Source organism: Arthrobacter sp. YAF16, assembly GCF_052113385.1.
Taxonomy (GTDB): Bacteria; Actinomycetota; Actinomycetes; order Actinomycetales; family Micrococcaceae; genus Arthrobacter.
Map to the genome: position 1 here is coordinate 222,668 of NZ_JBFRDC010000002.1, position 55,858 is coordinate 278,525.

Below are 55,858 nucleotides of genomic sequence, written 5' to 3' on the forward strand. Positions count from 1 at the left end.
CTCGACCCGGCCGTGATCGCCGCGGCCGACGCCGTCATCTTCGCCGTCGACGTCGACGTCCGCGGCAAGGAGCGTTTCGCCGGCAAGCCGGTCATCAACGCCCCGGTCAAGCGTGGCATCGACGAGCCGGACAAGATGGTCCAGGAAGCCCTCGCCGCGGCCGACAACCCCAACGCCCGGCGCGTGCCGCACTTCGGCGCCGAGGAACAGGCCCAGCACGAGGCCGAGGAAAAGGGCGAGCACATCGGCCAGAAGCTCAAGAAAGCCCTGCTCACCGGCGTCAGCTACATGATCCCGTTCGTGGCCGGCGGCGGCCTGCTGATCGCCCTCGGCTTCCTGATGGGCGGCTACCTGATCACGAAGTACGCGGACACGATCGTGGTGCAGAACAGCCTGTTCAACCTGCCAACCGAGTTCCCGGACAACGCCTGGGGCCCGCTTGGCGCCTACATCGGGGCCGTGCTGTTCAAGATCGGCGCGCTGTCGCTGGGCTTCCTGGTCCCGGCCCTGGCCGGCTACATCGCCTACGCCATCGCCGACCGCCCGGGCATCGCACCGGGCTTCGTCTCCGGTGCCGTGGCCGGGTTCATGGGGGCCGGCTTCCTCGGCGGTATCGTCGGCGGCCTGCTCGCCGGCTACATCGCCCTCGTGATCGGCCGCTTGCAGGTGCCCCGCTGGCTGCGCGGCCTGATGCCGGTGGTTATCATCCCGCTGCTGGCCTCGATCGTCGCCTCCGGACTGATGTTCCTGATCCTCGGCGGCCCGATCGTCGCCATCACCAAGGGCCTGAACACCTGGCTCTCGGGCCTGACCGGCGCCGGCGCGATCGCCCTCGGCGTGATCCTCGGACTCATGATGTGCTTCGACCTCGGCGGCCCCGTCAACAAGGTTGCCTACTCCTTCGCCGTCGCCGGGCTGGGCGCCGCATCGCTGGATAACCAGGCGCCGTGGCAGATCATGGCGGCCGTAATGGCCTCCGGCATGGTGCCGCCGCTGGCCATGGCCCTCGCTTCCACCGTCCTGAACAAGAAGCTCTTCAGCCTCGCCGAACAGGAAAACGGAAAGGCGGCCTGGCTGCTCGGGGCGTCGTTCATCTCGGAAGGGGCCATCCCCTTCGCCGCAGCAGACCCGCTGCGCGTCATCCCCGCCAGCATGGTGGGCGGCGCGGTGACCGGCGCCATTTCGATGGCGGCCGGCGTCGGCTCGAAGGCACCGCACGGCGGCATCTTCGTTTTCTTCGCGATCGACAACTTCCTGATGTTTGTCGTCTCGATCGCAGTCGGCACGGTGGTCACCGCGCTGTCCGTGATCGCACTCAAGCGCTGGGCAGTCAAGAAGACCGTTGATACGGTTGAACCGGTTCCCGTAACCGTCTGAGCCGGTCCACCACAGACCTTCCCAAGCTGATAATCCAAAGCTGAATCCAAGGAGCAGAAATGACCGAACGTAACGCCACCATTGCCAGCCGCGTAGGGCTGCATGCCCGCCCGGCCGCCATCTTTGCCGAGGCTGCAGGCGAGTTCGATCTCGAAATCACCATCGCCCGGCTCGGCGAACCGGAGGACGAGGCCATGGACGCCGCCAGCATCCTGTCCCTGATGAGCCTGGGCGCATCGCACGGCGAGGTTGTGGTGTTGCGTGCCGAGGGCGACGGCGCCGACGCCGCCCTGGACCGCCTCGTCCAGATCCTCGAGACGGACCACGACGCCGAATAGCGCCAGCAGCGCGGACGGCGGCCCGGCAGCACCCACGGGGTGGTGCCGGGCCGCCGTCGTTTCCGGGCGCACCCGCGCCGGAAACGCTTCATAAGGGGCCTTAGTAGATGCTTGTTTTCCCCGGCGGGCGTCGATAGCTTGGGAATCGTGGTTGCCGCCCCGGGCAGCCCCCAGGACCAGCTCCCGGCCTCAAGGAGACGAACCATGGCAAGCGTGCAAGAGAGCATTGACGTCGACGTCCCCGTGTCGACCGCATACAACCAGTGGACCCAGTTCGAGACCTTCCCGGAATTCATGAAGGGCGTCGAGGCGGTGGAGCAGATCGACGAGACCTCGCTCCAGTTCCGGACCGACATCGCCGGGGTGCGGCGCGACTACCTCGCCCAGATCACCGCGCAGACCCCGGACCGCAGGATCGCCTGGGTCAGCCAGGACAAACCGCGCAATGCGGGCACCGTCACCTTTGAATCCCTCGGCGCCGAGCGCGCCCGCGTCAGCGTCGAACTTGAGTGGGAGCCCGAGGGCGTGGTGGAGAAGACCGGCTCCGCGCTGGGTGCGGACAGCCGCCAGGTCAGCGCCGACCTCGGCCGTTTCAAGGAGTTCATCGAGTCCCGCGGCATCGAGACCGGCGAATGGCGCTCCTCCGTGGACCGCGGCGAGGTCGACGACGTCGTCCCCGCCGATGCTGTTGTCCCGGCCGATCCGGCTGATACTGCCGACGGCGGGCCGCGGTAGCCATGCCTGCGGAAAATGGTGCGCCGCAGGGTTCCGAGAGCCCCAGCATCAAGGACCCGGAACTTTATGAAGCGCTGTTGGAGGACGGCGCCTCGAAGCAGAAGGCAGCCCGCGTCTCCAACGCGGCGGCCAAGCGGGGCAGGTCATCGGTGGGCCGCAAGGGCGGCAAGTCCGGCGACTATGAGGACTGGACCGTCCCGCAGTTGAGGGAAAAGGCCAAGGAGATCGGCCTGAAGGGCTATTCAGCGAAGAAGAAGAGCGAACTGATCTCCGCTCTGCGGAATTCCTGAGCCGATGACGCCACAAGCGCGGGGGGCGAACCCGGACGCGGGCTCAGGCGCCCTTGCGCGCAGCCCCCTTCGCGGCGGTGGTTTTAGACGCTGTGGTTTTAGACGCTGTGGTCTTGGACGCTGTGGTCTTGGACGCTGTGGTCTTGGCGGCGGCCGCCCTGGAGGCGGTTCTGGAGGCGGTCCCCGTCCCGCCGGCACCGCCGGAGGCGGCCTTTGCAGTGGACTTGGCCGCGGCCTTCGGAGCCGTCTTGGACCCGGGCTTCCCGGCCGGCGCAGCTTTCGCCTTGCTGCTGGCCGCCGCTCCGGCGGTTGCGCCGTCGTCGTCGCCCCCGCCGGCGGCCGCTCCGCGCTTTCGCTCGATGCTGCGCTTCAGCGCGTCCATCAGGTCGATCACCTCACCGGTTCCGGCTTCCGCCGCCGGAGCACCGAAGGTCTCCTCCGTGTCCAGCGACTCGCCCTGTTCGATTTTCGCGTCGATCAGCTGCCGCAGTTGGAGCTGATAGTCGTCCGTGAACTGCTCCGGCTCGAAGTCGGCCGCCATCGAGTCCACCAGGGCCGCGGACATTTCCCGTTCCTGAGCCGAGATCCGGACGCTCGTCTCGAGCGCGGGGAAGCTCGCCTCGCGCACCTCGTCCGCCCACAGCAGCCCCTGCAGCACCAGCACGTCGCCGCGGATCCGCAGCGCCCCCAGCCGGGTCTTTTCCCGCAGTGCGAACTGGACGATCGCCACCCGGTCGGTGTCCTCCAGGGCCCGGCGCAGCAGCACGTAGGCCTTGGGCGACTTCGCGTCCGGTTCCAGGTAGTAGCTCTTCTCGAACATCATCGGGTCCAGCTGCTCGGCGGGCACGAACTGCACCACCTCGATCTCGTGGCTGTTCTCCGCGGGGATCGACTTGAGCTCCTCACGGCTGAGGATCACCGTCCGGCCCTCGTCCTCGTAGGCCTTGTCGATGTCCTCGTAGTCGATGATCTTGCTGCAGATCTCACACCGGCGCTGGTAACGGATCCGGCCGCCGTCGGCGTTGTGGACCTGATGCAGGCTGATGTCGTGGTCCTCGGTCGCGCTGTAGACCTTGACCGGCACGTTGACCAGCCCGAACGCTATTGCGCCTTTCCAGATGGCTCTCATGGCTCAAGTGAACACCAGAGCCGCACGGAGGTGAAGTGTTTTGGCTGACAGCAAGGAACGCGTCCGGGTCGACGGCCGGGAACTGGTGCTGACCAATCTGGACAAGGTGATGTACCCGGAGACCGGGACCACCAAGGCCGATGTGCTCGCCTACTACGCCGCGGTGGCGTCTGTGCTGATCCCGGCAGCGGCGAACCGACCGGCCACCCGGAAGCGCTGGGTCCACGGCGTCGGGACCGCGGAGGCGCCCGGCGAGATGTTCTTCCAGAAGAACCTGGACCACTCCACGCCGGGCTGGGTGCCGCGCGCGTCCATCACGCACAAGGAGCGGACCATCCAGTACCCACTGGTCAACGATCCGGCCACGCTCACCTGGCTGGCCCAGATTGCGGCGCTGGAGATCCACGTGCCGCAGTGGCGGGTGGATTCGCACGGCAACGCCCTGCCCCCGGATCGGCTGGTGCTGGACCTGGATCCCGGGGACGGTGCAGGACTCGCCGAATGCGTGGAAGTCGCCAAACTGGCGCGCAGCATCCTGCAGGACGTGGGCCTGGAGCCCGTGCCCGTGACCAGCGGCAGCAAAGGCATCCACCTCTACGCCGCGCTGGACGGCTCGCAGAGCTCGGACCAGGTCTCGGAGTTTGCCCACGAACTGGCCCGGGCACTGGAGGCCGACCACCCGGATTTGGCGGTCAGCGACATGAAGAAGACCCTGCGCACCGGCAAGGTGCTGGTGGACTGGAGCCAGAACAGCGCCGCGAAGACCACCATCGTGCCCTACTCGCTCCGGGGCAGGCTCCGTCCCACTGTTGCGGCGCCGCGAACCTGGCGGGAGCTCGACGCGCCTTCGCTGCACCAGCTCGACTACCTGGAGGTGATGAAGCGGGTGAAGGCGGGCAAGGACCCGTTCGCGGTCATCTCCGGGGCCGGGCACGCCGGTGCTCCACACGGCGCGCCGGCGGCCGGCGCCGGGGGCACGCCCGGATCCGACGGCCCAACCGCCGGCGACGGCGGCGACACCGACCCCCGGCTGGAGACCTACCGCACCAAGCGGGACGCGGCCGCCACGCCGGAGCCGTTCACGGCCCAACAGCACCGCAGCAGGACCGACGGCGGCACGCTCCGGGAGAGTTTCGTGATCCAGGAACACCACGCCAGCCGGCTGCATTTCGACTTCCGCCTCGAGCGCGACGGCGTGCTGGTGTCCTGGGCGCTGCCCAAGGGTGTGCCAACCACCAAGGCCAAAAACCACCTCGCCGTCCAGACCGAGGACCACCCGATGGACTACGCGGACTTTGAGGGGACCATCCCCAAGGGCCAGTACGGGGCGGGCACGGTCAGCATCTGGGACCGCGGGCACTACGAGTGCGAAAAATGGATCGCGGGCAAGGAAGTCATCGCCACCCTCACCGGCCAGGAGGGCGGGGGGCTGGGCGGCACCCGGAGGTTCGCGCTGATCCACACCGGCCAGGCCAACGATCAATGGCTCATCCACCTGATGGACACGCCCGATGCCGGTCACGGCAACCAACCCGCCGCGGAGCGGCCCCTGCCGGCGACTGAAGACCGCCCGGCTGACTTGACCCCCGCCCCGGACCCGGCGGAGCTCTCGCCGATGCTGGCCAGCGCGGGAACCCCTGCCGACCTGGCCGACAAGGACTGGCAGTTCGAGCTGAAATGGGACGGCATCCGGGCCCTGGTCCTGGGCGACGCTCAACGGATCCGGCTGATCAGCCGCAACGGCAACGACATGTCATCCAGCTACCCGGAGCTGACGGACCGCTCCTGCTGGCCGCCGCAGGAGTTCGCCGCCGACGGCGAGATCATCGCCGTCGGACCGGCCGGCAAGCCCGATTTCGGGCTTCTGCAGGGGCGGATGAAACTGAGCAAGGCCGCCGACGTGGCGAAGGCGCAGGCCTCCACCCCGGTGCGCCTGATGCTCTTCGACCTGCTCACCGAGGGCGGCGAGGACCTCCGGCGGCGCCCCCTCCGGGAGCGGCGGAACCGCCTCGAAACCTTCTTCCGGGACGGCGCCCGGGACGGCGCCTGCCCGGTGGAACTCTCCGAGGTGATCGACGCCGAAGTGGGGCACATCCTGGAAAGCGCGGAGGAGCTGGGGCTGGAGGGCGTGATGGCCAAGCGCACCGGCGGACGCTACGTCGGGCAGCGGAGCCGGTCCTGGCTCAAGCTCAAGTTCGAGAAGACCCAGGAAGTGGTGGTGGGCGGCTGGCGGCCCGGAAACGGCGGGCGCCGCGACTCGGTCGGTTCACTGCTGCTGGGCATCCCGGACGGGGCGAAACTGCGCTACGTGGGCCGGGTGGGCAGCGGGTTCAGCAGCCGCGAACTCCGGGAACTGCGTCAGCAGCTCGATGCCATCCCACGCAAGACCTCGCCCTTCGCCGAGGTCCCGGCGGAAGATGCCTCCGACGCCCGGTGGGTGTCCGCCAGGCTGGTCGGCGAGGTCACCTTCGGCGACTGGACCGGAGGGGGCAAGCTCCGCCACCCGGTCTGGCGCGGCTGGCGCCTGGACAAGACACCGGCCGATGTCGTCGTCGAACATAAGTGAGGGCCCGCCGTGGCGGGCCCTCATGGTTCTTAGTCGTGATGGGGGATCTGCGGCCGGCTTTGCCGGTGGATGGCCGCGTCTGCCACTTGCTGTCCCTGTTGCCCGCGGACCACGTCCCGGTCCTTGGGGTGGCGGTGCTTCCCGCTGCCGTCCGGCCACTCATGGCCGTCGGCGGGCGAGGGCGGTTCCGGTCGCTTGCTCTCCGGCCCGGGAACCTCGTCCATGGACTCCGCAAGGTGACTCGCAACCTCAGGCTCGATCTCTTCGTTCGAGTGATGATCCGCCATGGCTCTTCCTTTCTGCGATGAAATGAAGCGTCCCCCAATCGTAGGTCGGCGCCGGTGAGATGTCTCTAGGTCCTACCAGCGGACTTTCTTCTGCGCGGGGCCCTGCTTGCCGCTGGCGTGGGTGGGCTTGTGGCTGCGGCCGACGCTCTGCAGGCCGGCGCCGCCGCGGGATTTGCTGGCAAGCATTTCCTTCTGGGCATCCGTGAGGCGGGACTTAACGCCCTGCTCGGGTTTTGGCGCGGCCTGGGGTTCCTCGCGGCCGCGTTCTTCCGCGCCCGGGGCCCCGGGCTCTTCGTGCTTGCCGGATTTGTCAGTCATGGAAGGCGCTCCTCGGCTCGGCGTGTGTTGGCACTGGCGGTGGCTCCACCATAGGCAGTTTCCGCGCGTCTTGAACAGAGCCGGGGACGGCCCGCTGCCGGCCGGAACGGGGGCGGAAAGGGGCCCAAACGGGCCGGCTTGGAAAAAACTTCCCCAAAAATTCCGGAATGTGGCTTCTTCCTAGGAACGGCGCGGCGAAACCGCACCCCGGATCGGGGCAGATGGCACCGCATTGGCACCGGAATCGGCTGATCATACGCCACCGGAATCGGAAATGCCATGGAAATCCCGTAAAATTGAAAGCCTGCCCGGAGCGGGGCAGCTACAAGTCGCAAGCAAATGATCTCCCTAGGAGCTTTCCAAATGCCCACAGACCGAAGCACGACCGACTCTTCAGCAGGCGTTATTCACGCCGGCGGAACCAACCAAGGCGCACCCCGGGGCGCCAAGAAACCACGGCTTCGTCGCCGTCGACTCCGCGAGTCCGACGTCAACGTCGTCGACCAGCCGATGCTTAAGAAGGCGCTAGGCGGCACCATCGTGGGTAACACCATGGAATGGTACGACGTCGGCGTGTTCGGCTACCTGATCACCACCATGGGACCGGTGTTCCTGCCGGAGGCGGACAAGTCCGTCCAGACCCTCTTCCTGCTCGGCACCTTCGCCGCCACCTTCATCGCCCGCCCCCTCGGCGGCGTCGTGTTCGGCTGGCTTGGCGACAAGATCGGCCGGCAGAAGGTCCTCGCCGCGACCCTCATGATCATGGCGGCCAGCACCTTCGCCGTCGGCCTCCTGCCCGGCTACGCCCAGATTGGCATCTGGGCCGCAGTCCTGCTGGTCCTGTTCAAGGTCATCCAGGGCTTCTCCACCGGCGGCGAGTACGCCGGTGCCACGACCTTCGTGAGCGAATACGCCCCGGACAAACGGCGCGGCTTCTTCGCCAGCTTCTTGGACATGGGCAGCTACCTCGGCTTCGCCGCCGGCGCCGCGCTCGTTTCCGTGCTGCAGCTGACCCTCGGCCAGGACACCATGGAGCAGTGGGGCTGGCGTATTCCGTTCCTGCTGGCCGGTCCGTTGGGCCTGATCGCTGTTTACTTCCGGAGCAAGATCGAGGAATCCCCCCAGTTCCAGGCCACCCTGGATGCCCAGGAGAACCTCGCCAAGGACGCCACCGCCGCTGACACGTCTGCGTCCAAGGGACCGGTGGGCATTGTGAAGGCCTACTGGCGCTCCATCATCGTCGCAATGATCCTGGTAGCCGCAGCCAACACCGCCGGCTACGCCCTGACGTCGTACATGCCGACCTATCTGACCGAGTCCAAGGGCTACGACGAGGTGCACGGGACCCTGCTGACCATCCCTGTGCTGGTCATCATGAGCCTGTGCATCCCGCTGACCGGCAAGCTCTCCGACCGGATCGGCCGCCGCCCCGTGCTGTGGATCGGTGCCATCAGCACCGTCGTCCTGGCCACCCCGGCATTCCTGCTGATCGGCGTCGGTGAAATCTGGTCCACGCTGGCCGGCCTCGCCCTGATCGCCTTCCCGGTGACGTTCTACGTGGCCAACCTGGCGTCGGCCCTGCCGGCCCAGTTCCCGACGGCCAGCCGCTATGGCGCCATGGGCATCGCGTACAACTTCTCGGTGGCCATCTTCGGCGGAACCACCCCGTTCATCGTCGCCGCCCTGATCAACGCCACCGGCAACGACATGATGCCGGCTTACTACCTGATGGCCACTTCGGCGATCGGCGCCGTGGCGATCTACTTCCTCAAGGAATCCGCCCAGATGCCGCTGCCGGGCTCCATGCCGAGCGTGGACACCCAGGCCGAGGCCCGGGAACTGGTCGCGACGCAGGATGAGAACCCGCTGATCGACCTTGAGCACATGGATATGCCGCTCACCTCGGCCGAAGCAGCCGACGGGGACGCCGGGAAGGTTCCCGCCCGCGCCTAGTCCAGGCCCGCCGGTCCGGACCGCGTAGCCCAGCGCCCCGCCCGTAGAGGCCTGTCCCGCACGCTTTTCCATTGGGGGAAGCGCGCGGGGCAGGCCTCTGGCGCGTCCCCAGCCCCCACCCACCCGCAACCCCAGGAGGTCCGCGTGCAGTCCCTGTTGCGGCATGTCCGTGTTTTGCACCGGCTTGGCCCGGCGAACCGAGACAGCGTCTCCGCGCTGCGCGTCGCCGTCGGTGTGGCGGTCCCTTCGCTGGTGCTGCTCGCCGCCGGGCGCCCGGACCTCATCATCTACGCCGTGTTCGGCGCCCTCACCGGGATGTACGGCCGCTCCGAACCCCACCAGCTCAGGCTCAAGCACCAGCTTCAGGCGGCCTTCGTCCTCGTTGGCGGCCTGGGAGTCGGCGTGGCGCTCTCGGTGAACCACCTCCATTCGTGGACTCTCGTGGCCGTGGAAGCGACCCTCGCGGCCGCCGGATCACTCTTCGCGGACAAGGTCGGGCTCACGCCCAACGGCCCGTTCTTTGGCATCCTGGCGTTGGGTGCCTGCGCCTCCATTCCCACCGCGGTGCCGTGGCAACTCGCCCTGCTGATCGGTGCGGCGTCCGCCGCCTTCTCCATGGCGGTCGGATTCGGCGGCTGGGTCCGCGGCCGGGCCTGGGAGCGCGGCGCCGCCCGCGTTGTGCCGCCGCTGCGCGGGATCCGCCGTCGGGCCGCCTGGATCCACGCGGCCCGGTACCTGGCCGCGGTAGCAGCCGCCGGCAGCGTCGGGGTGCTCAGCGGCAGCGCGCACCCGCACTGGGCGATGGCCGCCGCGGCGGTACCCCTGGCGGGCGCGGACCTGCCCAGCAGCGTCTACCGCGGGCTGCACCGGATCGTCGGCACCCTGCTGGGCCTGGTCGTGGTGGCCGTGGTGCTGTTTCCGTGGGCGGGCTCGCCGCTGCGGCTCTTCCCCGGCCACGAGACCGCCGTCCTGGCGGTGCTGGTGATCGTCCTGCAATTCACCACCGAGCTCTTCATGGCACGGCACTACGGGCTCGCGATGGTGTCATTCACGCCCGTCATCCTGCTGATGACACAACTGGCGTTCCCCGCCGATCCCCGGTTCCTCGTGGCCGAACGGGCGGTGGAGACCCTGATCGGCGCGTGCACCGGCATCGCCGTCGTGGTTCTGATCCGGCGCCGGCGGCCGCTGGCCGCGACGCCGAACGCCTAGCCCGGCTGCCTCTACTTCGCGCGCCGCGGCGGCCCCGCGACGAGCCGCGCGGGCAGCACACGAGCCGCTGCCGTGAGGAGCTTGTAGCGTTTGCTCGGGATCGAGACGGCCTTGCCCTTTTCGTTGTCGGCGAGGCCTTCGCGGACCACCTGTTCGGCCTGCAGCCACATCCAGCCCGGGGTCACCGCTTTGTCCATGCCCATCCGGTCGTGGAATTCGGTGTGCGTGAAGCCTGGGCAGACGGCTGTCACCTTTACCCCGCGCCCGGCATAGGCGAGGTTGGCCCAGCGGCTGAAGCTGAGCAGCCATGCCTTCGCGGCGGAATAGGTTTCCCGCGGCAGGAAGGCCGCCACGCTCGCAACGTTGATCACCCGGCCCGAATGCCGCTGCAGCATGCCCTGCAGCGCGGCGTGCGTCAGTTCCATCGCCGTTTCGACGTGCAGCTTGAGGTGCCGTTTTTCGTCCGCGATGTCATTGTCCGCGAAGGAGTGAAGCAGGCCGAGCCCCGCGTTGTTGACCAGGATCTCGACCGGGCGCGCCGGATCGCTCAGGCGATCGACGACGGCGGACACTCCCCCGTCGTCCGCCAGGTCAGCCGCCAGCACCTCCGCCCGGACGCCGTAATTGTTTTCCAGCTCCGCCGCTCGGGCCAGGAGCCGCGCCTCATCGCGTGCCACCAGGACCACGTTGTGTCCCTGCTGGGCCAGCTGGCGGGCGAACTCGGCCCCGAGGCCGGCTGTTGCACCGGTGATCAGGGCGGTGAGGGCCGGGGCCGATGGGCCGTGAGCGGTTGTGTTCATAGCCACAGCCTAGCGCCGCCGCGTTCTGGGCCTCAGGCCAGGGCCGGCCCCGGGGCGAGTTCGCCTTCGGCCGGGCCGTCCGGAGCGCTATCCAAGGCGGCGCCGACCGGCCCAGCAACGTCCAGCGCAGCCCCGTCCAGCTCAGCCTCGTCCATGGCGCGGTAGCGCTGTTGCAACTCTTCGGCGGCGAGCTCGTACCAGGTGTGGGCGCCGAAGGAGGGGCTGGGGGTGTCCAGGTGGCGGTACAGGGCGTCGGCCAGCTGACCCAGGGCCGCGTCGGAGAGCGCCTGCACGGTGGCGGCCGGATCCAGTGTCCCCTCGAAGTAATCGGAGAGCTCAAGGCCGTCGATGAGATCAGGGCCGGGCGCAGCGGCGCTGCCCGCATCGTCCGGCGTGTGTCCCTCGATGTCGAGGTCGGCGACCTCGCCAAGGAGCTGGCCGGTGACGGCCCCGGTGATCTCGCCGTCCAGCCCGGCCAGGACCTCGCCGTCGGAACCGACGTGAACCAGGCAAATGGGCAGCTCGGCCGGTTCCTGCAGGAGAAGCCGGAAGCCCTCGCTACCGCCTGCCGCAAGGCCGACGGCGGCAGCCACGGGCTCCTGGGGCGCCGCGGGGGCCTGGTTTGCGGCGAGTTGCCGGAGGTAGAGCAGGATCTCCGGGTCGAGGTGGGAGGCGCCGTGCAGATCGATGCTGACGTCCGAGCCGGAGGCCAGTCGGCTGGCTCGCCGCATGATGTGCAGCAGGGCGGGGTAGTTTGCCTGGGTCAGGCAACCGGTGACTTCCAGAGTCACGTGTCCGGGATCGACATCAACACGGACAAGCACACGCAGTTTGTGGTTCACGGGGTTCTCCAAATGACACGTCCTTGAGCCAACTGCATAACTCAAGCTAAACCATACGAAATTGTCGCCCCGCTCACAAGCGGTTACGCCCCGGCTGGCGCCTGATCCGGCCAGTCAATGCACTGGTTGTAGGCGTCATGCTTGCGCAGGTAGCGGTAGATGTAGGGGCAGTGCGGGATGATCCGCTTCCCGGAAGCCACCACGTCGTCCAGGGCGAAGTGCGCGAGCACCCCGGCGAGCCCCTGGCCCTTGAATTGCTCGGCTGTCTCGGTGTGGATGAAGTCCACATGGCCCGGCCTGTCGATGTAGCGCACCTGGACCGCGAGCTTGCCGCCAACATGCAGCTCATAGCGGTGCAGGTCATCATTGCGGGTGGTGGAGACGTCCGGGCTGAACGTGTCTTCAGTTTCTGCCGAGTTCTCCGTCATGGTTCGAGATTGGCACGTAATGGCGGGTGTGGCAATGGCCGTCCGGATCCACCGGAATCACTGGCTTCGGCGTTACGGGTCGGAACGCGGCCCAGCAGCAGCACGGCGAGCGCGAAGCAGGCCGCACCGCCGCCGAGCAGCCCTACCGTGAGCCCGTTCAGTGCCGCGTCGGCCACCGGGATGAAGACGACGACGGCGGCCGTCACCACGGCAGCCGCAGGCCGCGCGCGGGAGCTGCCCGGCGCCGTCGGCTGCTCCTCCAGCCGCCCAAACAGCGCCAGCACGGGCAGCAGCAGGGCGACGACGCCTAACAGCACCAGCGGCCGGGTCCACCACCACGCCGCGGTCCCCCCGGTCGGCTGCGGAAAATCGGTGAGCAGCAGCAGCCCGGACATCGCTGCCAGCAGCGGCAGGTGCCACAGGTAGACGGTCATGGACCGCCGTCCCACCCGGGCCAGGACCCCGCGGACCGGGCCGAGGCCGGCCAGCCGGGCGAGGAGAGGCCGGAGAAGCTGCAGCCCGGCGGCCTGGGAGACGGCAAGCAGGAACAGGGTCAGGTTGGGCGGGTTGAGGTTGACCAGCATGTTCCCGGAGTACAGCCGGAGCACCACCAGGGCGCCGAGCGTCAGGTTGCTCGCCGCCACGATGCCGAGCAGCCCCGAAGGCGTCAGGCCCTGCAGTTTCCCGTCGGCCAGGATGAAGCCAAGCTGCTGCACAGCGCACCAGAGGAAGACCATGTTGGCGTAGGCCAGTTGAGGCAGCGCGCCGCGGAGGCAGTCCACGGCCACCACCAGGCAGAGGAGGGCGGCGAGGGTCAGCCACGGTGCGCGGGCATGGAGTGCGGCCAGCCAGGGCAGATTCAGCTGCGCCGCGAGGTAGGCGGCCAGGAACCACAGCGGCATGCCCGCGCCGGCGGCCAGCAGTTGGATCACCTGCGGGTCCACGCCGCTGAGCCGTGCGGCCCACAGGCCGGTGAACATGACCGACAGCAGCACGGCGGCCGGGCGGATCAGCCGCAGGAGCCTGCCCTGGACGAATTCGAAGGCGCTGCCGCCCTGGGACCGCAGGCGACGCCAGGAATACAGTCCGGTGACGCCGCCGGCGACGAAGAACAGGGGCATCACCTGGAGCACCCAGACCACGGGTTCGAACCAGTGCTGGTTCCCCAGGGTGTTGTCGGAGCTCACGGTGCCGTCCGGATGCAGGACCGGGCTGACCATCATCGTGTGGGCAATAACCACCAGCGCGAGGCAGAAGAACCGGGCCAGGTCGATGACCAGGTCTCGCTCCGGCACGGCTGGTGCCGGGCCGCCTGCGGGCTGCTGCATGGCGCTCCTTACCGTCGCGGCACGGGCAACCGGCCGCTTTTCCTCCATTGTCGGCCCAGCCGGAGGGAACGCAAGAGGCCAGGACCATCAGCTGGTCCTGGCCTCCGGTGATGGATGCGCTCAGGCGAGCGAGAGGAAAAGCTTCTCCAGTTCGGCACGGTCCAGGCTCGGGTCCTCCTGCTGCATGCACTGCTGCAGACCGGTGGCAATGATGGAGAATCCGGCCTTGTCCAGGGCACTGGAGACGGCGGCAAGCTGCGTGACGACGCTCTTGCAGTCCCGCCCCTCTTCGATCATGCGAGTGACCGCCGCGAGCTGGCCCTGGGCGCGGCGCAGGCGGTTAATAACGGACTTCATGTCGGTGGGATCGAGTTCCATGGGTGCCTCCCGGAGTAGACGGATTACATTCCATGATATACCCCCCTTGGTATTTCACATACCCCTAGTGGTATAAGCGTCCCCTGGCCGAGCCTAAACCGCGGCGAAATCCTCTCCGGTAGGGACGTAAGTACCTACCGGACGGGGGCTCACGGGCGTATTTCTGGGGGTGTGAACGCGGCCAGCTTCGGTGATCCGGTAATGGCCCGCAAAGGCGCCACCGGCGCCGGTCCGGGCCCCTGGAAACGCTACGTCGCCCTGGGAGATTCGTTCACAGCCGGCCTGGGCGATCCCGAGCCCCTCAGCCCCGGCGGAATGAGGGGCTGGGCGGACCGGATCGCGGAGGAATTCAGTGCCGCACGCGGGGATTTTTCCTACGCCAACCTGGCCGTCAGCGGCCTTGTGCTGCAGCAGATCGTGGACCAGCAGCTCGGCCCGGCGATCGCCCTGAAACCGGACCTCGTCACGCTGTCCGCGGGTGGCAATGACCTGGTCTTCCACCGGCGCGATCCCGACCGGCTCGCGGTAAGCCTCGATGCAGCGGTCGCGGCCCTCTCCGCCGCGGGGGCAACCGTCGTGCTCTTCACCGGGCCGGACTGGGGCGACACCCCGGTCTTCGGCCACATCCGCGGCAAGGTGGCCGTCTTCAACGAGAACATCCGGACCATCGCCGCCCGCCATCACGGCGTCATCGCGGACTTGTGGGCCTTGCGGCAACTAAGCGACCCCAGGATGTGGGATCCGGACCGGCTGCATTTTTCCCCGCTCGGACACCACACGATCGCCGGCATGGTGCTGGACACCCTGCAGGTCACGCACAGCCTGCAGCCGCTGCAGCCCAAGCCGCTGCCCGCCGGCAACTGGCGGGAGACCCGGGCCGGCGACCTGGCCTGGGCCACGCATTACCTGCTGCCCTGGATGATGCGGCGCGTCCGGCCGCGCGACGGAAGCGCCCCGCCCGCCCCCAAGCGGCCCGAACCGGGTCCGGTCTTCGGATCGCCGACCAACGCGGCGCACCCCTAGTACGGCCGGGCTGTGTCGGCTAATCTGCAGGGACGGCCTCCGGCCAACGGCCGGGGACGGCAGACCGATGACGATCCCGAGGAGCGAAGTTGTCTAATCACACCTACAGCATTTCTGAAATTGTCGGGACCTCGAATGAAGGCGTGGACGCCGCCGTGCGCAACGGCATCTCCGAGGCTGCAAAAACCCTGCGGAATCTGGACTGGTTCGAAGTCAAGGAAATCCGCGGACACCTCGAAAACGGCCAGGTTGCCGACTGGCAGGTGACCATCAAGCTCGGGTTCCGCCTGGAGCGCTGACGTCCGGGAGGGCGGCGCATGGAGTACACCCAGCTGGGCCGTTCCGGCCTGAAAGTCTCCCGCCTCTGCCTGGGCACCATGAACTTCGGGCCGCAGACCGAGGAATCGGACGCCCACGTGATCATGGATTCCGCGATGGACGCCGGGATCAATTTCTTTGACACGGCCAACGTCTACGGCGGCTCCACGCACCACCGCGGCTGGACCGAGGAGATTTTAGGCCGCTGGTTCGCCAAAGGCGGCGAGCGCCGGGAACGGACGGTGCTCGCCACCAAGGTCTACGGCACAATGGCTGACCGGCCTAACGAGTCCCGGCTCTCCGCGCTGCATATCCGCCACGCCCTCGACGCAAGGCTCCGGCGCCTCCGGACGGATTACATCGACCTGTACCAGTTTCACCACGTGGACCGGAACACGCCGTGGGACGAAATCTGGCAAGCAGTTGACGTCGCCGTGCAGCAGGGAAAGATCCTCTACTCGGGCAGCAGCAACTTCGCGGGCTGGCACCTGGCCCGGGCGCAGGAAGCGGCCTCCCGCCGGCATTCGAACGGCCTGGTCAGCGAGCAGTCCATCTACAACCTGCTGACCCGCAACGCCGAACTCGAGGTAATTCCGGCCGCCCAGCACTATGGCCTGGGGATCCTGCCGTGGTCTCCACTGCATGGAGGCCTGCTCGGCGGAGTTCTCAAGCAGGAGCACGTGGGTGTCCGCCGGAGTGAAGGCCGCTCGCTTGAGGCCCTGAAGAAGCACCGGAACCAGATCCGCCGGTACGAGGACCTCGCGGACGAACTCGGGCACGAGCCGGGGGAACTGGCGCTGGCCTGGCTGCTGCACCAGCCGGCTGTCACGGCGCCGGTCGTCGGCCCGCGCACCCGGGAGCAGCTCGGCGCCGCCCTGCGCTCCCTTTTGGTGCAGCTCGACGTCGAGGCCGGCCCTGGGGCGCCTCGACGCGATCTTCCCCGGCCACCGGACCGCCCCGGAGGACTACGCGTGGTGAGGACTGCGGCGGCCGGCGGCGCGCTTGGGACGGGCGTTTTTGACCGCCCGACACTCCCGAAATTCCCTGTGAATACAAGGGTTTCCCAAACTTTTCCGGGTGTCGAGTGGCGTTTTGATAGTAAGCATGATTAGTATTTAGGCAGAAGGATGAAGCGCACCCGGCAACCCGGGTGTCTCCTCAATGAAAGAGAAGGGCCGATAAAATGGGTTTTTTCGCATTTCTTATTCTGGGTCTTATTGCCGGAGCAATTGCTAAGGCTATCCTGCCGGGACGTCAGGGCGGTGGCTGGGTCATCACGCTGATCCTCGGTGTTGTGGGCGCCCTCCTGGGCGGCCTCATCGGTAGCGCTATCTTCGGCACGGGACTGCAGGAATTCTTCTCGCTGACCACGTGGCTGCTGGCGATCGGCGGTGCGATCATCGTACTGCTGGTCTACGGCATGATCACCAAGCGCTCGCACCGCTAAAACGGTGTGACCGGAAAACCGGTCCCGGGATTATTTCCTGGGGCCGGTTTTTTGGTACCCGTCGACATTTCAACACGACTTCAAGAGCACCCTTCCAGAGAACACAGAGCAGGAGTACAGCATGAAAGCCAAACTTCTTTTCGGCACCGGCCTCGCGGCAGGTTACGTCCTTGGATCCCGTTCCGGGCGGGCAGCCTACGAAAAGCTGAAAGCGCGGGCAGCGGGCCTCTGGCAGAGCAAGCCGGTCCAGGACAAGGTGGCGGCCGCGACGGAAGCGGTCAAGGAAAAGGCCCCCGAGGTTTCCAGCCAGCTCACCGAGGCCGCCCGCCGCGCGGGCACGGTCATCAGCTCCGCCGTCCACCGGGACGAGACCCCAGCCGGGAGCTCTGCACCCTCGGGGACGCCGTCCGCGGCGACCCCGGCCGCAGCGGGCACGCAGGCCGGCGGCGCGATCCCCGCACACAGCACCCACCCCGGCACGGCCAACCTGGGGACCTCCGGCGGCGCCCACGCCGCCGTGGACACGGCCTCCGACGTCGCTTCGGATCCGGCTTTGAACGATGAGACCGGGCAGGACTGGTCGGATGAAGGCGGCGCTACGCCGGCCGGACCGGCAACAAATGTCGACCCGGACAAGCACTAACGGGTCCCCGCTAACGGCCCTGCTTTGAGCGTCTGGCAGCAACCGCGCCCAGTACGACGGTGGCGTCCCGCTTCCGGGAGCTGAAGACCCGGCCGGAGAGCCCGCTCCCGGCGAAGATTCGGACCGTCTGAGGCGCCTGCTGCCGGCTCGTCTCAATCAGTAGGTGGCCGCCCGGCGCCAGCCACTCCGGCGCCGCGGCGGCCACACGCCGCTGCAGTTCCAATCCGTCCGGGCCGCCGTCGAGCGAAGTCCGCGGCTCGTGCAGGCGCGCTTCGGGCGGCATGGTCCCGATCATTCCGGAGGGAACGTAAGGCGCGTTCACCGCCAGAAGATCCACCCGGCCGCGCAGCCGGTCCGGCAACGCCCCGTACAGATCGCCCTCGTGGACCTCTCCGCCCAGCGGGAGCACGTTACGCCGCGCGCAGGCCGCCGCCGCAGGATCGATGTCGGCAGCATGCAGCTCCAGCGACCCCGCCGCAGCCGCCAGCGCGGCAGCTACGGCACCGGAGCCGCAACAGAGGTCGACGACGACTGGAATCCCCACTGCCCCGGCCGCCCGGCGCGCCTGCAGGACTTTTGTTCCCCGCCGGACGAGATACTCGGTGCGGCGGCGGGGCACAAAGACTTGCGGGTCCAGGGCGATGCGGAGGCCGCAAAACTCCGCCCAGCCCAGCACTTGCTCCAGCGGCACCCCCGCGACCCGCTGCCGGACCAGCGTCTCCAGTTCTTCGTCCGTGGCCGCCGCGGCCACCAGCAGGGCGGCCTCTTCTTCGGCGAAGACGCAGCCGGCGCTACGGAGCCGGCTGATCACCTCCGCCGGCCGCGGGGGCATGGTCCGCATGGCATCACGCCCTTCCGCCGCGCCCTCCGGCAGCCGTGTCCGCAGCCGCCCTGAAAGGCCCATGCTATCCAAAGCGGCACCGCGGCCCTACGCCTTGCCCGCGGAATATCCCGCGAACCGAATCGCACCGGCCAGGGGACCCCTGGCTGAATATTTGCTGGAAAATCCATGTGCAAGCGCTTACAATTGTGACTTGGCTCTCAGTAGCCGGTTTCCCGCATCCGTCCCTTCGTCGAGGCAACGTCGCTCACCCGGAAGGTCTCCATCGTGTTCACCCGCAGCTCCAGCCTGCCCAGGCCGCCCCGTTTGAGGCGCGGCGCAGGGCGCCACCACACCGCCCGCGCCGGCGTCGCCCTCGTGGCGGCGCTGGCCGCCGCCGCCGTCGCCGTCGTCCCCACCCAGGCCGCCCCCGACCCCCGGGGCCCGGGCGCCCCGTCGGCTGCGCATTCGCTCCGCGGGCCGGTCACCGACGAGCGGTTCTACTTTGTGATGGCGGACCGCTTCAACAACGGCAGCGCCGCCAACGACGACGGCGGCCTGGGTCCCAACCCAATGGTCTCCGGCTTCGACCCGACCAAGAAGGGCTTCTACAACGGCGGCGACCTCAAGGGCCTGCGGGACAAGATCGACTACATCCAGGGCCTCGGCACCACCTCGATCTGGCTGACTCCGAGCTTCAAGAACAAGGCCGTCCAGCCGGAGGACCAGTCGGCCGGCTACCACGGCTACTGGGTCACCGACTTCACCCAGATCGACCCGCACCTGGGCACCAACGCCGAGCTGAAGACCCTCATCGACGAGGCGCACGCCCGCGGCATGAAGGTCTACTTCGACATCATCACCAACCACACCGCCGACGTGATCGGCTACGAGCAGGGCGACCGCACGGCGTACAAGTCCAAGGACGCCGCCCCCTACCTGACCGCCGCGGGCGAACCGTTCGACGACCGTGACTACGCCGGCACGGGCACCTTCCCGAAGCTGGATGCGGCCACCTCGTTCCCGTACACGCCGAAACTCGCGCCCGGCGAAGAGAACCTCAAGGTCCCGGCCTGGCTCAACGACACCACGCTCTACCACAACCGCGGCGACACCACCTTCGAGGGCGAAAACTCCTCCTACGGCGACTTCTTTGGCCTCGACGACCTGTTCACCGAGCACCCGAAGGTGGTCAACGGCATGGTCAACATCTACGAGAAGTGGATCGGCGACTTCGGCGTGGACGGCTTCCGGATCGACACCATGAAGCATGTCAACGACGAGTTCTGGCAGCAGTTCGGCCCCCGCGTCCTCGCCTACGCCAAGGCGCACGGCAAGGACGAATTCTTCATGTTCGGCGAGGTCTTCGACACCTCCAAGAGCTTCACCTCCCAGTTCACCACTCGTAACAAGATGCAGGCCGTGCTCGACTTTCCGTTCCAGGAGGCGGCCCGGAACTTCGCCTCGCGCGGCCAGGGCGCCAAGGAGCTGGAGACCTTCTTCGCCGGTGATGACTGGTACACCGACGCCGACTCCAACGTCTACGAGCTCCCCACGTTCCTGGGCAACCACGACATGGGCAGGATCGGCAGCTTCATCACCGCGGACAACCCAGGCGCGGACGACGCCGAACGCGTCGCGCGGGACCGGCTCGCCCACGAGCTGATGTACTTCTCCCGCGGCAACCCGGTGGTCTACTACGGTGATGAACAGGGCTTCACCGGCCCCGGCGGGGACCAGGATGCACGCCAGACGATGTTTGCCAGCAAGGTCCCGGACTACCTCGACGATGACCTGCTCGGCACCTACGCCACGCATGCGGGCGACAACTTCAACACCGCCCACCCGCTGTACCGCGACATCAGCGAACTCGCGGCCCTGACCACCGAACACCCGGCGCTGCGCAACGGCGCGCACCAGAACCGGTACGCGTCCGACGGGCCGGGCATCTACGCCTTCTCCCGGACCGACGCCAAGGACCAGCGCGAGTACGTTGTCTCCATCAACAACAGCAAGCAGGCCCAGACCGCAGCGGTCCCCACCTACGTGGGCAAGCGCACCTTCAACCGGATCTACGGGGAGGCAAGCGCCGAGGCCAAGACCTCGGCGGACGGGAAGCTGACGGTCACGGTTCCGCCGCTCTCCGCCGTCGTCTACGAATCCGCCGGCCGCATCCCGCACTCCAAGGCAGCACCGGCCGTAAGCCTGCAGGCGCCGGCAGCCTCTGCCGCGGACAACAGCCGCGTACGCGTCGCGGCCGACGTCGACGGCACCTCTTTCTACGAGGTCACCTTCCAGGCCCGCACGGCGGGCGGCGCATGGGCCCCAATCGGTACTGACGACACGGCGCCCTACCAGGTCTTCCATGACGTCTCCGCCCTGAAAGCCGGCACCGCCGTGGAGTACCGCGCCGTGGTGCTGGACAACGGAGCGCACACCTCGGTGAGCCAGCCCCGCAGCGTCACAGTCCCGTCCCCGGTGCTCAGCATCGTGAACCCCAAGGAAGGCAGCAGCGTCCGCGGCAAGGTCGAGGTCAGTGCCGTCGCCAGCCCGGAAAAGGCTGACTACGTGGTCCGGTTCGAACGCAGCATCGGCGGCGGGACCTGGACGAAGTTTGGCGAGGACAGCTCCTCCCCCGACTACACCGCCGTGGATGACCTGGCGGCCCTGTCACTGCCGGACGGGACCCAGCTGCGTTATCGCGCGCTCTTGACGGTGCCGGGGGCCGGCGACGTGGTCAGTGACGTCCGCACGGTGGTCGCGGGGGACCTCCCCCAGCCCAATTCGGTCACCATTGCGGGCAGCCTTAACTCGGAAATGGGCTGCCCCGGGGACTGGCAGCCGGCCTGCCCGGCAGCCTTCCTCAAGCTGGATCCGGCGGACAAGGTCTGGCGCCTGACCGTTCCCGACCTGCCCGCCGGCAGCTACGAATTCAAGGCCGCCATTAACGGCTCCTGGGACGAGAACTACGGCGCGGGGGGCGGCGCCAACGGCAGCAACATCGTGCTGAACCACCCGGGTGGCGCGGTGACCTTCCGCTACGACAACAGCACCCATGTGATGAGCCCGGTCTACGCCTCGCAGCAGCCGGCCGCGGTGGCGGCTGCCGGGGACCTCGATTCGGAGCTGGGCTGCCCGGGCGACTGGATGCCGGACTGCCCGCAGGCCCAGCTCTCGCTGGATCCGGCGGACCTCGTCTGGAAGCTGACGTTCCCGGAGCTGCCGGCCGGCACCTACTCTTTCAAGGCCGCGCTCAACCGTTCCTGGGCCGAGAACTACGGCGCAGGCGGAGTCCCGGGCGGTGGAAACCTCAGCCTGGTGCACGACGGCGGCCCGGTCACCTTCCGGTATGACCACTTCACCCACCTGATCACCGCCGGCTAGCACCGGGGTCCGACGGACACAGGAAGAACGCCGAAGGCCGGCCTGCACTGAGCGTGCAGGCCGGCCTTCTGACGTACCGGGAGTCGAACTTCGAGTCGGTCAGCCGGCCACTCGGTCCGCGCCTCAGCCGACCAGACGGAGCGGCGGGAGTGCACGGGCCAGCCGCGTTGCCAGCTTGTGGGCCGCCGCCGCCGAGGGCCGCGCCGCTGGGTCCATCGCCGTCATAGCCGTCAGCAGCGACACCCAGCCGGCACCGAGCTGGGCCGGAATTTCCGGTCCCCGCAGGGTGCGGGCCACGAGCGACTCGACCGGCGTCCCGGGATAGGCCTTCACGCCGGTGAGGCACTCCAGCAGCACCAGTCCCAGCGCATAGACATCCGTGGCAGCGTTGACGGGCTGACCGGCCGCCTGCTCCGGGCTCATGTAATGCACGGTGCCCGACGAATCCCCCGGTTCAGGGGCTGTCCCGGCCGGCGTGGCGATCCCGAAGTCGGCGATTCGTACCGAGCACCTCCGGAGCGCACTGAGCAGGATGTTTGCGGGCTTGATGTCCCGGTGGACCAGGCCGCGCGCGTGGACGTGCCCCAGCCCGGACAATGCGGCGGCGGCCCAGCCGGCCACTTCCTCCGGCCCGGTGGCGCCGCCGCGGATCCGCTCGGCCAGGCTGCCCCCGTAGGCGAATTCTTCGACCAGGAAGGGCCGGCCCGCCCACTGGTCACCGGGCGGGACCGTGCCGGCGGCAATGAAGCGGACCACGGCGGGGTGATCCAGGGAGGCGAGTACGCGCGCTTCTGCGTGGATCCGGTTGGCGTGCTTCTCGGCGGGACCCTCGGCCGCCTTGATGGCGACCGGACGGTCGTTGAGCAGGTCTGTTCCGCGGAACACCGTGGCAGTCGCCCCGCGTCCCAGGAGCTCGTGGACCAGGAAGCGTCCGCCGGGAGCGTCCGGCAGCGGCAGGACCCTGGCATTGAGGCCGGCGCCGGACGCTGCTGCCGCTCCGGACGCGGGGCGGCTGTGTGCCACCGCGAGCACTGGAAGGGCGGTCACGAAAGCGCGGCCAGCGCGTTGGAAGTGTGGACAATGCCATCAAGCTGGAAACCGCAGGAGCAACGCCACACCGGCGGCAGCTCCGCGGAGCCGATCCCGGCGTCGAACGAGTAAGCGGACATGGCGTCCAGCGCCGGGGCAGTCCACTCCATCGGAGCTCCGCAATGGCTCGGTGCCTTGCTCGCGGTGGTCAAAGGCAGGACGGGGGCCGCGGCGCCCGGCTCTGCCGGGGAGTCCGGCGCACCCAGAGGGGCCGCACCGGCTCCCGGGATCCCGGTGATCGTCAACAACTCAGCCACGACTCCTCCACGAAAACGATTATCTAACACAAGTAGTAAGCATACATATCACTAGTCCAACTAGCTAGTTGCTGTCTAGATAATCTTCGCGGATGTTCCTGTCGGCTTAGTGGCGCTCGACCTGTTCGGTGAGGGCATCGGCCATCCGGCGCAGGAAGGACACGATGATGCGGCTCTCCTCCGCGCTGAGCTCTTCGGCCACCGCCAGCATCCTGCGGTGCATCTCCCCCAGCGTCTCGCGGACTTCCGAATCCGTCGCGGCGGTCGGCACGATCACCAGGGAGCGGCGGTCCGTGGGATGGGGCTCGCGTCGCACGTGGCCGCTGCCGACGAGCCGGTCGATCAGCGAGGTGGTGGACGCCGTCGTGATGCCCAGCGTCCGGCTCAAGTCCTTGGGGCCCACCCGCTCCCCGGCGGCCTGGGCGCGCAGCAGATAGCGAAGGGCCAGCAGGTCGGTTTCCCCCATGCCCATCGAGTCCCGCGTCGAGCGCCTGGTGGCAACCTCGGCGGCGCGGTAGCCGCGGAGGGCCTGCAACACCGCGGTGGGCGGGTCAAGCCGCTCATCCGGCCCATACCAGTACCCTGAGCCTGCTGCGCTGTCCGAGTTCATCCGATAATCCTAGCCGATCTAACTACTAGGCAGGCTTGCTTACTGCACGGGGACGGCCCGGGCGGGCGCGTCAGTCCCCGGACGCAAAAAACCCCCGGCGTCCTGTCGCCAGGATGCCGGGGGTTTTTCCACTCTTCGCTAAAAGAGTGGGCCCTGTGGGGATCGAACCCACGACCCACGGATTAAAAGTCCGATGCTCTACCAACTGAGCTAAAGGCCCCAGCCGACAGCCCCAACCGGCGGAAAAATCCGCTGTTGAAAGGCGCGTCGGCCCAGTCCATTTCTGGACGTTAATACTGTACCCCAGACGCAGGCGAGCTTTGTCACCGGGCCCGACGCGCCGCCGTCGTCCGCTTCCCGGGCGTTGTCCCCGCACACGGGGGCATGCTCGATTCCCGGAATGCACAGGAGTAGCGTGGTGGCATGAGCGAGCAAGCAGGAGCCAGCAGCCCCGGACCGCACCGTCACCACAAGCCGAAGCCCTTTGCGCCGATCGACTTTGAGCCTTTCGCCGGGGGTGCGGACCCGGCGCGGGTTTCCGAGGCGGCCCACCTCGCAGCCCAGGCGCTCGTCCGCCGCGGACGGGACAGCGACGACCCCAAGGTCACGCGGCGGCTGGTCAAACTCGCTGATGAACAGGGCCTCGATGCCATAGCCGAAATGTGGGCGGAGAGCCCGGCGCGGTCCCTCCCTGGCGCGCTCTGGCGGCTTTACGCGCTGCGGGCCGCCACGATCCGGGATCCGGAACGGATTTCGGTCTACTTCAGAGCGGGCAAGGACACCGCCCAGGTGTCCCACGTGGTGGCCGGCGCAGCCGAGCCTCCGGGCGCCGAGGAAATGAAGTCAATGGCGGACGCCATCCTCTCCGGCGCCTTCGACGGGGAGTTCGACGTCGCACTGGAGCGCTCGGCGGCATTCTGCCGGGTGGTGGCGCTGGGCCAGGCCACACTTGCCGACGGCGCGGAGCACAGCAACGCCAACCACGCGAGCAAGCTGACGCGGAATTCACACCTCCTGGTCAAGACCGCCGAGGACCTCGAACATGCCGCCAACGCCTGGCGGCTGGGCGAGCTGGACTGAGCGCTCCGGCGGCTGGTGGGCGCCGGAATTCGGCCGTTTAACCCACCGTGCGGGCACTGTCAATACGCACGCCGGGGCCCTGCTGTCAATGTTGACTTGGTCCCCCCGAAGTAGAAAACTAAAGGCGGTGCCGAGCCGCGAAACCCCCGGGCTTCAACAATTAGCCGCCTAGAGCGGCCTACCGCCGAGAGGCGTATCCGGTTCGGCACCATTTTCATGCCCGCTGCCAGTGGCCCGTTCCGGCCGGCCCGGCGCCTGCCCCGGCCGGCCGTTCCCGCCGGCCGAAGTCCGGGCGGTAAAGTAAACCCCATGCGCGGGCCATCGTCACGTTCCAGGACCGGCAGACAACGCCCGTGTAAGCCTCGTCCGGAGACCGGTAACCCCACGTGAAGCTGCGCCTTTTCCCCCAGGAGCCCGCAGGGCTGAACCTGCTGTCCCAGATGGCCCACCAGATAGCCGTGGCCACGGGAACCCTCTCGGAGATCCTTGGCGCGCCCGCCAGCGAACATGCGCGGCTGGTGGAGGACATGCACGACCACGAGGCGAAGTCGGCAGAACTGCATTTTGCCCTCCTGACCCACATGCGGACCAGCTTCTTCAATCCGCTCCCCCGCGAGGACATGTATGCGCTCTCCCGTTACCTCAACGAGGCAATGGAGAAGCTCGACGCCGCCGCGGACCTCGTCTTCCTGTACAAGCTGGAGCGGCTGCCCAAACGCGCGGCCGACCAGCTGGAAATCATCAGCCGGCAGGCCGAACTCACCGTTGACGCCATGCGCCAGCTGAACAACCTCGATGACCTGGAGGACTACTGGATCGAGGTCCTCCGTCTCACCAAGCGGGCTGAGCGCACCCACCGGGTCTGGGTGGCGGACATGATCAAGGACATGAAGTCGGCGCAGTACGCGCGCAACCGCGACATCGCGGACCAGCTCGTGGAAGTCACCAAGGACATGCGGCGGATCGCCACCCAGGTGGGCAGCATCATCGTCAAGGAATCCTGAGGTGTCCGTCGTTTTCTTTGCCCTGGTGGTGCTCTTCGCCGGGGCGTTCGCCTTTCTCAACGGCTTCCGCGACGCGTCCTCCTCGGTTGCCCTCGCGGTCCGGACGCGTGCCCTGACCCCCACCGTCGCGGTGCTCCTGGCCGGGCTGTTCAACTTCATCGGCGCCGGGCTGAGCGCAGCCCTGGCGCTGGAGGTCAGCCGGACCTGGGTGGTTCTTCCGCCCGGCGGCAACGGCCTGACCATCCTCATCGCCGGCCTGCTGAGCGCCGTGCTCTGGGGCCTCTTCACGTGGTGGCGCGGCATCCCGGCCTCCTCGACACACGCGCTCGTGGGGGGCCTGGCCGGGGCCGGCGTCGCCAGCGTCGCGGTAGGCGGACACTCGGTCCTGGGCGTGGACCAGTCCTTGCTTTTCCAGGTAGTGCTGCCCCTGCTGCTCTCCCCGGTCATCGCTTTCGCGGGCGCCTACCTGCTGGTCTGGCCCGCCACGTGGGCAGCCCGCTACACACCGCCGAGCGTCGTGAATACCAGGTCCAGGCGCGCCCAGGCCATCGCCGCCGGCGCCGTCGCTTTCGGCCACGGCCTGCAGGACGGCCAGCGCACCAGCGCCGTGCTGATCCTGGCGATGCTGGCCGCGGGGCTCCCCGACGGCGGCACCACCCCCGTCTGGGTGGCGCTCCTGACCGCGGCCATGCTGACGGCAGGCACACTCGCAGGCGGGTGGCGGATCTCCTACACGATCGGCTACCGGATGATCCGGGTCGACCCCCTGCGCGGCTTCGTCGCTCAGCTCTACAGCAGCGCCATCCTGCTGGTGGGCGCGATCGGCCTGCACTGGCCGATTTCCACCACCCACACCGTGACCTCCGCGGTGCTGGGGGCGGGCACCAACCAGAGATACACGGCGACCAACCGCCGGCTGGTGCTGCGGATCCTCGCCTTCTGGGCACTGACGCCGCTGGTCACCGCCGCGGCGGCCTTTGTGCTGGAACTCGCCCTGTCGCCCCTCGCGGGGCTCTAGGGACCCGTCGGCTGCTCTTATCCGAAGCGGCCGGAGACGTAATCCTCGGTGGCCTTCACGGAGGGGTTGCTGAAGATGGTGTGGGTGTCCCCGTACTCGATCAGCTTGCCGGGCTTGCCGGTGCCGGCGATGTTGAAGAACGCCGTCTTGTCCGAGACGCGGGCAGCCTGCTGCATATTGTGGGTCACGATCACCACCGTGTATTCGTCCTTGAGCTCGTTGATGAGGTCCTCAATGGCGAGCGTGGAGATCGGGTCCAGCGCGGAGCAGGGCTCGTCCATCAGGATCACCTGGGGCTCCACGGCGATGGCGCGGGCGATGCAGAGGCGCTGCTGCTGGCCGCCGGAGAGCCCCGAACCGGGCTTGGCCAGGCGGTCCTTGACCTCGTTCCAGAGGTTGGCGCCGCGCAAAGAGCGCTCCACGAGCGAGTCCGCCTCGCCCTTGGAGATCTTCTGGTTGTTCAGCTTCACGCCGGCCAGCACGTTGTCCCGGATGGACATGGTGGGGAACGGATTGGGCCGCTGGAAGACCATGCCGATCTGCGAGCGCACCGTCACGGGGTCCACGCCGGGACCGTAGAGGTTGTCGCCGTCGAGCAGCACTTCGCCTTCCACCCGGGCGCCGGGGATGACTTCGTGCATCCGGTTCAGGGTGCGCAGGAAGGTGGACTTGCCGCAGCCGGAGGGGCCGATGAAGGCGGTGACGGACTTGGCGTCGATGTTGATGTTGACGTCCTCGACGGCCAGGAATTTGCCGTAGTAGACGTTCAGGTCTTTGACGTCGATGCGCTTAGACATGCTGTTCCTTCACTTGTGGTGGTGGGGCCGGGTGCCTGCGGTGGCCTTAGCGGCCGGCCTTCGGGGCGAAGATGCGGGCCACCAGGCGGGCGGCCAGGTTGAGCAGCATCACGAGGATGATGAGGACCAGGGCCGCGCCCCAGGCGCGCTGGTCGGACGGACCCGGGTTGGACGGCGAGGTCGGGTTGAGGATCTGCGTGTAGATGAAGGTGGGTAGCGAGGCCATCCAGCCGCCAAACACGTTGTTGTTGATGGAGGTGGCGAAGCCGGCGGTGACCAGGATCGGGGCGGTTTCGCCGATCACGCGGGCAATGGCCAGGGTGACGCCGGAGGCGATGCCGGAAATCGCCGTCGGGATGACCACCTTGAGGATGGTCCGCCACTTGCGGACGCCGAGGGCGTAGGCGGCTTCGCGGAGTTCGTTCGGCACGATCTTGAGCATTTCCTCGCTGGAGCGGACCACCACCGGGATCATCAGCACCGAAAGTGCGACGGCGGCAACGGCCCCGGTCTTGGTGCCCGGGCCGACGACTGCGAAGAAGAACGCTGCGGCGAACAGGCCGGCCACGATTGAGGGGATGCCGGTCATCACGTCGACGAAGAAGGTGATGGCACGGGCCAGCGCCCGGTCCTCGCCGTATTCGACGAGGTAGATCGCGGTCAGCAGGCCCACCGGGACCGAGATGACGGTGGCGAGCAGGGTGATCTGCACGGTGCCGACCAGGGCGTGGTAGATACCGCCCAGCACGGGGGCGCCCTGTTCGACCACCTTGTTGTCGTAGGCACCGGTGACCCCGTTCATCGAGGTGGTCAGGAAGCCGGGGTCCACCAGTCCCGGCAGACCCTTGACCAACACGGTCCAGATCACCGAGATCAACGGCAGCAGGGCAATAAGGAAGGCTCCGGCGACGAGGCAGGTGGCCAGTTTGTCCTTAGCCTTGCGCGAGCCCTCAACTACGGCGCTCCAGCCGACGAGCCCGGCGGTGAAGAGCAGCGCCGAGACGATGCCCCAGCCGAAGGCGTTGAAGCCGACCAGGGCCAGGATGGCGGCACCGATGACGAGGGCGAGGGCCAGGACGATGTACGGCGCGGCCTTGGGCAGCTGCCCCTTGGTCAGGGCCGAGCGTTTGCGCACCGGGGTCAGGGTGGAGGTCATTTAGTTGGCTCCCGAGAATTCTTTGTGCCGGGTGATGATCCACCGGGCAATCATGTTCACACCGAGGGTGATGACGAAGAGCACCAGGCCGGCGGCGATCAGCGTGCTGACCTTCAGGCCGCTGGCTTCGGGGAAGTTCAGGGCGATCTCGGCGGCGATGGTCTGGTTGCCGGACTGGATCAGGCTTGCCGTGAGGGCGCCGGAGGAGAGCACGAGCGCGACGGCCATGGTTTCGCCAAGGGCACGGCCCAGGCCCAGCATCACGGCACTGACGATGCCCGGGCGGCCGAACGGCAGCACGGCCATCCGGATCATTTCCCATCGGGTGGCGCCAAGGGCCAGTGCGGCCTCCTCGTGCAGCTTGGGGGTCTGCAGGAAGATTTCGCGTGAGAGCGAGGTGATGATCGGCAGGACCATCACCGCGAGCACGATGCCTGCCGTCAGGATGGTCTTGCCGGTGGCGGACGCCGGGCCCTGGAAGATCGGCAGCCAGCCCAGGTTTTTCGCGAGCCAGTCGTAGGCGGGCGCGATTTCCTTCGCCAGGAAGGCGGCGCCCCATGCACCGTAGACCACCGAGGGGATGGCGGCCAGCAGGTCCACTACGTAGCCAAGGCCGGACGCCAGCCGGCGCGGGGCGTAGTGCGAGATGAAGAGTGCGACGCCGATGGCCACGGGGGTGGCGATGACCAGCGCGATGACGGCCGCGATGAGGGTGCCTATGACGATCGGCCAGATGTAGGCGAAGAAGCCCTCGCCGCCCTGGATATCGGCGGCCGGGGCGGTGAACGCGGGAATCGCCTGGATGACGAGGAAGAGCGCAACCCCAAACAGGACGGCGAGGATCAGGCAGCCCGCTGCCAGGGTGGCCCCTGAGAAGACTTTGTCCCCGGCACGGCCTGCGCCCTGGGGTTTGGTCAGGGAGGTGGAGGTCATACCTGGCCCTTCGGTGTCGGTGTTGCGGATGTACGGAACGTCGTGGAACGGCCCGTAGCGGAACTGCGGGTGACGCGGCTAAGTTCCCCGCCCTGCCATACGGCGGGGCGGGGAACTCGACCGTTCAATTCAAACCTTACGACTTGACCTTGATGGATTCGATCGCCTTGACACCCTTTTCGGACAGGGCGGAGGACAGCGGAGCCGACTTGGCGGACTCGGCAGCGGCCTTCTGGCCCTCTGCGGAAAGTACGTACTTCTCGAAGGCCTTGACCAGGTCAACGGTTTCCTGCTTGGCATAGGTGCTGCAGAGAACGTGGTAAGAGACCAGGACCAGCGGGTAGGCGCCGGCTTCGGTGGTGGTGCGGTCCAGCTTGATGGCAAGGTCGTTGGCGCCGCGGCCCTCGACAGGCTTGCCCAGGTCGACGGCCTTGGAGGCCGCTTCCGGGGAGATCTTGACGAACTCGGAGCCAACCTTGATCTGGGCGGTGCCCAGCTTGCCGCTGACGGCCGAGTCATCGGCGTAGGTGACCGCACCGGCGGTGTCGGTGACGGTCTTGACGACGCCGGAGGTGCCCTTGGCGTTCTCGCCCTTCAGCGAAGCCGGCCAGACACCGTCAGCCTTGTCCTTCCAGACGGCGGGAGCCGCTGCGGAGAGGTACTCGGAGAAGTTCTTGGTGGTGCCGGAGTCGTCAGAGCGGTTGACCGGGGTGACTTTGAGGTCCGGCAGCTTGGCGTCCGGGTTCAGCGCGGTGATGGCGGGGTCGTTCCACTTGGCGATCTCGCCGCGGAACATCTTGGCCGCAGTGGTTGCGTCCAGCTTCAAGTCCGTCACGCCCGGCACGTTGAACGCGATGGCGATCGGCGAGATGTAGACGGGAACCTCGATGGCGCCGTCGGGGCCGCACTGGTCCTTGGCCTTGGCGACTTCCTCGTCCTTGAGGTAGGCGTCGGAGCCGGCGAACTGGGCCGAGCCGTCGAGGATGGCCTTGCGGCCTGCGCCGGAACCGTCCGGGGAGTACTGCACGTTCGCGCCCTGGTTGGCGGAGGCGAAGTTGGTCTTCCACACGTCCATGGCTGCACCCTGCGCGGAGGAACCGATGCCGGTCAGCGTGCCGGTGACCTTGGAGCCAGAGGCCGCCTGGGTGCCCGCAGTGGTGTTTGTTGCGTTGTCCGAACCGCAAGCGGTGAGCGCGAGTGCGCCGGCTGCGATAACAGCAATGGCCGCGTTGCGGCCGAAGCGTGATGCCTTCACTAGATGTACCCCTTCCAGGGTTATTCAGATGCGTGTCGGACCGGAGACGTCCGAGCAATAAAGACGGTGGATACGTTTTGTACCTTTACCGAAGTTAGGTGCCCCAGGTGAAGAGAATTGGGGTCCAAAGTGAACGGAGGGTTAACGACGTCGGACCATTGGTCGACGACGGACGGGTCGGTCTTGCGTTAGCTGAGTCACAGCCGTAGGGGCCGCGTCCCGCAACCTTGGCGCCGCGGACAGCAAATAGACTGGTGGGCATGGCCTCCGCTACTGGGTTCACCGCAAGCGCACGATTCCTGCGCGGCCGGGTCCGCACCGGATTTGTCCGGAGCCGTAATTCGCTGGTGCCTGCGCTCCAGATGACGGCCTGCGCGGTAGGGGCCTACGCCTTCGCCGAGTACGTCCTGGGCCACACCGGGCCGTTGTTCGCCGCCACCTCCTCCCTGATCGCCCTGGGCTTCTCCCGTGATCCGCGGCTTCGCCGCGTCGTGGAGGTAGGCCTGGGCTGCACCATCGGCATCGTGGTGGGCGACCTGTTGCTGCACTGGCTGGGCGCGGGAATCTGGCAGGCCGCCGTCGTGCTCCTTTTCTCGATTCTACTGGCGCGCTTCCTGGACAGCGGAACTATTTTCACTACCCAGCTGGGGCTGCAGTCCCTGCTGGTGGTGCTGCTGCCGGCTCCCGCCGGAGGACCGTTCACCCGGAGCATCGACGCCGTCGTGGGCGGCGTCTGCGCGCTCCTGGTGACTTTCCTGATCCCCAAGGATCCGCGGCGCGAACCCCGCAACGACGTGAAGAAACTGCTCCACGAACTAGCGGAGGTGCTGCGCGAGTGCTCCTCGGCCCTGACCCACAGTGACTCCACCCAGGCCTGGCATGCGCTGATCCGGGGGCGCAACTGCCAGCCCCTGGTCGATGCGATGCGCCAGACGCTGCGCTCCTCCGGCGAGGTGGCCACCCTGGCCCCCGCCTACCGCCGGTACCGGGACGAGCTGGACCGGCTGGCGCAGTCGGTGGACTTCATCGACCTCGCGCTGCGCAACAGCCGCGTGTTTGCGCGCCGGTTGACCAGCGCGATCAACCACGCCGCGCTCTCGGACGAGGCCACCGAGAACATTGCCGAGGTCCTGCAGGAGACTGCCGCGGCGATCGACGAACTCGGCCTGGGGCTGGCGGAGGTGCACGACGGCGTCCGCCGCGCCCACCTGCGCACGGCCCGGGTGGAACTGAGCGAAACGGCGGGCCGGCTGCACCCGCGCCTGCTGGACGTGCAGCGGCTTGAGGGGGAAACCGTGGTTATGCTCTTCCGCCCGCTCATGGTGGACCTGCTCGAAGCCGCCGGCATGGATCCGAACGAGGCCCGGGACATCCTGCCCGCCCTCTAGCCCCGGCTGCCGGCCAGGATGTCAGTGCCCCCGGTTAGGGTGGAGCAATGGCAACAAAGACTTCCCGCGCCGCCAAGGCGCCGGGCTACAAGTGCGCGGAGTGCGGCTGGACCACGGCCAAGTGGGTGGGCCGGTGCGGCGAGTGCCAGGCCTGGGGCACCGTTGAAGAGACCGGCGCCGCCGTGGCGCGGACGACGGCGGCGACCACCGTCCTGGAGCCGGCCCGCCGCATCGCCGACGTGGATGCCACGACGGCAGCGTTCCTCCCCACCGGGGTAGACGAACTGGACCGCGTGCTGGGCGGCGGACTGGTTCCCGGCGCCGTAATCCTGCTGGCCGGCGAGCCCGGCGTGGGCAAGTCCACGCTGCTGCTGGACGTCGCGGCCAAGTTCGCCCGCACCGCCCAGGACGTCCTCTACGTCACCGGCGAGGAGTCGGCCGCCCAGGTGAAGCTGCGCGCGGACCGGATCGACGCCGTCGCCGAATCGCTCTACCTCTCCGCCGAAACGGACCTCGGCCAGGCGCTGGGGCAGGTGGAAAAACTGGAGCCGAGGCTGCTGGTTGTGGACTCGGTCCAGACGCTGAGCAGCGCCGACGTCGAAGGCAGCGCCGGGGGCGTCTCCCAAGTCCGCGAAGTCGCGGCCTCGCTGATCGCCGCCGCCAAGCGCCGCAACATGACCACCCTGCTGGTGGGGCACGTGACCAAGGACGGCTCCATCGCCGGGCCCCGGCTGCTCGAGCACCTGGTGGACGTGGTCTGCCAGTTTGAGGGCGAGCGGCACTCCCGGCTGCGGCTGCTGCGCGCGGTGAAAAACCGCTACGGCCCCACCGACGACGTCGGCTGCTTCGACCTGAACGAGGACGGCATCGTCGGCCTGGCCGATCCCAGCGGCTTGTTTGTCTCCCGTACCAAGGACCCGGTGTCCGGCACGTGCATCACGGTGACGCTGGAGGGCCGTCGGCCGCTGCTGGCAGAGGTCCAGTCCCTGCTCGCCGAAAGCGCCAACGCGCAGCCGCGCAGGGCCACCAGCGGCCTGGACAGCTCCCGGGTGGCGATGCTCCTGGCCGTGCTGCAGCAGCGCGCCGGCTGCCTGCTGCACAAGGATGACTCCTATGTCGCGACCGTGGGCGGGGTGAAGCTCAGCGAACCCGCCACGGATCTCGCCGTGGCCCTGGCCGTTGCCTCGGCGAAGGCCAAGAAGCCGCTTCCGCAGCGGCTGATCGCGTTTGGCGAGGTAGGCCTGGCCGGCGAGGTCCGTCCGGTCCCTGGGATCAACCAGCGCATCCAGGAAGCGCACCGGCTGGGGTTCACGCACGCCGTGGTACCCGCCAGCCCCAACGGGCCAGGCCCGGTCCCGGCGGGCTTCTCGGTCCGGGAAGTCAGCCACCTGGCCGAGGCCTTGAGCCTGCTCATCAGCTGACGGCGCCTGGTCGGAGGGCGACTTAGGACCCTAGCGCTACTGTCCCGGCGGGAGCACCATGGGATCAGTAACTTCCGTTGGCGAAGGGAACAGTCATGATGTGGGGTTACGGGCAGAACCTGTGGTGGATGTGGCTGTGGGGCGTGCTCTTCCTCGTCGGAGTCGCGGTGCTGGTGCTGCTCGCGGTCCGGATCTTCGGCGGGCCCGGCCACGGAGCGCAACCCGGGCCGGGACACCCCGGTCCCTACGGCCAACCAAGTCCCTACGGCCAACCCGGGCCCTCGCCCCAGCCGGGCACGCCCGGCCGGAGCCCTGGAACCCCGGGCGGCAGGAGCCAGGCCCGGCTCATCCTCGATGAGCGCTTCGCGAGAGGCGAACTGACGGCAGAGCAGTACCGCGAGCACGTTAAGGAACTCGGCGAGGGGCCGTAGTGCCTGCTATCAGCCGCCGCAGCGCCTTGTTGCTGGGCGGGGCCGGCCTTACCGGCACCGTTGCCGGGGGCGCCGGCCTGTGGTGGACCCTCAACTCGCGGCCGTCGCCGGTGACCGGGGAGCCCCTGGGGCAGCCTTCGGCGCTCAGCAGTTCGGGCGGCCTCCTGGAAGCCAGCCTCCAGGCTGCCCCGGGCCAGTTCCCGCTGGCCGGACGGCAGGCGGGGGCGCTGGGCTACAACGGCAGCATCCCCGGACCCACCCTCCGGCTGCGCGCCGGGGACGTGCTCAGGCTCAAACTGGTCAACAAGCTGGCCGAACCCAGCAACCTGCACCTGCACGGACTCCACGTCTCGCCCCAGGGCAACGGCGACAACGTGTTCGTGGCCGTTGACCCTGGCAGCAGCTTCGACTATGAATACCGGCTCCCGGCCGGGCACCCGCCGGGCTTGTACTGGTACCACCCGCATCACCACGGCCGGGTCTCCGACCAGATCTTCGCGGGCCTCTTCGGCGCCATCATCGTCGAAGATCCCGTGCCGGTGCCCGCGAGCGCCGAACGCGTACTGCTCGTCTCGGACACCAGCCTGGATGGTGCCGGGAACGTGGCCGAGGCCTCGCAGCAGGACCGGATGGCCGGGCGCGAGGGTGCGCTCCTGCTGGTGAACGGCCAAGCCAATCCCCGTTTGGGCGCGCGGCCGGGGCAACGGGAACGGTGGCGCATTGTGAACTGCTGCGTGGCCCGGTACCTGCGTTTGCGGCTGGACGGGCAAAAGCTGCAGCTCCTGGGCATGGACTCCGGACGGTTCCGGTCGCCGTCGGACGTTCAGGAAGTGCTGCTGGCGCCGGGGAACCGGGCGGATCTGCTGGTCACGGCCGCCCTCGGGCAATCCGAACTGCGCGCGATGCCTTATGACCGCGGGACCATGCCCGGCATGAGCCGGCGCCGCATGGGTCCGGGCCTGCCGGCGGAGCAGGACGGGCCGGCGGATCCGGCCGGCACCACCTTGGCAACGCTGGACGTGGCCGGCGACCCGGCCCCGCCAGCCCCCGTCATTTCAGCCGGGGCCGCCCCGCCTGAGTTGCGCTCCGCCGCCGTCGCCGCGCGCCGGCAGCTGGTGCTCGCCACTCCCATGGGGCCGGGGTCGGGTCAGGGAATGGGCGCGGGAATGATGGGCTTCACCATCAACGGCCTGGTCTTCGACGAGCGAAGGACGGACACCACCGTTGCCGCCGGGACGGTTGAGGAGTGGGTCCTGGTCAACCGCAGCCCCATGGACCACCCCTTCCACCTGCACGTGTGGCCGATGCAGCTCATAGCGGAGAATGGCCGCGCCCTGGAGACGGCGGTTCTCCGGGATGTAGTCAACGTGCCGGCCAACGGCCAGTGCACGGTCCGGATCGCATTCCGGGATTTTACCGGCCGCTCCGTCTACCACTGCCACATCCTGGACCATGAGGACCTCGGCATGATGGGCGTCATCGAGGTGCGCTGACCCCGGGTTCGGAGTGCCCGGCCGATGCAACGACGCTCTTGCCAAGCATACCCCCCGGGGGTATGTTTGAAGTCGGTAACAGGACAGCCACGACTTCTCCGGAGGCAGGAACCATGGACCACCAGCACAGCGGACAGACAGACCAACTGCGGGCCGGCACCGGCCACTCCGGCCACGTCCAGCCACAGCCCGGCCGGGACGATGAGCACCTTGTGCACAGCCACGGCCAGCATGCCGGCCACAGCGTCGCGATGTTCAAGAACAGGTTCTGGCTGACGCTGGCGCTGGCGGTCCCCGTGGTGCTGTTCAGCCCCATGTTCGGACACCTGCTCGGCTATGTGCCTCCGGTTTTCCCCGGTTCGGCCTGGATCCCGCCGGTACTGGGGACCGTCATCTTCTTCTATGGCGGGCAGCCCTTCCTCAAGGGCGGCCTGGATGAACTGAAGAGCCGCAAACCGGCCATGATGCTGCTGATCGCCATGGCCATCAGCGTCGCTTTCGTCGCCTCGTGGGTCACGAGCCTGGGCATCGGGGGGTTTGACCTCGACTTCTGGTGGGAGTTGGCCCTGCTGGTGGCGATCATGCTGCTGGGGCACTGGATCGAGATGCGCGCCCTCGGCTCGGCGCGGGGCGCGCTCGATGCCCTCGCCGCACTGCTGCCGGACGAGGCGGACCGGATCACCGCAGCGGGCACGGAGACCGTCAAGGTCAGCGAACTCCTGGCAGGGGACACCGTCCTGGTCCGCTCCGGAGCCAGGATGCCGGCCGACGGCGTGGTCGTCGACGGCCAGGCCGAGTTCGACGAGTCGATGATCACCGGCGAATCCAAGACAGTGCTCCGCTCACCCGGAGACAAGGTCGTCGCCGGGACCGTGGCCACGGACAACACGGTCCGCGTGCAGGTCACCGCCGTCGGGGATGACACCGCCCTGGCCGGGATCCAGCGGCTGGTGGCCGAGGCGCAGGCCTCTTCGTCCAAGGCCCAGGCCCTGGCCGACCGGGCTGCAGCATTCCTGTTCTACTTCGCCGCCGGCGCCGGCGTCATCACGTTCATCGTCTGGTCCCTGCTGGGCAGCATTCCCGACGCCGTCACCCGCACCGTCACCGTGCTCGTGATCGCCTGCCCGCATGCCCTGGGCCTGGCCATCCCGCTGGTCATTGCGATTTCCACCGAACAGGCCGCCCGGGCCGGAGTCCTGATCAAGAACCGGATGGCACTGGAACGGATGCGGACCGTCGACGTCGTCCTCTTCGACAAGACCGGGACCCTCACCAAGGGCGAACCCGCCCTCAAGGACGTCGCCACCGCCGACGGCGTGGACCGGGACAGCCTCCTGGCGCTGGCCGCGGCCGTCGAGGCAGACAGCGAGCACCCGGTGGCACGTGCAATCGTCCGGGCGGCACGGCAGCAGGGCCTGCAGATTCCGGCGGCTACAGGATTTTCGTCCATGACCGGCCGCGGCGTCCGCGCCACGGTCGGCGGCAGGACCATCCAGGTCGGCGGCCCGGCCCTGCTCCGCGACCTCGAAGCGGAAGAACCGCAGGCACTCGCAACTGCCACCCGGGCCTGGATGGACCGCGGCGCGGCCGTGCTCCACGTCATTGACGGGGATAAAATCCTGGGGGCCGTGAGCCTCGAGGACGCCGTGCGGACCGAGTCCCGGCAGGCCGTAAAGGCCCTGCAGGACCGTGGCATCAAGGTCGCCATGATCACCGGCGACGCCCGTCAGGTCGCCCGCGCCGTTGGCGAGGAACTCAACATCGACGAGGTCTTCGCCGAGGTCCTGCCGGCCGATAAGGACAAGAAAGTTGCCGAACTGCAGTCCCGCGGCTTGAAGGTGGCGATGGTGGGCGACGGCGTCAACGACTCCCCCGCGCTGGCCCGGGCCGAAGTCGGCATCGCGATCGGCGCCGGTACCGACGTCGCGATGGAGTCCGCCGGCGTCGTCCTGGCCGGAAACGATCCCCGGGCCGTCCTGTCCATGCTGGACCTTTCCCGGGCCAGCTACCGCAAGATGTGGCAGAACCTCATCTGGGCCACCGGCTACAACATCGTCTCCGTCCCGCTGGCCGCCGGCGCCCTTGCCTTCGCCGGCGTCGTCCTCTCCCCCGCGGCCGGAGCGGTGCTGATGTCCGCCTCAACGATCGTGGTGGCGCTGAATGCACAGCTGCTGCGGCGCCTTAAGCTCAATCCGGCCCAGGTCCGCTGAACCAAAGGACGCCCATGGATGCCCACACCCCGTCGTTCGGACGCTCGTATGCCCGCGTCGGGCCCCGGATGGACGCCCGCGGGGCGGCCGACCACCGGCGGCGCCTCGTCGAAGCGGCCCACGGCGCCGTCGTCGAGATCGGGGCAGGCTACGGCGCGACCTTCCCGTTCTATCCGCCCGCGGTGACGGGGGTGCTGGCGCTCGAACCGGACCCCACGCTCCGGGCGCTGGCCCTGGCCGCCGCAGCGACGGCGCCGGTGCCGATCACCGTCCTGGACGGGGTCGCCGAGTCGCTGCCGGCCCCGGACGGCTCGGTGGACGTCGTCGTCTCGAGCCTCGTGCTGTGCAGCGTGGCCGAGCCGTCCGCCGCCCTGGCCGAAGCCGTCCGGGTCCTCAAGCCGGGCGGCCAGCTGCTGTTCTATGAGCACGTCCGCTCCACGCACCGCGTTCTGGGGTTGGCCGAGGACCTGCTCACACCGCTCTGGAGCCGCCTGGCCGGCGGCTGCCACCCCAATCGGGACACTCCGTCCACCATCGTCCGGGCCGGCCTGGCAGTCGAGTCACTGGACCGCTTCGGCTTCGCGGTGCTGCCCGGCAATCCGCCGCTGGCCCACGTCCTGGGGGTGGCGGTCAAGGCCTGAGCCGGCCGCCGCACCAGGGACACGGGTCCGTTACAGCGGGGCGGAGGAGGCCCGCGACACGCGCCTTTCACCCCGGACACGGCGGGATCCCGGCTGCGGCTGTTGCCCTACAGTGGACGTAATCATCGAAAGGACCCCCCACATGGCATGTGACGGCTGCACGGCTTCTCCAAGACTCGACTTTGATTTCAGCATGGCTTTCCAGCCGATCTACGACGCCGTCGCCGGCCGCGTCTGGGGCTACGAGGCCCTGGTCAGAGGCTTGTCGGGCGAGGGCGCCTATGACGTTCTGTCAAAAGTCTCACCGGAGCAGAAGTACCGCTTTGACCAGGCCTGCCGCGTCAAGGCAATCGAGCTGGCATCCCGACTCTTTCCTGCGGGTGAGGAGCTGATGCTGTCGATCAACTTCATGCCCAACGCGGTCTACGAACCGGCTGCATGCCTTCGTGCGACGCTGCAGGCAGCCGCGCGATGCAGCTTTCCGACGTCGTCGATCATGTTCGAATTCACCGAAAATGAGGAGGTCTCGGACACGGCACACCTCACGAACATCATCACCGAGTACCGCAAGCACGGTTTCACCACCGCCATCGACGATTTTGGCGCCGGCCATGCGGGACTTGGCCTCTTGGTCGATTTCCAGCCCGACCTGATCAAGGTCGACATGAAACTCATCCGAGGGATCGACTCCAGCCCGGCCCGCCAGACCGTCGTCGCCGGCATCGTCGGCATCGCCAGGGAGCTGGACATCACGGTGCTCGCGGAAGGCATTGAGACTGAAGCGGAGTTCCTGGCCCTGAAGGCAACCGGCATCCGCCTGTTCCAGGGATATTGGTTTGGGAAGCCCGCCTTCGAGGAGCTCCCCCGGGTCCACCAGGAGTCGGTTCTCAGCAGCACCGCTTAGCGTCTACCGCCTCCCCCGGCGGACCCGGGCGCCTAGGCCTTCTTCGGCGGCAGGGCCAGCCGGAAGATCTTGGCCCAGGTGGAGCCGACCTGCTTCCAGATCGGGCCCGTGGTGTACGGCAGGCCGTAGCGGCGGCAGATCTCCTGGACCTTCGGGGCCACCTCGGCATAGCGGTTGGACGGCAGGTCCGGGAAGAGGTGGTGCTCGATCTGGTGCGAGAGGTTGCCGGTCATCAGGTGCATGAACTTGGAGCCGGAGATGTTGGCCGAGCCGATCATCTGGCGCACGTACCAGTCGCCGCGGGTCTCGCCGTCGACCATTTCCTCGGTGAACGTATCCGTCCCGTCCGGGAAGTGCCCGCAGAAGATCACCGCGTGGGCCCAGACGTTGCGGACCGCGTTGGCGGTCAGCGTGCCGTAGAGGGCCTGCTTGCCGGAGCCGGTGAGCATGGCGACGGCGGGCGTGGCGGCGTAATCCTTGGTGAACTGCTTGAGGGCCTTGCGGCCGAGCGCCTTGAGGTCCTTATTCAGGGCTTCTTTGGACTTCCTGCCCTCTTTGTAGTCCACGAGTTCGAGGTCATAGATCGCGATGCCCCACTCGAAGACCGGCGCCAGCAGCGCGTTGTAGAGAGGGTTGCCCAGGTTGAAGGGCTTCCATTCCTGTTGCGGATCCATGCGCAGCAGGTTGTACCCGATGTCGTTGTCCTTGCCGACGACGTTGGTCCACCGGTGGTGCAGGTCGTTGTGGGTGTGCTGCCAGGAACGCGCCGGGGTGACAAAGTCCCACTCCCAAGTGGTGGAGTGGATGTCCGGGTCCCGCATCCAGTCCCACTGGCCGTGCAGGATGTTGTGTCCCAGCTCCATGTTTTCCAGGATCTTGGCGAAGCTCAGCAGCGTGGTGCCGGTGACCCAGGCGGCCTTGTTCTTGCTGACCAGGAGCGCAGCGCGGCCGGAGATCTCCAGGCCGCGCTGGATCTTGATCATGCGGCGGATGTAGGCGGCGTCCGAGGAGCCGCGCTTGGCGAGGATGTCGTCCTTGATCGCGTCAAGTTCGCGGCCCAGCTCCGCCACCTGCTCGTCCGACAGATGCGCTGCGGCGGGCGGCCGGAGCAGCGGGCTGCCCGTCTCGGCGAGCGCCCCTGGCCGCTTCTTTGCGGCGGCAACGACTGCGGATCCGGACTGGGCGCCAGTGTTGCCGCTTTCGGCAGTATCCGGCTTATCAGCAAGTGTGGTCATGTGGTGGTTTCTCCTCAGAGGTCGAGGTTAACGGGTCCGGCGGCTGCCGAGACACACGTTTGGATTAGTTGGCCGGGCTCGCCGTGGACTTCGCCCGTGCGCAGGTCACGGATCTGGCCGGCCCGGAGCGGGATGAGGCAGCTGTGGCAGATGCCCATGCGGCAGCCGCTCGGCATCAGCACGCCGGCGTCCTCACCTACGTCGAGCAGGGGGGTGTCGCCGTCGGCTTCGACTTCACGGTCGGAGGCTTCGAAGGTCACCAGACCGCCGTCGTGCCCCTCGCCGCCGGCCAGGTTGGTGCTGAAGCGTTCGATCGTCAGGGTTGCGGCCGTGTCCTTGGTGCCGGGCGCGGCCTCGGATTCCCAGAGCGCCTCGGCGTCGTCGAGGAAGCCCTCGGGGCCGCAGGCGTAGGCGGCGCGGTCCCGCCAGTCCGGGCACAGCGCGTCGAGTCCCGCCGCGGTGCTGAAGTCGAGCCGCCCGCGTTCCCCGGTGAACCAGTGGGTGACCTTGAAGTTGGGGAACTGGTCTGCGAGTTCGGCCAGTTCCTCGCGGAAGATGGCGTCGGCCGCCGTCCGCGCCGTGTGGATGAGGACCACGTCGGCATCGGGACGGTGCGGGACAAGCGTGCGGACCATCGACATCACCGGGGTGATGCCGCTACCCGCGGTGAGCATCAGCAGCGGGCGCGGGTGTTCGGGGAGGACGAAGTCGCCCTGCGGCGGCGCGAGGAAAAGGACGTCGCCCGGCTTGGTGGTGCGGACCAGGGTCCCGGAGACGGCCCCCATGTCCGTGACGGTGATGGCGGGGTCCTCGCCGGCGGGCGCGCTGAGCGAGTAGGACCGCCAGTGGCGCACGCCGTTGAGTTCGACGCCGATGCGGGCCCACTGGCCTGCGCGGTGCGCTTGCCAGCCTCGGCCGGGACGGAAGAAAATGGTGGCGGAATCGGCCGTTTCTGGAACCACCCGGGTAACCACGCCGCGCAACTGGCGGGCAGAAAACACGGGGTTGAACAGCGACAGAATGTCTTCTGGAGCTAGTGGGGTGGTCAGTAGAGATGCGGCGCGCGCCAGCTTACGGAGCCGGATCATCTACTAAGCCTATGTCAGGTTGGGTCATAATTCTTCACCCAAGGCATACGATCGACTCAAAGAAACTATCTCCACGAAACAATTTTGGGATACCCGTCATGGATGCTCCTCCCGCCGGCCACTCCGGCTACCCCGCTTACGATCCGCCGTGGCTGGCGTTGCCGAAGGAGGTCAGCGACATGCTCCGGCCCAGGATGCCCGGCATCGTGGAGGCCATCATCGACGCCGTGCCACAGCTGGTTCCCGCCTATGCCCGGCCGATCGAGGGCCGCTTCGGGCGGGGGCTGCGGCGCGGCGTCGCGGCCGCCCTGGACCGCTTCCTGCAGCTTCCGGGCACCACGCTGCCGGCGCTTTCCGAGGAGAGCCGGCAGCTGGTGGCGGGCCTGGGCAGCGGCGAGTTCCGGCAGGGCAGGAGCATGGATGCCCTGCTCAGCGCCTACCGGATGGGGGCCCGCGTGACGTTCCGGGAGATGTCCAAGGTCTCGGTGGAACACCATCTAGGCCAGAACGTGGTGGTGGACCTCGGCGAATCGATCCTGGCCTACATCGATGAGCTCTCCGCGGTCAGTGCCGAGGCCTACGCTTTTGAGCAGTCCGAACGTGCCGGCGCGGTGGACCGGCGCCGCACCGAGCTGCTGGACCTGCTGCTGCTGGGGCAGGCGGACGAGGCGGCGCTGCGCCAGACGGCGGCGATGGCGGACTGGTCCCTGCCCCCGCGATTGACGGTCGTGACGCTGCCGGTGGACCGGGCCGCCGGGCTGCGGCTGCGGCTGGGCCCGGGAACCCTGGTGATCGAACGCGAGACCGACGCCGTGGCTCTGGTCCCGGTCCGCAACTCCAAGTCCGCCCGGAAGGACCTCGACAAGGCACTCCGGGGCCGCGGCGCCTCCGTGGGTCCGGCCGGCGGCTGGGAGAAGGTCCCCGAGTCCCTGCGGCTGGCCGTGCTGGCGGCATCGGTGCTGCCGCACCGGGACGGTCCGGAGGACGCGCCGATCTGGGCGGATGAGCATCTCGCGGCGGTGATCCTCGGCGCCGAGCCCTCCGCCATCACCGAGCTGGCCAACCGCCGCCTGGCCCCGCTCGAGGGTCTCCGCCCGGCGCAGCGCGAACGGCTCGCCGAAACCCTGTTGTCCTGGCTGCGGCACTGGGGGCAGCGGGCGCCGGTGGCCGCCGAACTGGGCATCCACCCGCAGACCGTCGGCTACAGGGCGGCCCAGCTGCGCGAACTGTTCGGGGACGCGCTGGAGGACCCGGTGGCGCGGTTTGAGCTGGAGCTCGCGCTGCACGCCGGCAGGCGCTGACCCGGGGACCAGCGCTAGCTGGCGATCGCCTCGCGGCTCTGCAGCCGCATTTCAAGGTCGTTCATGACGATCGCGGCCAGGTCCTCGAGCGTCCGTGTGTCCTCGGCGGTGAAGTGCCGCGGCTGCCGGTCCAGGATGCAGAACGTGCCGAGGTTGAAGCCGTCCGGGGTGCGCAGCGGAACGCCGGCATAGAACTGCAGGCCAAACTCCCCGGCTACGAGCGGGTTGGACAGGGTCCGCGCGTCCCTCGCGGCGTCCTCGATGATCCAGGGCCCGTCCTGCAGGATCGCCGAGGCGCAAAGCCCCGGATCCCTGCCGATCTGGGTGACTTCGGTGCCGTGGTGGGCCTTGAACCAGATCCGGTCGTGGTCCACGACGCTGACAATGGCGACCGGCACCGAAAACACGCGGGCTGCCAGCGCCGCGATCCGGTCAAAGGCGCCGTCCGCCGGGGTGTCCAGGATCCGGTACCGCTCGACGGCGCGCATCCGGCCGTCCTCGTCGTTCGCCGCCGACGCACTGTTCTGCCGGTGACGGCCGGCGCCGTTGATGACTTCCTGGCGCAGGGCAAGGGAAACCTCGCGGGCGTCCGGCCGGGTGGCCGGATCGCGGGACAGCATGGAGGACAGCAGCGCCACCCACATGGGGGCGAGCTCCTCCGGGATCTGCGGGTCGTGGAGCAGCCGGGCGACGGCGGACTGGATCGGCGCGCCAGGGTAGGCCATCTTGCCGGTCAGCCCCTCGAGCAGCACGAGTCCGAGCGAGTAGATGTCGCTGGCCGGGCCGGCCGGTTCACCCCCGGCCTGCTCTGGGCTCAGGTAGGCCGGGGTCCCGGAGGTGCCGCCGTCGTCGTCCGCGCGGTTGTGCCCCAGGATGGCCGCGACGCCGAAGTCGGTCAGTTTCGCCCGGGGGCGGCGGTCGTCGTTGCTGTAGTCCACCAGGAGGATGTTGGCCGGTTTGATGTCCCGGTGCACGATCCCGTGGTGGTGGATGTAGGAGAGCCCGTCAGCCAAGTCGTAGCCGATGTGGGCCATGTGCGCGGCGGAGAGCGGGCCCTGCAGGGACCGGTGGCGCAGGTCCTGGCCGCGGACAAGTTCCATCACGAGGTAGGTCAGCCGGGACTCCGGATTGCTGAGGTCGGCGCCGGCGTCGAACAGGGTCACCAGGGCGTGGTGGCTCATCCCCGCGAGGATCCGCACCTCCTGGCCCTGGCGACGGGTGTGCTCAAGGTCGTCCGCGTCGTTGCGGAAGAGCTTGACCGCCACCTCGCGCTGCAGCAGTTCGTCGTGCGCCCGGTAAACAGTTGATTGGCTTCCCCTGCCAATGAGGGCCTCGATCCGGTACCGCCCGCTGAGCAGGAGGCCGGATTCCATAGATATTGTCAACGAGTTTTCTTGTTCCCTCAATACGGGTCCGCACATGGAATCGGACAGAGCAGTCCCAAAAGCCGGCCAGATCGGCAAGCGCCCGCGAAATTAGCAAGGTTACTTATGTTACCGCGGAATGCGGATTCCGGAAGACCTGCGGGCGGGAAATTTCCGGGACCCCGGCGGGGCTCGCGAAGGCTATTTAGCCGGGTTGTGCGTGCCGATCGGCACCAGCGTCAGATCCGGGTGGTTCTTCTCGATCCGGCGCAGCGCCCAGACGTCGTTGAACAGGGCCAGATACTCGCCGTCGGAACGCAGCAGCACCTCGGCGCCTTGTACGTTCGCGAGCGTGGGCATGGCGTCCGCCGTCGTGATCCTGGCCAGCGAGTAGGGCAGCCGTTCGAGCCGCATCGGGGCGCTGAAGTCGTGTGCCATCCGGTCCTCAACCACTTCGAACTGCATAGGACCGACGGCGGCCAGCACAGGGGCCTGGTCGCCACGGATGTCGGAACGGAGCACCTGGATGACGCCCTCGTGCTCCAGCTGTTCGATGCCGCGGCGGAACTGCTTGAAGCGGCTGGGGTCCTTGGAGCGGGCCACCTGGAAGTGCTCGGGGGCGAACAGCGGGATCGCCGGGAACTCCACCGGCTGCTCCAGAAACAGGCTGTCCCCCACGCGCAGCGAGGAGGCGTTCACGAGGCCCACGACGTCACCGGGGAAAGCCTCGTCGATCACCTCGCGTTCGCGGCCGAACACCTGCTGGGCGTACTTCGTCGCGAATGATTTCCCGGTCCGTCCCTGCGTGACCACCATGCCGCGTTCGAAGACGCCGGAGCAGACCCGGATGAACGCGACGTGGTCACGGTGGGCCTTGTTCATGCCGGCCTGGACCTTGAAGACGAACCCGGCGAACGGGGCGTCCACGGGGCGCGCGGCGCCCTCAACGTCGGGCCGCGGGGCAGCGGGAGGGGCGAAGTCCACGAGGGCATCGAGGATTTCCTTCACGCCGAAGTTCAGCGCGGCGGAGCTGAACAGGATAGGCGTCGCCTTGCCGGCGTGGAAGGCCTCGACGTCGAACGCCAGGTTGGATTCGATCACCAGGCCGGCCTCGTCCACGGCGTTGGACCAGTCGCCGCCCTGGCTGGCGGCGGCCTCCTCCGGGGTGAAGTACTCCGTCAGGGCGATGTTGGCGCCGGCATTGTTGCGCTTGAACCGGGCAAAGCGGTCGTTCCGCAGGTCCCAGACGCCGCGGAAGTCACCGGAGATGCCGACCGCCCAGGTCAGGGGCATGGGCTGCAGGCCGGTCCGTTCGGTGATCTCATCCATCAGGGCCAGGGCGTCCAGGCCGGGCCGGTCCCACTTGTTGATCACGGTGATGATGGGCAGGTTCCGCTGCTTGCAGACCTCGAAGAGCTTCATGGTCTGGGTTTCCAGGCCCTTGGCGGCGTCCACGAGCATCACGGCGCAGTCCACGGCGGCCAGCACCCGGTAGGTGTCCTCGGAGAAGTCGGCGTGGCCCGGGGTGTCCAGCAGGTTGATGACGGTGTCGCGGTAGGCGAACTGCAGCGCTGCCGAGCTGATCGAGATGCCGCGGTCCTTCTCCATCTGCATCCAGTCGGAGACGGTTTCCTTGCGGTTGGCCTTGCCGCTGGACGCGCCGGCGGTGCCGATCACCTTGGCGTGCAGGGCCAGGGCTTCGGTCAGCGTGGACTTGCCGGCGTCGGGGTGGGAGATGACTGCGAAGGTCCGGCGCCGGGCTGCCTGCTTGTGAATCTCGTGGACTCTGGCGGGGCTGTGGACTTCTTGGGACACGGTGCTACTTTCGCTGCGGCTGGGAACGGGTCACGGCGCGAAGAGCCCGCGGTACACCCTAGGCATCAAGTTTATCGCAGGCGGCGGCAGGCCCGGGCGGACGGCCGAAAACGCAGGTTCCGCCGGTGGGCGGGCGGCCGTCTGCGCGGGACCCCCGGGCAGGCGTAAATGGGGCACTTTGAGGCTTGACCGTGCGGAAACAGCCCGCCGTTGCCCCTATGATGGTGCATACGGGAAACCGGGCACTTTTGTTCTTGCCGGCCGCTGATGGATTTGTCATCAAAACCGGCGCACTTGCGGGCTGCGGCCTGCACCTTTGAAAGGGAATACCTATGGCTCGGAGTCCCGAGGATGCACTTAAGGCGACTCTGGCCAGGGTGGCGCCGGGGACGGCCCTGCGGGACGGCCTGGAGCGAATCCTCCGCGGACGTACCGGCGCCCTGATCGTGCTGGGCATCGACCGGACCATCGAATCCATCTGTTCGGGTGGCTTCGAAATCGGCATCGACTTCTCCCCCACCCGGCTGCGTGAACTGGCCAAAATGGACGGCGCCATTGTCTGCGACAAGGATGCGAGCAATATCCTGCGGGCCGGCGTCCAGCTGGTGCCCGATTCGAGCATTGAGACCCAGGAGACGGGAACCCGGCACCGGACCGCTGAGCGCGTTGCCATCCAGACCGGCGTTCCGGTCATCTCCGTGAGCCAGTCGATGCAAATCATCGCGCTTTACGTCAACGGCCTGCGCCACACCTTGGAAGGCTCGGAGAAGGTCCTGGCCCGCGCCAATCAGGCCCTCGCCACGCTGGAGCGGTACCGCTCCCGTCTGGACCAGGTGACCAGTTCGCTGTCGGCCCTGGAGATCGAGGCCATGGTGACGGTCCGCGATGTGGCCGTGACCCTGCAGCGCCAGGAGATGGTGCGGCGCATCTCCGAGGAGATCTCCCAGTATGTGCTGGAACTCGGCGAGGACGGCCGTTTGCTCTCACTCCAGCTGGATGAACTGACGGTGGGCCGCGGGCCGGGCAGCGACGTGATCATCCGGGACTACTCGGGCCCCAGCGCCTCCGCCGCGGATATCGAAAACGCCGTCAAGGCCCTGGTGAACCTGGGCCCCACCGAGCTCATCGACCTGGGCAAGATCGCTGGCATTGTCGGCTTCGCCGGCGGTGAGGCGAACCTCGACGCCGTCGTGCAGCCGCGCGGATACCGCCTGCTTTCCGGGCTCAAGGCGGTGCCGAAAGCCGTTGCCGACCGCCTGGTGGACCACTTTGGCGGGCTGCAGTTCCTGATGGCTGCCACCATTGATGACCTCATGACGGTGGACGGCATCGGCGACCAGCGCGCCCGGACGGTCCGCGAAGGCCTGAGCCGGATGGCCGAGGCCAGCCTGCTGGACCGGTTCCTCTAGACCGGTTCCTTTGGGCCCCGCCTAACCCCTGTCCGCTGCTCCGTAACCGCCCTTTTCGGCCCGCAAAACGGCACCTGCGGAGCAGTCGAAGTGGACTAGCCGAGCTGGAAGACGGCCTTGGGGCTGGTCTTGTTGCCGAGCCTGGCGGTGAAGACGTAGTAGGCACCGCCGCCGCCCGGCTGGGCGTCCACGACCTTGCAGCCCTCAGTGGACCGGTTGCGGTTCCACGGGAAGTTCGCCGTCTCGCTGCCGCCGGGGCGGATGGTCTTGACCAGGTCGCTGCTCTCCGCCTGGCAGTCCCGGGACGAGAAGATCCGGTCCGAGCCGCTGGTGATCAGGTACTCCATCTGCGAGGTCCCAAGGTTGACCTCGCACGAAACCTTGTTGCCGTTGGTGACCTTGAGGGTCAGCAGCGGGTTCTCGCCAGCCGCGTAGGCGGCCTTGTCCGTGGCCGCGGTGACCTTCAGGAGCGTCTCGTCACAGCCAGCTCCCGCCGTCGGCGGGGCCCCGGCGGACGCCTCCGTGCTGGCGGGGGTGCTGCCGGGCTTGGCCGTCTGGGTCGAGTCACCGGACGTGGCCGCCGGTCTTTCGCCGTTGAGGACGCTGGAAATCGCAGCGAAACCGCCGACAGCGAGGGAAAGCACCAGCACCAGGGCGGCTCCGACGAAGAGCCGGCGTCGGCGGTAGACAGGGCTGAGGGGTTTCCGGGCCGGCCTGCCGCTGGTCTTTGCCTTGGCGGAAGCCTTCGGTCCCGAACCGTGCGTTCCTGAGTTGCCTTGCCTGACCATCCTTCTAGGCTAGATAACGCCGCGGGTTATGCCGGCCCACCACGCCGCTGGCCGCACTATGGTGCCCGTCTCTATTAAGCTGGTTCGATCAAAGCCTTAGCCGATTCCCCCGCCCTCCCCGCCGCCGCGGCCCTCCCGCCGGTGCCGGCTGTGCCGCTCGCCGAGCTGCACGCCGCCCTGGACTCCTGGTTTGGTGACACCGCCCGCGATCTGCCCTGGCGGGCGGCGGACTGCTCCGCCTGGGGTGTGCTGGTCAGCGAAATCATGCTCCAGCAGACCCCCGTGGTCCGGGTGCTGCCCGTGTGGGAGGAATGGCTGCGGCGCTGGCCCGCGCCGGCCGATCTCGCCCGGGAGCCCGCCGGGGAGGCTGTCCGGTCCTGGGGCCGGCTGGGGTATCCGCGGCGGGCGCTCCGGCTGCACGCGGCCGCCGCCGCGATCGTGGACAACCATGGCGGCGCGGTTCCCGGCAGTTACCCGGAATTGCTGGAGCTTCCCGGCGTGGGCAGCTACACGGCCGCCGCCGTCGCCGCGTTCGCCTTCGGCGGCAGGGCGACCGTGGTGGACACCAACATCCGCCGGGTCCACGCTCGGCTGTTCACCGGGACCGCGCTGCCGGCGCCGGCCCTGACGGCCGGCGAAATGCGGCTGGCCGCGGAGCTGCTGCCCGACGAAGATGCCGCCTCGGTGCGCTGGAACGCCGCCGTGATGGAGCTGGGGGCGCTGGTCTGCACGGCCCGGGCGCCGAAGTGCGGTCAATGCCCCGTCCGCGGCGCGTGTGCCTGGCTCGCCGCCGGCGAACCTCCCCCCACCTACACGCCAAAGGGGCAGGCCTGGCACGGGACGGACCGTCAGGTGCGCGGAGCCGTGATGGCCGTCCTGCGCCTGGCCGAATCACCGGTGGCCCGCGAACTGCTGGAACAGGCCCCCGCGGACCTAGGCTTCGACGCCGACGGGATCGGGGTCCCGCTCGCGGCGCTGCACCGGCTGAACCCGGCGCCCGAGCAGCTGGAACGGGCCCTTGCCGGGCTGCTCAGCGACGGCCTGGCCGAGCTGCACCCGGGCGGTCTGCGGCTGCCCGGCTGACCTGGTCCCAACTACACCTAGGGCTCGCCGAAGCCTGCCTTGATCAGCCCGCCCAGGTAGTCGACCGCCTTGCCCGCGTCCGCCCCGCTGGCTTCGATGTGCAGCACGGTTCCTTTCCCGGCGCCAAGCATCATAAGTTCCGTCATGGATGCACCGTCGACCCCGTTGATGGTGACGTCGGCATCCATCCCGGCCAGGCCGCCGGCAATCTTCGCCGCGGGCCGCGCGTGCATCCCGGCCTGGTTGACGAGTTCGAAGTCGCCCTGGGCATCCGGCGGCTGCTGGTGCGCGTGTTCGGGCCCGTGCGGGTGGGCCGGGGGGCGGTAGACGGCTTCGGCCGCGTCCTTCACGGTTCCGGCGTCGGCCCCCGTCTGGGCGGAAACGGCTGCCGCGACGAGTCCCTCGATCAGCGGGGCATCGGCCAGCTGGATTGACTCCGGATCGTCGGCGAACTCCACCGCCGATTCCGCTGTCATGACGGCGGAACCGAGGTCGGTGAGCACCACGATGCCGCTTCCCCCGGACGCCCGTTCCAGCGCGGCCATCACCTTCTCCAGGCTGGTTCCGATCCGGCCGTCGTCGGTGCCGCCGGCCGCCACGATCATGACATCGGGCGCCATTTGGGCGGCGAGTTCGACGGCGCCGTCGGCGATCTTTTCGCTGTGCGAGACGACGACGAGCCGGACCGTCATCCGGCGGCCCCCACGGCGGCGCGCAGGATCAGGGCACTGGATACGGCTCCGGGGTCGCGGTGGCCGATGCTGCGCTCCCCCAGGTAGCTGGCGCGGCCCTTCCGGGCCAGCATCGGGTCGGTGGACACGGCGCCGGCCTCGGCCGCAGCGGCCGCCGCGGCCAGGACCTTGAGGACGTCGCCGTCGCCGGCGGCGGCCGCCGAGGCATCCACGGCAGGAGTCCAGGCGTCCACCATCGTCTTGTCACCGGATTCGGCCTTGCCGCGGGCCACGATGCCGTCGCGGGCCGCCTGCAGCGCCGCTGCCAGTGTGGCGGCGTCAATGTCGGCGGCGTCCCCGAGGGCCGTCGCGGCCCGCAGGAAGGCTGTTCCATAGAGCGGCCCGGCGGCGCCGCCCACCTTCGACATCAGGGTCATGGCGGTGAGTTTCAGTGCCGCCCCGGCAGTTTCCGGGGGCGCTTCGGCGAGTTTGTCCATCACGGCCTTGAAGCCGCGGTCCATGTTCTCGCCGTGGTCGGAGTCTCCGATCGGCCGGTCCAGCTCAATGAGTTCGACCCTGTGCTCGGCCATTGCCTCGGCGGAGAGCGTCAGCCACCGCACGGCCCAGCCGACGTCCAGCCCCACGTTCAGACGCCCCAGCGCAGGGCGGCGGTGTGGACGGGCGCGTCCCAGAGCCCGGTCATCTCCTCGTCCAGGCGCAGCACGGTGATGGAGCAGCCCTGCATCTCTAGCGAGGTGATGTAGTTGCCCACCAGCGAGCGCGCCACGGTGACGCCCTGATCCGCGAGCCTTTGCGCGGCCCGGCGGTAGACGATGTACAGCTCGCTTAACGGTGTGCCGCCCATGCCGTTGACGAACAACAGGACCTTCTCCCCCGAGGCGAGGCCAAGGTCGCTGACGACGGGATCCAGCAGGCGGTCGGTGATGCCGTCGACGGGCTCCATCGGAATCTTGTGCCGGCCGGGCTCGCCGTGGATGCCGATGCCAATCTCGATCTCGTTGTCCTCGAGCTCGAAGCTGGGCACTCCGGCGTGCGGCACGGTGCACGCGCTCAGGGCCACGCCCATGCTGCGCACGTTCTGGTTGACGCGGTCACCGATGGCGGCGACGGCGTCGAGGCTGTCGCCGCGTTCGGCGGCGGCGCCAGCGATCTTCTCGACCAGGACGGTTCCGCCGACGCCGCGGCGCCCTGCGGTGTAGAGCGAGTCCTGCACGGCGACGTCGTCGTTGACCAGCACCGTACGGACCTCCACGCCCTCGGCCTGCGCCAGTTCGGCGGCGGTCTCGAAGTTCAGCACGTCGCCGGTGTAGTTCTTCACGATGTGCACGACGCCGGCGCCGGAGTTCACTGCAAGCGTGGCCGGCAGGATCTGGTCCGGGGTGGGCGAGGTGAACACTGCGCCGGGAACCGCGGCGTCGAGCATCCCCAGTCCGACGTAGCCGCCATGCAGGGGCTCGTGGCCGCTGCCGCCGCCGGATACCAGCCCGACTTTTCCTGCCACCGGGGCGTCCTTGCGGACGATGTATTTGGGATCCGGGTAGACAGTCACAAGGTCGGCGTGTGCAAGCCCGAACCCCTCCACTGACTCGTCGACCACGGCCTTGGGATCATTGATGAGTTTCTTCATGGCTGTGCTCCCTGGATGGTTGTCCTGGCTGCTTGCTTAGACCCTACTACCGGGGCCCTGCCAGCGGTAGGCTCCGGGTTCAACCACTGCCGGGACGCTCAGGGCCCGGGTGCAGCCTCCGGCGCGAAGCTCGGCCAGGCGTCCGGACCGAGAGCCACCCGGGGCTGGAGCCGGCGCGCGGCGGCATCGGCGCCCCCGCAGCGGTCGCCACCGGGTGAGTCCGGCTGCACCGGAACGGCGTCCACCGTCATTTGGAATGCGGAGAAATCTGGAAAAATCACGCGATTCTGCAATTTCTGCCTCCGGAAGCTGGCGGCCCGCCCCATCGGGCCGGGATCAGTTTATCCACCAAGTTGATTTGGCGGAAGACCCCGTTTCAGGCAGCTGCGGGAAGCGCCTAGAGCGTCCGGATCATCCGGGTGTTGCCCAGGGTATTGGGCTTGACCCGCGCGAGGTCCAGGAATTCGGCGACGCCTTCATCGTGTGAGCGCAGGAGCTCCGAGTACACCACCGGATCCACGGCCGTCTGGTCCGCCATCACGTCGAAGCCATGCTTCTTGAAGAAGTCCACCTCGAAGGTCAGGCAGAACACGCGGGAGATGCCGAGCGCTTTCGCATCCTCCAGCAGGCGTTCCACCAGCAGGTGTCCGACGCCCTTGCCGCGCCACGCGTCCGAGGTGGCCAGGGTGCGCACCTCCGCCAGGTCCTCCCACATGACGTGCAACGCGCCGCAGCCGATCACCTCGCCGTCGGGCGCTTCGGCGATCCGGAACTCCTGGAGGCTTTCGTAGTACGCGACGGTTTCCTTGGCCATCAGGATCCGCTGGTCGGCCAGGGGTGCCACCAGGGTCTTGATGGCGGCAACGTCGCCGGTGCGGGCAGGGCGGATGCGGATCGTCTCAGTCACAGCCCAATCCTACGGCGCGGGCCCTTGCGCCCCGCCCGGCCTTGGCCGGCCGGGGCGGGGCCGGGCGGCTCAGAGACCGAGCTCGTCCGGCACCGGGATGTCCTTGTCCAGCAGGTTCCTGGCCAGGAAGTGCTCGACGACGCCGTACCAGACCTTGGCGTGCTGCGGCTGCAGGATCCAGTGGTTCTCGTCCGGGAAGTAGAGGAAGCGGTGGTCGGTTTCGCCGTTCTCGTCGGCCGCCAGCTGCGACTTTGAGAGCAGTTCGTACCAGAGCCGCAGCCCCTCGCCGATCGGCACGCGGTAGTCCTTGTCGCCGTGGATGACCAGCATCGGCGTGCGGATCTTCTCCACATGCAGGTGCGGAGAATTCTCCGCGGCCATCTCCGCAGTCATTTCCTTCAGCCAGTACTGCGCTGAGTCCGTGGTCGGGCCGAACTGGTCCAGGGCCCACAGGCTTGCATGCGTGACGATCGCCTTGAACCGGTCCGTGTGGCCTGCCACCCAGTTGGCCATGTAGCCGCCGAATGATCCGCCCATCGCCGCGGTGCGTGTCTCGTCGATGTCGGGGCGCTGCTCGACGGCGTCGGTGATCGCCATCAGGTCCAGGAACGGAGCCTTGCCCCACTCGCCCCAGCCCCGCTGGATGTGATCCTGGCCGTAGCCGGTGGACAGGGCCGGGTCCGGGAGCAGCACCGCGTAGCCCCGGGCCACGAGCAGCCACGGGTTCCAGCGCCAGGTCCAGGCGTTCCAGGAGCCCAGCGGGCCGCCGTGGATCCAGAGCAACAGCGGTGCCGGGTTTCCGGCCGATGCGTCTTCCGGAAGGGCCAGGTAACCGGGCACCCGGCTGCCGTCCGCCGAGGTGGTCTCCACCCGCTCGAGCTTGCCGCGGTAGGCAGGGCGCCCGGCCGGGGCCGGCAGCCGGGTGACGTCGCCGCTGGCGAGGTCGATCCGGACGGCTTCCGCCGGAAATTCGTAGGAACTGCGCAGCGCATAGGCGCTTCGTCCGTCCGGGGAGACGGCGACGTCGGTGTAGGCGGCCGCGTCGGCCGTCAGCCGCACGGGTGCAGCCTCCCCGCCGGCGTTGCCGGGCACGGCGATGCGGAACACCGGCGAAGCCCCGTCTTCATCCGCCGTCACAAGCACGGCCGATCCATCCGGAAGCCAGGCTGCGGGGTGGCCCCAACGGTCCCAGCCTTGCGCGAGCGGCGTCAGCGCCGCATCGCCGCCGTCGCTGTCGCCCGAGACATCGAGGAGGTGCAGCGCGATCCTGGGCGCCTGCTCCGGGGTGGTGTCTGTCTCGCTGAGCACCACCAGGGTCCGGCCGTCGGGGCTGACCGGGCCGGGGAAGTAGCTCATGCCCTCGGTGTCGAGCAGGACCCGGCGGGTGCCGGCGGCGACGTCGACGGCCACGAGCACGGTGCGGGAGTCGGCATTGGCGAGCGGCCGGGTGAAGCTGCTGTAGACCGTCTTCCCGTCCGGGCTGACGGCGATATCCGCCTCACGGAGTCCGTTTCCGGCGTCGGGGGTCAGGTTGCGCAGCTTGACCGGCGGGAGGGCGTCGACCGTCACCGGCTTCCCGGGCTCCGGCTCCGCACCGGGCTCGACGGCGAACAACCGGGGCTGCGCGGGGCCCAGGTCCGCGTCCCAATAGCGCACCGGGTAGCCGCTGTGCAGGATTGCGGCCACCTTGTTGTCCTTGCGGTCCTTGCGGCGCTCCTCGTCGTTTTCCTCGTCGGTGGAACCGGCGAGGACTGACGCCGTGACAAAGAGGGCGTCGGCCTCTTTCGCGGCCAGGAGGCCGCCGATGCCGCCGGCCCGGGAGAGCGCGACGCGGGCCTCTCCGCCGTCGGCCGGGAGGACCCAGAGGGCGTTGACCGGCTCGGCATCCGGGCTCTCGGGGTCCGGGCGCGCGGAAGTGAAGTACAGGCTGCCGTCCGCCGCGAACACGGCGCCGGCCTCGCCCTTGGCACTGCGCGTGATCCGCCGGGCCTGCTTTTTGCCCGCAGGATCCAGCTCCCACAGCGCGGTACGGTATTCGGTGCCCTTGTCGTTGAGCGTGGCCACGGTGGTGACGAGCCGTCCGCCGTCGGGGCTCAGCGCCAGGCCGCTCACCTTCGGGATGGCGAGGTAGTGGTCCAGGTCGTGGAACGGGGTCTCGGGGTGTTCGGCCGGGGTCTGCGTATCGGAAGAAGCCATGCCCCCGATTCAACACCTCTTGTGCGCCGGATCACACCCCGTTCACTCAGAGTGAAACACTGCCTTCATATTCAAAGGTGCCGAAATCGCAGCGGGCTCTCAGGGACTGTTGGCATGATGAGTCCATGAACCCTGAAAAGTCCCTGCCTCGACGCTCCCTGCTGCTCGGTGCCGGCGCCCTGGGCGGCAGCGCCCTGGCCCTCTCGGCCTGCACCGCTTCGCCAACCGACACCCCGGCGACGACGGCGGCCGGCCCCTCTGTTCCGGCCGGCACCGCGGTCAAGGTGGGCAAGCTCAGCGATGTATCGGTGGGCGGCACGGCCACCGGGAAAATCAACGGCAAGACGGTGGTGATCTTCCGGCCGGATGACAAGACCGTCCTGGCGTACGACGCGGCATGCACCCACGCCGGCTGCCCGGTGGCCCCCGCCGGAGAAGACTTCCAGTGCCCGTGCCACGGCTCCTCCTTCAAGGGATCCGACGGCAGCGTGATCAACGGTCCGGCCCAGGCGCCGCTGGCCAGGCTGAAGGCGGCTATCGACGGCGAATGGATCACCGTAACCGCCTGACACGGCCGTCCCACGTCAAATACAAGCGCCCGCGGCAAGCGGCGCCAGCGGCAAGAAGCGCCCGCGGCAAGCGGCGCCAGCGGCAAGAAGCGCCCGCGGCAAGCGGCGCCAGCGGCAAGAAGCGCCCGCGGCAAGCGGCGCCAGCGGCAAAAAGGCCCCGGCCGCCTCCTTGAAGGAAGCGGCCGGGGCCTTTTGCTTGGAACGTTATCGCTTGGCGCCTAGACGCTCGGAGCGATTTCCGGGATGCGCGGCTTGGCGTTGCCGGCGAAGGTGAACTTCGCGTCGTCGCCTTCGCCTTCCACGTCCACCACCACGATGTCGCCGGCGTGCAGTTCGCCGAAGAGGATCTTCTCGGAGAGCTGGTCCTCGATCTCGCGCTGGATGGTGCGGCGCAGCGGCCGGGCACCCATCGCCGGGTCGTAGCCGCGGGTGGCCAGCAGCACCTTGGCCGCGGGCGTGAGCTCGATGCCCATGTCCTTGT

General features: G+C 68.4%; 53 protein-coding genes, 1 tRNA gene and 1 pseudogene (2 of these 55 cut by a window edge). 27 read left to right on the plus strand and 28 right to left on the minus strand.

The window, feature by feature from the left end:
* From AB4Y91_RS08675 to AB4Y91_RS08690, 4 genes are all read left to right on the plus strand, one after another.
* Nucleotides 1-1,377, plus strand: the 3' portion of a protein-coding gene (locus AB4Y91_RS08675; protein ID WP_441418082.1) for a PTS fructose transporter subunit IIABC. The gene continues 690 nt to the left of window position 1, outside the view; 1,377 of the gene's 2,067 nt are visible here — the last part of the coding sequence; the start codon falls outside the window, past its left edge; the stop codon is at nt 1,375-1,377.
* 59 nt (nt 1,378-1,436) lie between these two features.
* Entirely contained in the window at nt 1,437-1,715 is a 279-nt protein-coding gene (locus AB4Y91_RS08680; RefSeq protein ID WP_138767728.1) for an HPr family phosphocarrier protein, read from the plus strand.
* 204 nt (nt 1,716-1,919) lie between these two features.
* Complete coding sequence (locus tag AB4Y91_RS08685) at nt 1,920-2,450, plus strand: SRPBCC family protein (protein WP_441418083.1); 531 nt, start codon at nt 1,920-1,922, stop codon at nt 2,448-2,450.
* 2 nt (nt 2,451-2,452) lie between these two features.
* The gene (locus AB4Y91_RS08690) at nt 2,453-2,740 is read left to right on the plus strand and encodes a DUF7218 family protein (protein WP_441418084.1); all 288 of its coding nucleotides are present in this window, start codon (nt 2,453-2,455) and stop codon (nt 2,738-2,740) included.
* 43 nt (nt 2,741-2,783) lie between these two features.
* On the opposite strand, the gene ku is transcribed toward AB4Y91_RS08690, so the two are convergent.
* Nucleotides 2,784-3,869 carry a non-homologous end joining protein Ku gene (gene ku / locus AB4Y91_RS08695; RefSeq protein ID WP_441418085.1) on the minus strand — a complete coding sequence of 362 codons (1,086 nt, stop codon included), beginning with the start codon at nt 3,867-3,869 and terminating at the stop codon, nt 2,784-2,786.
* A 40-nt stretch (nt 3,870-3,909) separates the two neighbouring features.
* On the opposite strand from ku, the gene AB4Y91_RS08700 reads away from it, so the two are divergent.
* Nucleotides 3,910-6,435: an ATP-dependent DNA ligase gene (locus AB4Y91_RS08700; protein ID WP_441418086.1), complete on the plus strand. Its 2,526-nt coding sequence runs from the start codon at nt 3,910-3,912 to the stop codon at nt 6,433-6,435.
* A gap of 29 nt (nt 6,436-6,464) precedes the next feature.
* Here the strand turns inward: AB4Y91_RS08700 and AB4Y91_RS08705 are convergent, their stop codons facing one another.
* Both AB4Y91_RS08705 and AB4Y91_RS08710 read right to left on the minus strand, forming a co-directional pair.
* Complete coding sequence (locus AB4Y91_RS08705; RefSeq protein ID WP_441418087.1) at nt 6,465-6,722, minus strand: hypothetical protein; 258 nt, start codon at nt 6,720-6,722, stop codon at nt 6,465-6,467.
* A 72-nt stretch (nt 6,723-6,794) separates the two neighbouring features.
* The gene (locus AB4Y91_RS08710; RefSeq protein ID WP_441418088.1) at nt 6,795-7,040 is read right to left on the minus strand and encodes a hypothetical protein; all 246 of its coding nucleotides are present in this window, start codon (nt 7,038-7,040) and stop codon (nt 6,795-6,797) included.
* 363 nt (nt 7,041-7,403) lie between these two features.
* Here AB4Y91_RS08710 and AB4Y91_RS08715 point away from each other — a divergent pair, with 363 nt between their 5' ends.
* Together AB4Y91_RS08715 and AB4Y91_RS08720 are read left to right on the plus strand one after the other, a co-directional pair.
* The gene (locus AB4Y91_RS08715) at nt 7,404-8,993 is read left to right on the plus strand and encodes an MFS transporter (RefSeq protein ID WP_441418089.1); all 1,590 of its coding nucleotides are present in this window, start codon (nt 7,404-7,406) and stop codon (nt 8,991-8,993) included.
* Nucleotides 8,994-9,137: 144 nt separating this feature from the next.
* Nucleotides 9,138-10,205: an FUSC family protein gene (locus AB4Y91_RS08720; protein WP_441418090.1), complete on the plus strand. Its 1,068-nt coding sequence runs from the start codon at nt 9,138-9,140 to the stop codon at nt 10,203-10,205.
* An 11-nt stretch (nt 10,206-10,216) separates the two neighbouring features.
* Here the strand turns inward: AB4Y91_RS08720 and AB4Y91_RS08725 are convergent, their stop codons facing one another.
* The 5 genes from AB4Y91_RS08725 to AB4Y91_RS08745 form a co-directional block, all read right to left on the minus strand.
* Nucleotides 10,217-11,005, minus strand: coding sequence for an SDR family NAD(P)-dependent oxidoreductase (locus AB4Y91_RS08725; protein WP_441418091.1), 789 nt, complete (start codon nt 11,003-11,005; stop codon nt 10,217-10,219).
* A 32-nt stretch (nt 11,006-11,037) separates the two neighbouring features.
* Nucleotides 11,038-11,847 (minus strand): hypothetical protein, encoded by an 810-nt coding sequence (locus tag AB4Y91_RS08730; protein ID WP_441418092.1) that lies wholly within the window; start codon nt 11,845-11,847, stop codon nt 11,038-11,040.
* Between the two features lie 83 nt (nt 11,848-11,930).
* Complete coding sequence (locus AB4Y91_RS08735) at nt 11,931-12,275, minus strand: GNAT family N-acetyltransferase (protein WP_441418093.1); 345 nt, start codon at nt 12,273-12,275, stop codon at nt 11,931-11,933.
* On the minus strand, nt 12,272-13,603 hold the full coding sequence (locus AB4Y91_RS08740; RefSeq protein WP_441418094.1) for an acyltransferase family protein: 1,332 nt from the start codon (nt 13,601-13,603) through the stop codon (nt 12,272-12,274). Before AB4Y91_RS08740 ends, AB4Y91_RS08735 begins: the two co-directional genes overlap by 4 nt.
* Nucleotides 13,604-13,723: 120 nt before the next feature.
* Nucleotides 13,724-13,981 (minus strand): metal-sensitive transcriptional regulator, encoded by a 258-nt coding sequence (locus tag AB4Y91_RS08745; RefSeq protein ID WP_138767747.1) that lies wholly within the window; start codon nt 13,979-13,981, stop codon nt 13,724-13,726.
* 201 nt (nt 13,982-14,182) lie between these two features.
* Here AB4Y91_RS08745 and AB4Y91_RS08750 point away from each other — a divergent pair, with 201 nt between their 5' ends.
* The 5 genes and pseudogenes from AB4Y91_RS08750 (at nt 14,183) to AB4Y91_RS08770 (ending at nt 17,412) form a co-directional block, all read left to right on the plus strand.
* On the plus strand, nt 14,183-15,004 hold the full coding sequence (locus AB4Y91_RS08750; RefSeq protein WP_441418180.1) for an SGNH/GDSL hydrolase family protein: 822 nt from the start codon (nt 14,183-14,185) through the stop codon (nt 15,002-15,004).
* A gap of 89 nt (nt 15,005-15,093) precedes the next feature.
* On the plus strand, nt 15,094-15,303 hold the full coding sequence (locus tag AB4Y91_RS08755) for a dodecin (RefSeq protein WP_175322466.1): 210 nt from the start codon (nt 15,094-15,096) through the stop codon (nt 15,301-15,303).
* Nucleotides 15,304-15,321: 18 nt separating this feature from the next.
* Nucleotides 15,322-16,300: pseudogene (locus AB4Y91_RS08760) on the plus strand (aldo/keto reductase).
* A gap of 205 nt (nt 16,301-16,505) precedes the next feature.
* A complete protein-coding gene (locus AB4Y91_RS08765; RefSeq protein WP_175322464.1) occupies nt 16,506-16,769 on the plus strand; it encodes a GlsB/YeaQ/YmgE family stress response membrane protein in 264 nt (87 codons plus the stop codon).
* Between the two features lie 121 nt (nt 16,770-16,890).
* Complete coding sequence (locus AB4Y91_RS08770; RefSeq protein WP_441418095.1) at nt 16,891-17,412, plus strand: hypothetical protein; 522 nt, start codon at nt 16,891-16,893, stop codon at nt 17,410-17,412.
* 10 nt (nt 17,413-17,422) lie between these two features.
* Here the strand turns inward: AB4Y91_RS08770 and AB4Y91_RS08775 are convergent, their stop codons facing one another.
* The gene (locus tag AB4Y91_RS08775) at nt 17,423-18,253 is read right to left on the minus strand and encodes a putative protein N(5)-glutamine methyltransferase (protein WP_441418096.1); all 831 of its coding nucleotides are present in this window, start codon (nt 18,251-18,253) and stop codon (nt 17,423-17,425) included.
* A 267-nt stretch (nt 18,254-18,520) separates the two neighbouring features.
* On the opposite strand from AB4Y91_RS08775, the gene AB4Y91_RS08780 reads away from it, so the two are divergent.
* Nucleotides 18,521-21,616, plus strand: a complete 3,096-nt coding sequence (locus tag AB4Y91_RS08780; RefSeq protein WP_441418097.1) for an alpha-amylase family glycosyl hydrolase — start codon at nt 18,521-18,523, stop codon at nt 21,614-21,616.
* A gap of 123 nt (nt 21,617-21,739) precedes the next feature.
* On the opposite strand, the gene AB4Y91_RS08785 is transcribed toward AB4Y91_RS08780, so the two are convergent.
* From AB4Y91_RS08785 to AB4Y91_RS08800, 4 genes are all read right to left on the minus strand, one after another.
* Nucleotides 21,740-22,663: a serine/threonine-protein kinase gene (locus AB4Y91_RS08785; RefSeq protein WP_441418098.1), complete on the minus strand. Its 924-nt coding sequence runs from the start codon at nt 22,661-22,663 to the stop codon at nt 21,740-21,742.
* Nucleotides 22,660-22,962, minus strand: a complete 303-nt coding sequence (locus AB4Y91_RS08790; RefSeq protein WP_441418099.1) for a hypothetical protein — start codon at nt 22,960-22,962, stop codon at nt 22,660-22,662. Before AB4Y91_RS08790 ends, AB4Y91_RS08785 begins: the two co-directional genes overlap by 4 nt.
* 106 nt (nt 22,963-23,068) lie before the next feature.
* On the minus strand, nt 23,069-23,572 hold the full coding sequence (locus AB4Y91_RS08795) for a MarR family winged helix-turn-helix transcriptional regulator (RefSeq protein WP_441418100.1): 504 nt from the start codon (nt 23,570-23,572) through the stop codon (nt 23,069-23,071).
* Between the two features lie 147 nt (nt 23,573-23,719).
* Nucleotides 23,720-23,792 (minus strand) — tRNA-Lys (locus tag AB4Y91_RS08800).
* Between the two features lie 203 nt (nt 23,793-23,995).
* On the opposite strand from AB4Y91_RS08800, the gene AB4Y91_RS08805 reads away from it, so the two are divergent.
* The 3 genes from AB4Y91_RS08805 (at nt 23,996) to AB4Y91_RS08815 (ending at nt 26,674) form a co-directional block, all read left to right on the plus strand.
* Nucleotides 23,996-24,652, plus strand: coding sequence for a hypothetical protein (locus AB4Y91_RS08805; protein ID WP_441418101.1), 657 nt, complete (start codon nt 23,996-23,998; stop codon nt 24,650-24,652).
* 386 nt (nt 24,653-25,038) lie between these two features.
* Complete coding sequence (locus AB4Y91_RS08810; RefSeq protein WP_441418102.1) at nt 25,039-25,656, plus strand: DUF47 domain-containing protein; 618 nt, start codon at nt 25,039-25,041, stop codon at nt 25,654-25,656.
* Nucleotide 25,657: 1 nt separating this feature from the next.
* On the plus strand, nt 25,658-26,674 hold the full coding sequence (locus tag AB4Y91_RS08815) for an anion permease (protein WP_441418103.1): 1,017 nt from the start codon (nt 25,658-25,660) through the stop codon (nt 26,672-26,674).
* A 17-nt stretch (nt 26,675-26,691) separates the two neighbouring features.
* Here the strand turns inward: AB4Y91_RS08815 and pstB are convergent, their stop codons facing one another.
* The 4 genes from pstB to pstS form a co-directional block, all read right to left on the minus strand.
* On the minus strand, nt 26,692-27,471 hold the full coding sequence (gene pstB / locus AB4Y91_RS08820; RefSeq protein ID WP_441418104.1) for a phosphate ABC transporter ATP-binding protein PstB: 780 nt from the start codon (nt 27,469-27,471) through the stop codon (nt 26,692-26,694).
* Nucleotides 27,472-27,517: 46 nt separating this feature from the next.
* A complete protein-coding gene (gene pstA, locus AB4Y91_RS08825) occupies nt 27,518-28,627 on the minus strand; it encodes a phosphate ABC transporter permease PstA (RefSeq protein WP_441418105.1) in 1,110 nt (369 codons plus the stop codon).
* Nucleotides 28,628-29,560: a phosphate ABC transporter permease subunit PstC gene (pstC, locus tag AB4Y91_RS08830; RefSeq protein ID WP_441418106.1), complete on the minus strand. Its 933-nt coding sequence runs from the start codon at nt 29,558-29,560 to the stop codon at nt 28,628-28,630.
* A 136-nt stretch (nt 29,561-29,696) separates the two neighbouring features.
* Nucleotides 29,697-30,815 (minus strand): phosphate ABC transporter substrate-binding protein PstS, encoded by a 1,119-nt coding sequence (pstS, locus tag AB4Y91_RS08835; protein ID WP_441418107.1) that lies wholly within the window; start codon nt 30,813-30,815, stop codon nt 29,697-29,699.
* Nucleotides 30,816-31,075: 260 nt separating this feature from the next.
* On the opposite strand from pstS, the gene AB4Y91_RS08840 reads away from it, so the two are divergent.
* The 7 genes from AB4Y91_RS08840 (at nt 31,076) to AB4Y91_RS08870 (ending at nt 39,303) form a co-directional block, all read left to right on the plus strand.
* Entirely contained in the window at nt 31,076-32,203 is a 1,128-nt protein-coding gene (locus AB4Y91_RS08840) for an FUSC family protein (RefSeq protein ID WP_441418108.1), read from the plus strand.
* A gap of 47 nt (nt 32,204-32,250) precedes the next feature.
* On the plus strand, nt 32,251-33,624 hold the full coding sequence (radA, locus tag AB4Y91_RS08845; protein ID WP_441418109.1) for a DNA repair protein RadA: 1,374 nt from the start codon (nt 32,251-32,253) through the stop codon (nt 33,622-33,624).
* Nucleotides 33,625-33,719: 95 nt separating this feature from the next.
* Nucleotides 33,720-34,055 (plus strand): SHOCT domain-containing protein, encoded by a 336-nt coding sequence (locus tag AB4Y91_RS08850; RefSeq protein ID WP_441418110.1) that lies wholly within the window; start codon nt 33,720-33,722, stop codon nt 34,053-34,055.
* Nucleotides 34,055-35,548, plus strand: coding sequence for a multicopper oxidase family protein (locus tag AB4Y91_RS08855; RefSeq protein WP_441418111.1), 1,494 nt, complete (start codon nt 34,055-34,057; stop codon nt 35,546-35,548). The genes AB4Y91_RS08850 and AB4Y91_RS08855 overlap by 1 nt, the downstream gene beginning before the upstream one ends.
* A 113-nt stretch (nt 35,549-35,661) precedes the next feature.
* A complete protein-coding gene (locus AB4Y91_RS08860) occupies nt 35,662-37,758 on the plus strand; it encodes a copper-translocating P-type ATPase (RefSeq protein ID WP_441418112.1) in 2,097 nt (698 codons plus the stop codon).
* Nucleotides 37,759-37,772: 14 nt separating this feature from the next.
* Nucleotides 37,773-38,399: a class I SAM-dependent methyltransferase gene (locus tag AB4Y91_RS08865; protein WP_441418113.1), complete on the plus strand. Its 627-nt coding sequence runs from the start codon at nt 37,773-37,775 to the stop codon at nt 38,397-38,399.
* A gap of 193 nt (nt 38,400-38,592) precedes the next feature.
* Nucleotides 38,593-39,303, plus strand: a complete 711-nt coding sequence (locus AB4Y91_RS08870) for an EAL domain-containing protein (protein WP_441418114.1) — start codon at nt 38,593-38,595, stop codon at nt 39,301-39,303.
* Between the two features lie 32 nt (nt 39,304-39,335).
* On the opposite strand, the gene AB4Y91_RS08875 is transcribed toward AB4Y91_RS08870, so the two are convergent.
* Both AB4Y91_RS08875 and AB4Y91_RS08880 read right to left on the minus strand, forming a co-directional pair.
* Nucleotides 39,336-40,538 (minus strand): fatty acid desaturase family protein, encoded by a 1,203-nt coding sequence (locus AB4Y91_RS08875; RefSeq protein WP_441418115.1) that lies wholly within the window; start codon nt 40,536-40,538, stop codon nt 39,336-39,338.
* A 14-nt stretch (nt 40,539-40,552) separates the two neighbouring features.
* Complete coding sequence (locus AB4Y91_RS08880; RefSeq protein ID WP_441418116.1) at nt 40,553-41,626, minus strand: ferredoxin reductase; 1,074 nt, start codon at nt 41,624-41,626, stop codon at nt 40,553-40,555.
* 98 nt (nt 41,627-41,724) lie between these two features.
* On the opposite strand from AB4Y91_RS08880, the gene AB4Y91_RS08885 reads away from it, so the two are divergent.
* Nucleotides 41,725-42,927 carry a PucR family transcriptional regulator gene (locus AB4Y91_RS08885; protein WP_441418117.1) on the plus strand — a complete coding sequence of 401 codons (1,203 nt, stop codon included), beginning with the start codon at nt 41,725-41,727 and terminating at the stop codon, nt 42,925-42,927.
* Between the two features lie 14 nt (nt 42,928-42,941).
* Here the strand turns inward: AB4Y91_RS08885 and AB4Y91_RS08890 are convergent, their stop codons facing one another.
* Nucleotides 42,942-44,312 carry a protein kinase domain-containing protein gene (locus AB4Y91_RS08890; RefSeq protein WP_441418118.1) on the minus strand — a complete coding sequence of 457 codons (1,371 nt, stop codon included), beginning with the start codon at nt 44,310-44,312 and terminating at the stop codon, nt 42,942-42,944.
* A gap of 180 nt (nt 44,313-44,492) precedes the next feature.
* Nucleotides 44,493-46,106: a peptide chain release factor 3 gene (locus AB4Y91_RS08895; protein WP_441418119.1), complete on the minus strand. Its 1,614-nt coding sequence runs from the start codon at nt 46,104-46,106 to the stop codon at nt 44,493-44,495.
* Between the two features lie 332 nt (nt 46,107-46,438).
* Between AB4Y91_RS08895 and disA the strand changes: the two genes are divergently transcribed.
* Nucleotides 46,439-47,515 carry a DNA integrity scanning diadenylate cyclase DisA gene (gene disA / locus AB4Y91_RS08900; RefSeq protein ID WP_441418120.1) on the plus strand — a complete coding sequence of 359 codons (1,077 nt, stop codon included), beginning with the start codon at nt 46,439-46,441 and terminating at the stop codon, nt 47,513-47,515.
* 95 nt (nt 47,516-47,610) lie between these two features.
* On the opposite strand, the gene AB4Y91_RS08905 is transcribed toward disA, so the two are convergent.
* A complete protein-coding gene (locus tag AB4Y91_RS08905; RefSeq protein ID WP_441418121.1) occupies nt 47,611-48,303 on the minus strand; it encodes a hypothetical protein in 693 nt (230 codons plus the stop codon).
* Between the two features lie 246 nt (nt 48,304-48,549).
* Here AB4Y91_RS08905 and AB4Y91_RS08910 point away from each other — a divergent pair, with 246 nt between their 5' ends.
* Nucleotides 48,550-49,386: an A/G-specific adenine glycosylase gene (locus AB4Y91_RS08910; protein ID WP_441418181.1), complete on the plus strand. Its 837-nt coding sequence runs from the start codon at nt 48,550-48,552 to the stop codon at nt 49,384-49,386.
* Between the two features lie 17 nt (nt 49,387-49,403).
* Here the strand turns inward: AB4Y91_RS08910 and dhaM are convergent, their stop codons facing one another.
* The 5 genes from dhaM to AB4Y91_RS08935 all read right to left on the minus strand — a co-directional run bounded on the left by dhaM (nt 49,404) and on the right by AB4Y91_RS08935 (nt 54,808).
* A complete protein-coding gene (gene dhaM, locus AB4Y91_RS08915) occupies nt 49,404-50,078 on the minus strand; it encodes a dihydroxyacetone kinase phosphoryl donor subunit DhaM (protein WP_441418122.1) in 675 nt (224 codons plus the stop codon).
* Nucleotides 50,075-50,701, minus strand: coding sequence for a dihydroxyacetone kinase subunit DhaL (gene dhaL, locus AB4Y91_RS08920; protein ID WP_441418123.1), 627 nt, complete (start codon nt 50,699-50,701; stop codon nt 50,075-50,077). The genes dhaM and dhaL overlap by 4 nt, the downstream gene beginning before the upstream one ends.
* 2 nt (nt 50,702-50,703) lie before the next feature.
* On the minus strand, nt 50,704-51,705 hold the full coding sequence (dhaK, locus tag AB4Y91_RS08925; RefSeq protein WP_441418124.1) for a dihydroxyacetone kinase subunit DhaK: 1,002 nt from the start codon (nt 51,703-51,705) through the stop codon (nt 50,704-50,706).
* Nucleotides 51,706-52,102: 397 nt separating this feature from the next.
* Nucleotides 52,103-52,612, minus strand: a complete 510-nt coding sequence (locus tag AB4Y91_RS08930) for an amino-acid N-acetyltransferase (RefSeq protein ID WP_441418125.1) — start codon at nt 52,610-52,612, stop codon at nt 52,103-52,105.
* Nucleotides 52,613-52,681: 69 nt separating this feature from the next.
* Nucleotides 52,682-54,808: a prolyl oligopeptidase family serine peptidase gene (locus AB4Y91_RS08935; protein WP_441418126.1), complete on the minus strand. Its 2,127-nt coding sequence runs from the start codon at nt 54,806-54,808 to the stop codon at nt 52,682-52,684.
* Between the two features lie 125 nt (nt 54,809-54,933).
* On the opposite strand from AB4Y91_RS08935, the gene AB4Y91_RS08940 reads away from it, so the two are divergent.
* Nucleotides 54,934-55,377: a Rieske (2Fe-2S) protein gene (locus tag AB4Y91_RS08940; protein WP_441418127.1), complete on the plus strand. Its 444-nt coding sequence runs from the start codon at nt 54,934-54,936 to the stop codon at nt 55,375-55,377.
* Between the two features lie 218 nt (nt 55,378-55,595).
* Here the strand turns inward: AB4Y91_RS08940 and AB4Y91_RS08945 are convergent, their stop codons facing one another.
* Nucleotides 55,596-55,858, minus strand: partial view of an ATP-dependent Clp protease ATP-binding subunit gene (locus tag AB4Y91_RS08945; protein ID WP_441418128.1) — the 3' portion only. 2,230 nt of this gene lie beyond the right edge of the window; 263 of the gene's 2,493 nt are visible here — the last part of the coding sequence; its start codon lies beyond the right edge, outside the window — the gene reads right to left on this strand; it ends in the stop codon at nt 55,596-55,598.

Bases quoted from the DNA above. Each gene is read 5' to 3' on its own strand.
- AB4Y91_RS08795 (WP_441418100.1), bottom strand. From the start codon at position 23,572: ATGAACTCGGACAGCGCAGCAGGCTCAGGGTACTGGTATGGGCCGGAT.
- AB4Y91_RS08905 (WP_441418121.1), bottom strand. From the start codon at position 48,303: ATGGTCAGGCAAGGCAACTCAGGAACGCACGGTTCGGGACCGAAGGCT.
- AB4Y91_RS08765 (WP_175322464.1), top strand. From the start codon at position 16,506: ATGGGTTTTTTCGCATTTCTTATTCTGGGTCTTATTGCCGGAGCAATT.
- AB4Y91_RS08710 (WP_441418088.1), bottom strand. From the start codon at position 7,040: ATGACTGACAAATCCGGCAAGCACGAAGAGCCCGGGGCCCCGGGCGCG.
- AB4Y91_RS08715 (WP_441418089.1), top strand. From the start codon at position 7,404: ATGCCCACAGACCGAAGCACGACCGACTCTTCAGCAGGCGTTATTCAC.
- AB4Y91_RS08680 (WP_138767728.1), top strand. From the start codon at position 1,437: ATGACCGAACGTAACGCCACCATTGCCAGCCGCGTAGGGCTGCATGCC.
- AB4Y91_RS08940 (WP_441418127.1), top strand. From the start codon at position 54,934: ATGAACCCTGAAAAGTCCCTGCCTCGACGCTCCCTGCTGCTCGGTGCC.
- pstA (WP_441418105.1), bottom strand. From the start codon at position 28,627: ATGACCTCCACCCTGACCCCGGTGCGCAAACGCTCGGCCCTGACCAAG.
- ku (WP_441418085.1), bottom strand. From the start codon at position 3,869: ATGAGAGCCATCTGGAAAGGCGCAATAGCGTTCGGGCTGGTCAACGTG.
- AB4Y91_RS08775 (WP_441418096.1), bottom strand. From the start codon at position 18,253: ATGCGGACCATGCCCCCGCGGCCGGCGGAGGTGATCAGCCGGCTCCGT.
- AB4Y91_RS08690 (WP_441418084.1), top strand. From the start codon at position 2,453: ATGCCTGCGGAAAATGGTGCGCCGCAGGGTTCCGAGAGCCCCAGCATC.
- AB4Y91_RS08850 (WP_441418110.1), top strand. From the start codon at position 33,720: ATGATGTGGGGTTACGGGCAGAACCTGTGGTGGATGTGGCTGTGGGGC.
- AB4Y91_RS08805 (WP_441418101.1), top strand. From the start codon at position 23,996: ATGAGCGAGCAAGCAGGAGCCAGCAGCCCCGGACCGCACCGTCACCAC.
- AB4Y91_RS08865 (WP_441418113.1), top strand. From the start codon at position 37,773: ATGGATGCCCACACCCCGTCGTTCGGACGCTCGTATGCCCGCGTCGGG.
- AB4Y91_RS08735 (WP_441418093.1), bottom strand. From the start codon at position 12,275: ATGACGGAGAACTCGGCAGAAACTGAAGACACGTTCAGCCCGGACGTC.
- AB4Y91_RS08935 (WP_441418126.1), bottom strand. From the start codon at position 54,808: ATGGCTTCTTCCGATACGCAGACCCCGGCCGAACACCCCGAGACCCCG.
- AB4Y91_RS08685 (WP_441418083.1), top strand. From the start codon at position 1,920: ATGGCAAGCGTGCAAGAGAGCATTGACGTCGACGTCCCCGTGTCGACC.
- pstB (WP_441418104.1), bottom strand. From the start codon at position 27,471: ATGTCTAAGCGCATCGACGTCAAAGACCTGAACGTCTACTACGGCAAA.
- AB4Y91_RS08725 (WP_441418091.1), bottom strand. From the start codon at position 11,005: ATGAACACAACCGCTCACGGCCCATCGGCCCCGGCCCTCACCGCCCTG.
- AB4Y91_RS08840 (WP_441418108.1), top strand. From the start codon at position 31,076: ATGGCCTCCGCTACTGGGTTCACCGCAAGCGCACGATTCCTGCGCGGC.
- AB4Y91_RS08705 (WP_441418087.1), bottom strand. From the start codon at position 6,722: ATGGCGGATCATCACTCGAACGAAGAGATCGAGCCTGAGGTTGCGAGT.
- radA (WP_441418109.1), top strand. From the start codon at position 32,251: ATGGCAACAAAGACTTCCCGCGCCGCCAAGGCGCCGGGCTACAAGTGC.
- disA (WP_441418120.1), top strand. From the start codon at position 46,439: ATGGCTCGGAGTCCCGAGGATGCACTTAAGGCGACTCTGGCCAGGGTG.
- AB4Y91_RS08860 (WP_441418112.1), top strand. From the start codon at position 35,662: ATGGACCACCAGCACAGCGGACAGACAGACCAACTGCGGGCCGGCACC.
- AB4Y91_RS08870 (WP_441418114.1), top strand. From the start codon at position 38,593: ATGGCTTTCCAGCCGATCTACGACGCCGTCGCCGGCCGCGTCTGGGGC.
- AB4Y91_RS08880 (WP_441418116.1), bottom strand. From the start codon at position 41,626: ATGATCCGGCTCCGTAAGCTGGCGCGCGCCGCATCTCTACTGACCACC.
- AB4Y91_RS08770 (WP_441418095.1), top strand. From the start codon at position 16,891: ATGAAAGCCAAACTTCTTTTCGGCACCGGCCTCGCGGCAGGTTACGTC.
- dhaK (WP_441418124.1), bottom strand. From the start codon at position 51,705: ATGAAGAAACTCATCAATGATCCCAAGGCCGTGGTCGACGAGTCAGTG.
- AB4Y91_RS08885 (WP_441418117.1), top strand. From the start codon at position 41,725: ATGGATGCTCCTCCCGCCGGCCACTCCGGCTACCCCGCTTACGATCCG.
- AB4Y91_RS08740 (WP_441418094.1), bottom strand. From the start codon at position 13,603: ATGCAGCAGCCCGCAGGCGGCCCGGCACCAGCCGTGCCGGAGCGAGAC.
- AB4Y91_RS08745 (WP_138767747.1), bottom strand. From the start codon at position 13,981: ATGGAACTCGATCCCACCGACATGAAGTCCGTTATTAACCGCCTGCGC.
- AB4Y91_RS08875 (WP_441418115.1), bottom strand. From the start codon at position 40,538: ATGACCACACTTGCTGATAAGCCGGATACTGCCGAAAGCGGCAACACT.
- AB4Y91_RS08750 (WP_441418180.1), top strand. From the start codon at position 14,183: ATGGCCCGCAAAGGCGCCACCGGCGCCGGTCCGGGCCCCTGGAAACGC.
- pstC (WP_441418106.1), bottom strand. From the start codon at position 29,560: ATGACCTCCACCTCCCTGACCAAACCCCAGGGCGCAGGCCGTGCCGGG.
- dhaM (WP_441418122.1), bottom strand. From the start codon at position 50,078: ATGACGGTCCGGCTCGTCGTCGTCTCGCACAGCGAAAAGATCGCCGAC.